The sequence below is a fragment of the Bullifex porci genome, from assembly GCF_009695635.1.
In the GTDB taxonomy this organism is placed as follows: Bacteria; Spirochaetota; Spirochaetia; order Sphaerochaetales; family Sphaerochaetaceae; genus Bullifex; species Bullifex porci.
Genome location: NZ_VUNN01000019.1, coordinates 1 through 46,696, shown reverse-complemented (window position 1 = coordinate 46,696; position 46,696 = coordinate 1). Strand labels below are relative to the sequence as shown.

36 protein-coding genes and 2 pseudogenes are annotated in these 46,696 nt (G+C 35.4%); 19 read left to right on the top strand and 19 right to left on the bottom strand.

What is annotated here, in order from left to right:
• Both FYJ80_RS09035 and FYJ80_RS09030 read right to left on the bottom strand, forming a co-directional pair.
• Positions 1-1,130 (bottom strand): hypothetical protein (locus FYJ80_RS09035; protein ID WP_154426157.1); only part of this gene is annotated, 1,130 nt, incomplete at its 3' end.
• A gap of 195 nt (positions 1,131-1,325) precedes the next feature.
• Positions 1,326-1,751: a hypothetical protein gene (locus tag FYJ80_RS09030; protein ID WP_154426155.1), complete on the bottom strand. Its 426-nt coding sequence runs from the start codon at positions 1,749-1,751 to the stop codon at positions 1,326-1,328.
• 160 nt (positions 1,752-1,911) lie between these two features.
• Here FYJ80_RS09030 and FYJ80_RS11965 point away from each other — a divergent pair.
• Together FYJ80_RS11965 and FYJ80_RS11960 are read left to right on the top strand one after the other, a co-directional pair.
• A pseudogene (locus FYJ80_RS11965) lies at positions 1,912-2,457 on the top strand (AAA family ATPase); the annotation flags it as partial.
• A gap of 6 nt (positions 2,458-2,463) precedes the next feature.
• Positions 2,464-3,249 carry an ATP-binding protein gene (locus FYJ80_RS11960; protein ID WP_328596769.1) on the top strand — a complete coding sequence of 262 codons (786 nt, stop codon included), beginning with the start codon at positions 2,464-2,466 and terminating at the stop codon, positions 3,247-3,249.
• Positions 3,250-3,306: 57 nt separating this feature from the next.
• On the opposite strand, the gene FYJ80_RS09020 is transcribed toward FYJ80_RS11960, so the two are convergent.
• From FYJ80_RS09020 to FYJ80_RS09005, 4 genes are all read right to left on the bottom strand, one after another.
• Positions 3,307-4,860, bottom strand: a complete 1,554-nt coding sequence (locus tag FYJ80_RS09020; RefSeq protein ID WP_154426151.1) for a hypothetical protein — start codon at positions 4,858-4,860, stop codon at positions 3,307-3,309.
• 95 nt (positions 4,861-4,955) lie between these two features.
• Positions 4,956-6,413 carry a hypothetical protein gene (locus tag FYJ80_RS09015; protein WP_154426149.1) on the bottom strand — a complete coding sequence of 486 codons (1,458 nt, stop codon included), beginning with the start codon at positions 6,411-6,413 and terminating at the stop codon, positions 4,956-4,958.
• A 449-nt stretch (positions 6,414-6,862) separates the two neighbouring features.
• Positions 6,863-8,158 carry a phosphopyruvate hydratase gene (eno, locus tag FYJ80_RS09010; RefSeq protein WP_154426147.1) on the bottom strand — a complete coding sequence of 432 codons (1,296 nt, stop codon included), beginning with the start codon at positions 8,156-8,158 and terminating at the stop codon, positions 6,863-6,865.
• A 118-nt stretch (positions 8,159-8,276) separates the two neighbouring features.
• The gene (locus FYJ80_RS09005; RefSeq protein WP_154426145.1) at positions 8,277-9,563 is read right to left on the bottom strand and encodes an NCS2 family permease; all 1,287 of its coding nucleotides are present in this window, start codon (positions 9,561-9,563) and stop codon (positions 8,277-8,279) included.
• A 183-nt stretch (positions 9,564-9,746) separates the two neighbouring features.
• Here FYJ80_RS09005 and ade point away from each other — a divergent pair, with 183 nt between their 5' ends.
• Positions 9,747-11,480, top strand: a complete 1,734-nt coding sequence (gene ade, locus FYJ80_RS09000) for an adenine deaminase (RefSeq protein ID WP_154426143.1) — start codon at positions 9,747-9,749, stop codon at positions 11,478-11,480.
• A 47-nt stretch (positions 11,481-11,527) separates the two neighbouring features.
• Here the strand turns inward: ade and FYJ80_RS08995 are convergent, their stop codons facing one another.
• The 6 genes from FYJ80_RS08995 to rimO form a co-directional block, all read right to left on the bottom strand.
• Positions 11,528-13,093: an AAA family ATPase gene (locus FYJ80_RS08995; protein WP_154426141.1), complete on the bottom strand. Its 1,566-nt coding sequence runs from the start codon at positions 13,091-13,093 to the stop codon at positions 11,528-11,530.
• A gap of 144 nt (positions 13,094-13,237) precedes the next feature.
• Positions 13,238-13,639: a regulatory protein RecX gene (locus FYJ80_RS08990; RefSeq protein WP_206361050.1), complete on the bottom strand. Its 402-nt coding sequence runs from the start codon at positions 13,637-13,639 to the stop codon at positions 13,238-13,240.
• A 63-nt stretch (positions 13,640-13,702) separates the two neighbouring features.
• Complete coding sequence (gene rpsI / locus FYJ80_RS08985) at positions 13,703-14,119, bottom strand: 30S ribosomal protein S9 (RefSeq protein ID WP_154426137.1); 417 nt, start codon at positions 14,117-14,119, stop codon at positions 13,703-13,705.
• 11 nt (positions 14,120-14,130) lie between these two features.
• On the bottom strand, positions 14,131-14,559 hold the full coding sequence (rplM, locus tag FYJ80_RS08980; RefSeq protein WP_154426135.1) for a 50S ribosomal protein L13: 429 nt from the start codon (positions 14,557-14,559) through the stop codon (positions 14,131-14,133).
• A gap of 317 nt (positions 14,560-14,876) precedes the next feature.
• Positions 14,877-17,078, bottom strand: a complete 2,202-nt coding sequence (locus FYJ80_RS08975; protein WP_154426133.1) for an ATP-dependent helicase — start codon at positions 17,076-17,078, stop codon at positions 14,877-14,879.
• Positions 17,078-18,418: a 30S ribosomal protein S12 methylthiotransferase RimO gene (gene rimO, locus FYJ80_RS08970; RefSeq protein WP_154426131.1), complete on the bottom strand. Its 1,341-nt coding sequence runs from the start codon at positions 18,416-18,418 to the stop codon at positions 17,078-17,080. The genes FYJ80_RS08975 and rimO overlap by 1 nt, the downstream gene beginning before the upstream one ends.
• A 127-nt stretch (positions 18,419-18,545) precedes the next feature.
• Between rimO and oppB the strand changes: the two genes are divergently transcribed.
• From oppB to FYJ80_RS12270, 5 genes and pseudogenes are all read left to right on the top strand, one after another.
• Entirely contained in the window at positions 18,546-19,475 is a 930-nt protein-coding gene (oppB, locus tag FYJ80_RS08965) for an oligopeptide ABC transporter permease OppB (RefSeq protein ID WP_154426129.1), read from the top strand.
• Between the two features lie 12 nt (positions 19,476-19,487).
• Complete coding sequence (locus FYJ80_RS12395; protein WP_154426127.1) at positions 19,488-21,077, top strand: ABC transporter permease; 1,590 nt, start codon at positions 19,488-19,490, stop codon at positions 21,075-21,077.
• Between the two features lie 11 nt (positions 21,078-21,088).
• Entirely contained in the window at positions 21,089-22,120 is a 1,032-nt protein-coding gene (locus FYJ80_RS08955; RefSeq protein ID WP_154426125.1) for an ABC transporter ATP-binding protein, read from the top strand.
• Positions 22,113-23,126, top strand: a complete 1,014-nt coding sequence (locus FYJ80_RS08950; RefSeq protein WP_154426123.1) for an ABC transporter ATP-binding protein — start codon at positions 22,113-22,115, stop codon at positions 23,124-23,126. Before FYJ80_RS08955 ends, FYJ80_RS08950 begins: the two co-directional genes overlap by 8 nt.
• Before the next feature lie 225 nt (positions 23,127-23,351).
• Positions 23,352-23,645: pseudogene (locus tag FYJ80_RS12270) on the top strand (AAA family ATPase); the annotation flags it as partial.
• A 44-nt stretch (positions 23,646-23,689) separates the two neighbouring features.
• On the opposite strand, the gene FYJ80_RS11955 reads toward FYJ80_RS12270, so the two are convergent.
• Complete coding sequence (locus FYJ80_RS11955) at positions 23,690-24,253, bottom strand: hypothetical protein (protein WP_235899625.1); 564 nt, start codon at positions 24,251-24,253, stop codon at positions 23,690-23,692.
• A gap of 44 nt (positions 24,254-24,297) precedes the next feature.
• Here FYJ80_RS11955 and FYJ80_RS08940 point away from each other — a divergent pair, with 44 nt between their 5' ends.
• From FYJ80_RS08940 to FYJ80_RS08915, 6 genes are all read left to right on the top strand, one after another.
• A complete protein-coding gene (locus tag FYJ80_RS08940) occupies positions 24,298-25,341 on the top strand; it encodes a DUF7168 domain-containing protein (protein WP_154426119.1) in 1,044 nt (347 codons plus the stop codon).
• Positions 25,342-25,501: 160 nt separating this feature from the next.
• Positions 25,502-27,223 (top strand): peptide ABC transporter substrate-binding protein, encoded by a 1,722-nt coding sequence (locus FYJ80_RS08935; protein ID WP_154426117.1) that lies wholly within the window; start codon positions 25,502-25,504, stop codon positions 27,221-27,223.
• A gap of 70 nt (positions 27,224-27,293) precedes the next feature.
• Positions 27,294-28,562: a 3-phosphoshikimate 1-carboxyvinyltransferase gene (gene aroA / locus FYJ80_RS08930; RefSeq protein ID WP_154426115.1), complete on the top strand. Its 1,269-nt coding sequence runs from the start codon at positions 27,294-27,296 to the stop codon at positions 28,560-28,562.
• The gene (locus FYJ80_RS08925; RefSeq protein ID WP_154426113.1) at positions 28,562-29,584 is read left to right on the top strand and encodes a threonine aldolase family protein; all 1,023 of its coding nucleotides are present in this window, start codon (positions 28,562-28,564) and stop codon (positions 29,582-29,584) included. Before aroA ends, FYJ80_RS08925 begins: the two co-directional genes overlap by 1 nt.
• Complete coding sequence (locus FYJ80_RS08920; protein WP_154426111.1) at positions 29,577-30,023, top strand: hypothetical protein; 447 nt, start codon at positions 29,577-29,579, stop codon at positions 30,021-30,023. Before FYJ80_RS08925 ends, FYJ80_RS08920 begins: the two co-directional genes overlap by 8 nt.
• Complete coding sequence (locus FYJ80_RS08915) at positions 30,020-31,240, top strand: MalY/PatB family protein (RefSeq protein ID WP_154426109.1); 1,221 nt, start codon at positions 30,020-30,022, stop codon at positions 31,238-31,240. Before FYJ80_RS08920 ends, FYJ80_RS08915 begins: the two co-directional genes overlap by 4 nt.
• 39 nt (positions 31,241-31,279) lie before the next feature.
• Here the strand turns inward: FYJ80_RS08915 and FYJ80_RS08910 are convergent, their stop codons facing one another.
• Together FYJ80_RS08910 and FYJ80_RS08905 are read right to left on the bottom strand one after the other, a co-directional pair.
• Positions 31,280-34,459 carry a UvrD-helicase domain-containing protein gene (locus tag FYJ80_RS08910; protein WP_154426107.1) on the bottom strand — a complete coding sequence of 1,060 codons (3,180 nt, stop codon included), beginning with the start codon at positions 34,457-34,459 and terminating at the stop codon, positions 31,280-31,282.
• Positions 34,456-36,912, bottom strand: coding sequence for a PD-(D/E)XK nuclease family protein (locus FYJ80_RS08905; protein ID WP_154426105.1), 2,457 nt, complete (start codon positions 36,910-36,912; stop codon positions 34,456-34,458). The genes FYJ80_RS08910 and FYJ80_RS08905 overlap by 4 nt, the downstream gene beginning before the upstream one ends.
• A 123-nt stretch (positions 36,913-37,035) precedes the next feature.
• On the opposite strand from FYJ80_RS08905, the gene FYJ80_RS08900 reads away from it, so the two are divergent.
• The 3 genes from FYJ80_RS08900 to FYJ80_RS08890 are packed head-to-tail and all read left to right on the top strand — an operon-like array spanning position 37,036 to position 39,389.
• Positions 37,036-37,893: a CPBP family glutamic-type intramembrane protease gene (locus FYJ80_RS08900; RefSeq protein ID WP_154426103.1), complete on the top strand. Its 858-nt coding sequence runs from the start codon at positions 37,036-37,038 to the stop codon at positions 37,891-37,893.
• Positions 37,862-38,860: a DNA/RNA non-specific endonuclease gene (locus FYJ80_RS08895; RefSeq protein WP_154426101.1), complete on the top strand. Its 999-nt coding sequence runs from the start codon at positions 37,862-37,864 to the stop codon at positions 38,858-38,860. The genes FYJ80_RS08900 and FYJ80_RS08895 overlap by 32 nt, the downstream gene beginning before the upstream one ends.
• Positions 38,861-38,870: 10 nt before the next feature.
• Positions 38,871-39,389, top strand: a complete 519-nt coding sequence (locus FYJ80_RS08890; RefSeq protein WP_154426099.1) for a cysteine hydrolase family protein — start codon at positions 38,871-38,873, stop codon at positions 39,387-39,389.
• Between the two features lie 107 nt (positions 39,390-39,496).
• On the opposite strand, the gene FYJ80_RS08885 is transcribed toward FYJ80_RS08890, so the two are convergent.
• The 4 genes from FYJ80_RS08885 to FYJ80_RS08870 all read right to left on the bottom strand — a co-directional run bounded on the left by FYJ80_RS08885 (position 39,497) and on the right by FYJ80_RS08870 (position 44,995).
• Entirely contained in the window at positions 39,497-40,381 is an 885-nt protein-coding gene (locus FYJ80_RS08885; RefSeq protein WP_154426097.1) for an Rpn family recombination-promoting nuclease/putative transposase, read from the bottom strand.
• Positions 40,382-40,590: 209 nt separating this feature from the next.
• On the bottom strand, positions 40,591-42,930 hold the full coding sequence (gene feoB, locus FYJ80_RS08880) for a ferrous iron transport protein B (RefSeq protein ID WP_154426095.1): 2,340 nt from the start codon (positions 42,928-42,930) through the stop codon (positions 40,591-40,593).
• A gap of 41 nt (positions 42,931-42,971) precedes the next feature.
• Entirely contained in the window at positions 42,972-44,306 is a 1,335-nt protein-coding gene (locus tag FYJ80_RS08875) for an MATE family efflux transporter (RefSeq protein ID WP_154426093.1), read from the bottom strand.
• Positions 44,307-44,344: 38 nt separating this feature from the next.
• Positions 44,345-44,995 carry an HAD family hydrolase gene (locus FYJ80_RS08870; protein WP_154426091.1) on the bottom strand — a complete coding sequence of 217 codons (651 nt, stop codon included), beginning with the start codon at positions 44,993-44,995 and terminating at the stop codon, positions 44,345-44,347.
• Between the two features lie 98 nt (positions 44,996-45,093).
• Here FYJ80_RS08870 and FYJ80_RS08865 point away from each other — a divergent pair, with 98 nt between their 5' ends.
• Positions 45,094-45,756 (top strand): amino acid ABC transporter permease, encoded by a 663-nt coding sequence (locus FYJ80_RS08865; protein ID WP_154426089.1) that lies wholly within the window; start codon positions 45,094-45,096, stop codon positions 45,754-45,756.
• 16 nt (positions 45,757-45,772) lie between these two features.
• Entirely contained in the window at positions 45,773-46,561 is a 789-nt protein-coding gene (locus FYJ80_RS08860) for a transporter substrate-binding domain-containing protein (protein ID WP_154426087.1), read from the top strand.
• The last annotated feature ends 135 nt before the right edge of the window (positions 46,562-46,696 follow it).

The window sequence follows — 46,696 nt, the reverse complement described above, 5'->3', positions numbered from 1 at the left end:
TCTAAGTCTTTATCAATAATAATTAAGGAAAGCACTTTAGTATGGTTTGTATGTTTTCCCTTTTTATTTGACTTTTTCTGTCCTTTTTCAGCTGACTCTTTTTGTCCCTTTTTAACTGACTCTGACACCGTCGTTACCATGGCCAGATTCCCATGGGCTTGCCCGTGGGAGTACGTCAATGAACCATAAGTTGTAAGTTCGTTAGATGTCTTACATGTTGCTGAAAGTGAATTTAAGAGGTCATCTGCACTGTATTCAAGAGCAAGAGTTGCACCTGGTACGAGTGTTGTTGATGTAACTTTTGCATTTGCTGCAAGAACTACTTTATTTACAAGTTGCTTAAATGTAGCATCTTTTTCATATTTTGCATTAAATCCTGCATTGCTGATCTTTAAGCCACCTTCAACTGTAAATAAATTTGCATCATATATTGCACCAGCCTTTGCTGACCAGCCAATAAACTTTGCTTCACTTGGTGCACCACTTGGTACCATGAATGGTGTAATAGATGCTTCAGTATTGATTGTTATGCCTTCCATTGGTGTTAAATCAGCTTTTAAACCAAATATAGCACTAGAATATTTAGTAGGATCTATACCGGTATATTTAAATCTGAAAAGATCTGTACCATATACTGTTAATACTACTGGTACATCAAATGCATTAAGATCTGTCTTAACCTGTAAGCTTAAGTAGTTAGCATCAACTGCATCCTTCTTTGTACTATCATACTTATAATAAGCATCAACTGATACAGGATCCATTGTGTAGTTAGCTGCTAAGTCCATACCAAACTTTTCTGCATCTTTATTTTCTACAATACCGTTTGCATTAGTTGTACCTTCTACTTTGTATGCTTTAATAGCATAAACAAGATCAGCTGCTACCTTAGCACTCATAGAATCATTAGCATAAGATACTGCTACAGAACCACCAATTTCAGATCCTCTATTAGTCTTAAACTTATCAAATACTGTCTTCCATTCACTTGACTTAGTACCAATAGATACAGAAGCTGTTTCATTGTTATAGAATGATGCACCAGCCTGAACCTTGATTTCATCAGTAACTGCAATTGCAGGAGTCTTTGCTACGAGAGAGAAATCTGTACCTTTGTAGTACTTAACCATATCACCTGTTGAATATTCTTTTTCATCTTTAAATGTCTTTCCAACCTTATCTGTGCTATCCGCATCTTTATACTGGAAACCAAGACCTACAGAATAGCCTTTGTATGTTACTGTGAAACCAGGAGCTGCGTTTAAACCAACTTTATATGTTGTAGCATCAGTCTTATCACCTAATTTCTTGCCATAGCTATCAAGCTACTTGTGCTTTGTTGATGAATCAATAGCTGATTTTGCAAGGTCGAGCTGCTTGCCAGAATTTAAGATATCTATAGACCAATCTGCACCATTGATTGTAGCACTTACATCACTAATAGCGATAAAGTCTAAACCTGTGTTTCCACCCCAAGCCATTGGGTCATCTGTAGAATCACCCTTTGCACCATTATAAAGTTTGAGTGTTAAATCACCTTTTACTGCTGCATAAATTGCACCTTCAGCCTGCTTCTCTTCAGAAGCTGTTGCAAGGTCTACGTTAACTTTTAGGTTTGTACTGTTTGTGAATCCTGTGTTCTTGGAATCAAGATCATAGCCATAGGCAATCTTTCCTTCACTAGAGATTCCTGCAAATACAGAACCTGCTGCTAAAACTGCTACTAATAGAATAGCAATTGTCTTTTTCATAATTCCTATTTGAATAGCAGATAATTAATTATGAATAAAAATTTACTTAGTTTTAACTTGCTTAGTTTAATCTAAGTATAATAATTCTAAAATTAAAGAATCATTTATAAATAAAACTAAAGAGCATGAAAGATTAAATTAGTGCTATGATTCTGATAATTTTGAATTTGCTGTTATTTGGGGAAGGCGAAGAATAGGTAAAACATTATTAATAAATAAATCTATTGAGAATAGGAATTGTATTACTTGTACAGGATTAAAAACTTCAATAGAAAATAATATAGTTAATATGACAGATTCATTCTTATCTGTATTAATGCCTAATATTTCTCATCCAAGCTTTAATTCTTATAAAGAGATTTCTGATTTCTTAAATCATAATGATAAATTTCTTTCTTCTAATTACATAATAGTATTAGATGAATACCCTTTATTAGCAGGTAATAAAGATGAGCTATCATCTGTATTACAATACTCAATAGATAAGTATTGGAAGAATACTAAACTAAAATTAGTTTTATGTGGCTCTTCAGTTAGCTTTATGAAAGAACAAGTTCTTTCTGGTGATAGCCCCTTATATGGTAGAACAACATTAATAATGGAAGTTAAGAAGTTTATGCTATGGGAGATGAAAGCTTATAACTGGAGCTTTACAAAAGAAGAAACTGCTATATTATATTCAGCATTAGGTGGAATACCTCGCTATCTTAATATGGTAGACGATAGTATTTCATTAAAAGATAACTTATATAACCTCTTCTTTAATACAGGTTCAATACTTGCTGGTGGAACTGACACATTAATAAATGAAGAATTTAAAGAGACAGCTAGATATAGTGATGTATTAAGTGCTATTGCATCTGGTAGAAGTAGTTTAAATGATATAGCTGAAAAGGTTAGGATGCAAACTGGAACAGTAAGCTTTTATCTCTCAAATATGATAAGAGTTGGATTAATTAAAAAAGAAACTCCTTATGGAAGTAGTAACAATAAGAAAAGTATCTATACTATTACAAATGGTCTATTTAGGTTTCATTATCAATTTGTAATACCCAATATCAATATGATTAATTTTGGGAAAGGTAAAGATATTCTTGATATGGTTGTTATTCATTCTCTTTCAAGATATATGGGCTTAGAATGGGAACAGATATGTATTTCTTACATGTTTGCATCCTTTAATGTAACTCGTGATCCATTTCTTTATAATGATCTTCAAAGATGGTGGGGTGGTAGTACTAAACAAAAAAAGCAAATAGAAATAGATATGATGTCAACACATAATGATAAAGCACTCTTTGGTGAATGCAAATGGACAAATGATAAAGTTGATATTGATATTCTAGATAATTTAATTGATAAGTGTTCTCAATTTGATTATAAGTCAAAGACTTGGTATCTATTCTCTAAATCAGGTTTTGAAGAAAGCCTTATTGAAAAAGCTAATAAAGAATCAAATATACACTTAATTTCATTAAATGATGTTTATTCACTATAAATATAAATGCTCCCAGAAAAACTGAGAGCATTTATAAATTGTTCTATCGTATTTAGATTAGAACTTGATTGTGCATGTAGCGTCAACCTTACCAAGGTTCTGAGCTGGCTGTAATGCAATCTGATCCTTAAGAAGGTTCTGATCATTTTTAGCTGCACCATAAGCAAGCTTAAGTGTTGCACCTGGGATGATTGCTGAAGATTCAACAGATGCTGAAAGTGTTAACTGTGCTGCTTTTTCTAAGCCCTTAGCAACATAAGAATTGAAACCTACACCTGCTTTAGCTGTAAAGAGGTCATTTGTATACTCTACATCAGCACCAAGATAGTATTTACCAAAATTTTCATCAGCTATTTTTTTAGCTAAGATTGGATCAATAACATATCCACCCTTAACACCAAGCTTAATAGCATCGATTGTTACTTCTGCCTTAGCACCGTAATCCATTGTATTGAGGATATCTTTACCCCATACTGTAACCTTTACAGGAAGATCAAATGCTGCGAGATCTGTTGCTACCTGAGCACTTAAAGTATGAGCTAATGTCTTAAGCTTTGATGGAGCAGCTTCAAGGCCTTTAGCTACAATACCATTTAGACCATAGTAAGCATCAATTGTTACAGGAGCAAATGCTACCTTTGCAGATGTATCAAAGAATGAATAGATAGTATTGTCATCTTTTAAATACTTAACTGCATCATAGTCTGCTGCTACTGCTACTGAAAGAGTATCTGTTGCATATCCAACTTTTGCTGATGTATTAATTGCTAAATCATAGAATTTTGGAGTATAAACTATATATTCTTCTTCTACGTTAAAATATTTTATCTTCTTTGTCTCTTTACCGAAAACACCATAGCTATCAACCTTTCTTGAAGCACCTACTGCAGCCTGAAGTGATAAACCATTAACATCAAAAGATGGTGACTCTACAAATACATTGTAGTTAAAGAACTTACCAGCAACAAATTTTTTATCTGCATCTAATTCAGCTTCAACCTTTTCAGTAGCTGTATCTACTTTAACTTTTCTGTTTTCATCTTCAGAACCATTGAAACCAACAGAGCCCTTAAAACCAGCAACTTCTACTGTAACACCTGGAGCCTTGTTGAAAGCAAAAAGATCACCAGTTACATCATCTGCAACATCTTTAGTATCTGTAGTTTCGTTACCAAATACATCTTCTACTGCTTCTTTATGTGTTGTGAAGGACTTAGCATAGCTTGTTGCACCCTGTGTACCTGTGATAGATACCTTCCAGTTTTCACCAGCTACATATGCTTCAGCTACCTTAAGGAATAAACCTAAACCATAGTTTTTGTCAGCTTTATCTTTACTGTTCCAAACTTCTGTACCTTTTGTACCAGCCTGGTTAGCAACCTTGACACCCATTGTTGCCTTGATACCTGCATAGATATCACCCTCTACATCATTGCCAGCTTCTGCTGTTGAGAGGTCTACATCTACATCAAAACCTGTTCCGTTTGAGAAACCATAATCTTTAGTCTCCCAGTTGTATCCGAGACCTACTGTAGCTTTGCCTGAGAAGCCTGCGAATACGGAACTAACTGCTAGAACTGCTACTAATAGAATAGCAATTGTCTTTTTCATAATTCCTCTTTGAATGAAGGATTATGCTTATGTATTTATATACAAAAATCCCCCAGAAATTATCTGAGGGATTTAAGTTAAATCTTTTAATTAGATTAGAACTTGATTGTACATGTAGCTTCAACCTTACCAAGGTTCTGGTCAAAAGGTTTCAATAAGCCTTCAGCTGTTATATCAACTGTCTTCTGATCCTTAAGTAGGTTCTGAGCATTTTTAGCTTTACCATAAGCAAGCTTGAGTGTTGCACCTGGGATGATTGCTGAAGATTCTACAGAAGCTGAAAGTGTTAACTGTGCTGCATTTTCTAAGCCCTTAGCAACATAAGAATTGAAACCTACGCCTGCTTTAGCTGTAAAGAGGTCATTTGTATACTCTACATCAGCACCAATATAATATTTACCAAGATTTTCATTATAGAGTTTCTTGAGTAATACTGGGTCAATAACATAACCACCATTAACACTGAGCTTGATAACATCGATTGTTACTTCTGCCTTTGCACCGTAATCCATTGTATTAAGGATATCCTTACCCCATACAGTAAGTTTTACAGGAAGATCAAATGCTGCGAGATCTGTTGCTACCTGAGCACTTAAAGTGTGAGCTAATGTCTTATTATCTTCAAGGTTTTTAGCTAAAATACCATTTAGACCATAGTAAGCATCAACTGTTACTGGAGCAAATGCTACTTTTGCAGATGCATCAAATAATGAATAGATAGTATCATTGTCTTTCAAATACTTAACTGCATCATAGTCTGCTGCTACTGCTACTGAAAGAGCATCTGTTGCATATCCAACTTTTGCTGAGGTATTAAGTGCAAAGTCATGGAATTTGTCATTTTCTGGATCTGGATCTACGTTTCTTGAAGCACCAACAGCAGCCTGAACTGTTAAGCCATCAACACTAAATTCTGGAGTTTCTAAGAATGCATTATAATTAAAGAATTCCTTACCCTTTTCATTAGATCCATTGAAACCAACAGAACCCTTGAAACCAGCAACTACTACTGTTACACCTGGAGCTTTATTTAAAGCAAAACTACCTGTTACATCATCTGCAACGTCTTTCTCATCACCTGTCTTGTTGCCAAATACATCTTTGATAGCTTCCTTATGAGTTGTGAATGACTTAGCATAGCTTGTTGCACCCTGTGTACCTGTAATAGCTACTTTCCAGTTTTCACCAGCTACATATGCTTCAGCTACATCAAGGAATAAACCTAAAGCATATCCATTATTTGGTGATTGAGTTTTAGTTATGTTGTTCCAAAAGTTTGAACCATGGTCCATCTGACCATCTTTTGTTGATTTGTTTGCAACCTTAACACTCATTGTTGCCTTGATACCTGCATAGATATCACCCTCTGCAACCTTGTCTGCTTCTGCTGTTGTGAGGTCTACATCTACATCAAAACCTGTTCCGTTTGAGAAACCATAGTTCTTAGTCTCCCAGTTGTATCCGAGACCTACTGTAGCTTTGCCTGAGAAGCCTGCGAATACGGAACTAACTGCTAGAACTGCTACTAATAGAATAGCAATTGTCTTTTTCATAATTCCTCCAAATAATTCGGGAGACAATTCACAGGAATCATCTTTCCCCTTTATTCCATAATACAAGGTTTATTTTAAAGTCACCTTGTATAACTGTCAAGATAAATTCATATTTTGTACAAACGTTACATATTTTCTATATAATTTCTACATATTTTTTACATAATTAAAATATCCATTACATTAAGTTAAATATATTTAACATTTTTAAATTTCATTTGAGTTATTTAAGTGATTTTTTCTTACGAAAAATAAATTTTCGTTCTTTAAAAAAAATTATTTTTTTTATAATTTTTCCTACCTTTTTTTAGTTTTTGAAGAAATTGTGTAAAGCTTCACAAAAGCTTTTTATTTGTGCAAAGTGCAGAAAAAAGTGCAGTAGATTTTAGTAAAGCAAAAAAATACCCTTCAGAGAAAACTCCAAAGGGCACTATAGAATTAATTATCTATTAGAGAACGCGGAATGCATCGCGGCCAGCATACTTAGCTGTGTCACCGAGCATCTCTTCGATTCTGATGAGCTGGTTGTACTTAGCAACACGGTCAGAGCGGCTCATTGAACCAGTCTTGATCTCACCTGTTTCGAGAGCTACTACGAGGTCAGCGATAGTAACATCCTCTGTTTCACCAGAGCGGTGTGATACAATAGCTGTGTAACCATTTCTCTTAGCAAGGTCGATAGCTTCGAAAGTCTCTGTGAGAGTACCAATCTGGTTAACCTTGATAAGGATTGAGTTAGCAACACCCTTCTCGAGACCCATCTTGAGTCTTTCAGAGTTAGTAACAAAGAGGTCATCACCAACGAGCTGTACTCTGTCACCGATTCTATCTGTGAGCATCTTCCAGCCTTCCCAGTCATCTTCAGCCATACCATCTTCGATTGAGATGATAGGATACTTGTTAACCCATGACTCCCAGAGGTCAACCATCTGAGCAGAAGTGAGCTTCTCGTGAGTTGTCCACTTAAGTTCATATGTCTTTGTCTCTTCGTCATAGAGCTCTGATGAAGCTGGGTCAAGAGCGATCATGAAGTCGCCATCTCTACCTGCTGTGTAACCAGCCTTCTTAATAGCTTCCATGATAACTTCGAGAGCTTCTTCGTTTGACTGTAGGTCTGGAGCGAAACCACCTTCATCACCTACACCTGTGTTGTATCCTCTAGCCTTGAGAACGCTCTTAAGGTTGTGGAATACTTCAGCAACCATTCTAACAGCTTCCTTCATTGAAGGAGCACCAATTGGCATTACCATGAATTCCTGGAAGTCAACTTTGTTATCAGAGTGAGCACCACCGTTAAGGATGTTAGCCATTGGAACCGGGAGTGTGCAAGCCTTGTAAGCACCGAGGTACTTATAAAGTGGGAGACCAAGGAAATCTGCTGCTGCATGTGCAACTGCCATAGAAACAGCTAAGATAGCGTTAGCACCAAGCTTACCCTTGTTAGGTGTTCCATCGAGTTCGATCATAGCGCGGTCGATAGCAACCTGATCAAGAGCATCCATACCTTCAATAGCTGGAGCGATGATATCATTAACATTGTCTACAGCCTTTAATACGCCCTTACCAAGGAAGCGGCTCTTGTCGCCATCTCTGAGTTCAACAGCTTCGTGTACACCTGTAGAAGCACCGGAAGGTACTGCAGCACGGCCGAATGAACCATCTTCAAGAATAACATCAACCTCTACGGTTGGATTGCCGCGAGAGTCAAGAATTTCTCTTGCAACGATCTGTTCAATAATACTCATTTTAATATTTCTCCTTATTTGGAAATCTATAAATTAATATCGTTTATTTCTACCTATAAGTCAAGACAGATAAAGGCACCCGAAGGTGCCTTATTGAAAGAAAATATCTACTTTTATCTTATTTAAGTATTAGATAGATAATGAAGATAACAGCAATTACGATTGTAGGTACTGTAATATCCTTAGCCTTCTTGCTAACTAGCTTACCAATTACCCATGCTAAGATACCAAACATAATACCATTACTAATTGAGTAAGAGAGTGTCATGAAAGCAATTGTTAGGAATGCTGAGATACCATCTACTGGGTCTTCCCAATCAATCTTACTAGCAGGTGACATCATGAAGAAGCCTACCATGATTAAAGCTGGTGCTGTAGCTGCTGATGGAATAGAACCAAAGAGAGGTGCTAAGAAGAGTGATAAGATAAAGAGAACTGCTACTGTTAGAGCTGTTAAGCCAGTTCTACCACCCTCTACTACGCCTGCTGAGCTTTCAACGAATGTTGTAACTGTTGATGTACCAAGAATTGCACCACAGGTTGTACCGATAGCATCTGCAAATAAAGCTTCCTTACAGTTAGGGATTGTACCATCAGCTCTTACCATATCAGCCTTTGTAGCACAGCCAATTAAGGTACCGACTGTATCGAACATATCAACAAAGAGGAATGTAAACATTATAACTAAGAAGTCAATTGAGAAGATGTTTGCAAACTCAAATTGGAAGAAGGTTGGAGCAATTGATGGTGGAAGATATGAACCTCCTGCATACTTTGTAACACCAAAAGGAATACCAACAATAGTTGTAAGGATAATACCAATTAAGAGTGCGCCCTTAACTTTCATACACTGAAGGATAATTGTAATAATAAGACCAATGATAGCTACCATTGCTGGACCAGGTGTTGTAATAGCACCAAGATCTACTAGAGTTGCACCATCAACGATGATACCTGCATTCTGCATACCGATAAATGCGATGAAGAAGCCGATACCAACACTTATAGCCTTCTTAAGGTTATCTGGAATACTATTAACGATAGCTTCTCTAATATTGAAGATAGTTAATACAATAAAGATAAGACCTTCAAAGAATACAGCTGTTAGGGCAAACTGCCAGGAATAACCCATTCCAAGTACAACTGTGTATGCAAGGAATGCATTAAGTCCCATACCTGGGGCAAGCGCAAATGGAAGATTTGCTACAAATGCCATTACAAGTGTTGCTATTGCAGATGAAAGTGCTGTTGCTGTAAATACGGCTCCAAAATCCATTCCAGATGCAGATAGAATACCTGGGTTAACTGCTAGGATGTAAGCCATTGCTAGGAACGTTGTTACACCGGCCATGATTTCAGTCTTGACGTCAGTTTTTCTTTCTTTTAATTTGAATAACTTTTCCATACATACTCCTTTTTGAAGAAATCAGTTATACTTCATTTTTATTGTAAGCATTGTTTTTTAGATAACGCAATAAAAAAATTTAGTTTTATGTAAAAATTTAAATTAAAAATCAAGGTTTTTTAATTTTATTTTACAAAAGATTTGATTTAAACTTATAATGTAATATTGAAAGGAGAAATAAACATGATAGATAAGCTTGCTAAAAAGATTGTAGATGTTAGCATGGGCAGATCTCAAGCAGATTTATGCTTTAAAAATGCTAACGTAGTAGATGTCTATAATAAGACTACCTTTTTAAGTGATGTATATGTAGTAGATGGATATTTTGCTGCTTTTAATGGAGAAATAAAAGCTAAGGAAACGATAGATTTAAATGGCAAATTCCTTGTTCCAGGCTTTATAGATGCACATTGCCACATTGAATCATCACATCTATCTCCTTCAGCCTTTTCTGATGCAGTAGTACCTTGTGGAACAACTAGTGTAATAGCAGACCCTCATGAGATATGTAATGTTGCAGGTTTAGATGCTCTAGCATATATGCTTAAAGCATCTGAAAGGATTCCTCTATCAGTATTTTATATGATTCCATCCTGTGTTCCAGCAACACCTTTTGAAAATGCAGGTGCAAACCTTAAAGCAGAGGATATAGAAAAGGTAATTGACACCCCAAGGATCTTGGGTCTTGGAGAGATGATGAACTACCCTGGAATTGTATATGGAGATGATGAAGTATTTAAAAAGCTAGAGGTTGCATACTCTAGAGGTAAAAATATTGATGGTCACTCACCTGCTATTAAGGATAATATTCTTGATGCATATACATCATGTAGAATTACGACTGACCATGAGTGTGATACAGCAGAGGAGTTAGTTCAAAGAGTAAAAAGAGGTATGTATGTAATGCTTAGACAGGGTACAGCATGTAAGAATGTTAAAAACCTTGTTAAGGGTGTTACTGAGCAAAACTCATCAAGAATACTATTTTGCACAGATGATAGACAGCCACAAACTATTAAAGAAGATGGTCACATCAACCATGGTGTTAATATCGCGATAGAAGAGGGCTTAGCTCCACTTACAGCTATCTCAATGGCAACCTTAAATGCAAGTGTTTGCTATGGTTTAAAGGATAGAGGCGCAATTGCACCGGGCTTAAGAGCTGACTGCTTTATTACATCATCTATTGATCATATTAAAGCTGAGGATGTATTTATCTTAGGTCAAAAAGTTGCAAGTAATGGAGTAATTAAGGAGAAAGCATTCCATACAATTCCTGAAAAGGTTTCAGGGATGATGAATGTTAAGGATTTCTCTAAAGATAAGCTAAAGCTTAAGCTTGAGAAGGATGAGGTTAATATCATCGATATTATCCCTGGTGGTGTTGTTACAGGAAGATCTGTTGAAAAAGTTAATCGTGATAGTGATGGCTGCTTTATCCATGATAGCTCTAAGGATATATTAAAGCTTGCAGTTGTAGAGCGTCACCATGGAACTGGTAATGTTGGCTTAGCTTTAATTAGGGGATATGGTATGAAGGATGGCGCCGTAGCAACCTCTATTGCTCACGACTCACATAACATTATCGTAATAGGCTCTAATGACGAGGATATGGTAGTAGCTGTAAATGAACTAATTAGACTCGGTGGTGGCATTACAATGGTTAAAGATAAGAAGGTATTAATGAGCCATCGCTTAGAGATAGCTGGTTTAATGACCGATGATAGTCAAGATGAGGTTTGTAAGACTCTTGATGAAATGCACGCTATTTGTGATAGAGAGCTACACGTAAATAAGGATATAGATCCATTTATGACTCTATGCTTCATGGCATTACCTGTAATACCTGAGCTAAAGCTAACAGATACAGGCTTATTTGATGTAACAGCCTTTAAACACATTCCTCTTGAAGCTTAACAACACTAAGGTTCATATCAAATTAAACGATATGAACCTCTTTTTTATTAAGCCCTTTCAATTATACAGGTATGATTTTTAGTTTTACTATCATAGCTAATACCAACTAGTAATGTATTTCCTACATATCCACTTAGTCTACTTGGATAATCTTTTTCCTTTATCTGCTCTATTGCTCCACCTACTACTTTATCTTTCTTTAGCTCTATTACTAATGCTGGAATATTTGGTACAAATGGTACCATTACTATATCTGCATATCCTTTTCCTGTTGTTACCTCTGGAAGGATTGTATAATAGTCATATGCATAGAAATATGAAAGCATAATAGCACTTTGCATACTTTGTTCATTGTTATATGACAAATTACTTGTCAATAGCTCATGACTCTTTTCTAACGACTTAGCTACTGCTTCGCCTTCTAAATTATATGTTGCTTCCAATAGCTTCTTTGATAAATTAGTTATTTCACCTACTTTCTTATATTTCTTGCTTAAACCTATAATCCATCCCCATTCTGATTTTATTTCAGTATTAGGAATTCTACAGGTTTTATTCTCTCCATTATATGCTAAATATCCTAAGTGAATTAAATATGTAAACACTTCATCTTTTTGTTTAAAATCAGTTATTTTATTTCTAAATTTATCAACAATAACAGGTATACTTTCTCCTGCCATCATTTTTATTACATCATCTTTTATTCCATCTATATTTAATTCAATATAGTTACTTACTGCTTCATATGATCCTGTTTGGGTCCAATAATCACTACATCGTTTCTTTTCTATTGCTCTAATTATTGATATTGGAGAATATAGCTCTATACCATTAAGATTATATCCATCATACCATCTCTTTATCTCTTCAAAGTCCATATTGTTTTTATCAGCTAATGCCTTTACTTCATCAACTGTAAAACCCATAAAAGGAGCCATATCCTCAGCATCTAGCATTGTATACTCTTTGAAGTTATTTAGCCCTGACTGTGATTTATCCTTTATTATTGGCATTATTCCTGTTAGATATGCTAATGCTATTGCAATGTTGACATCTTCACTTTTAAATAAGGATACTAGCAATTCTAAATACCCTTTTAGTTCTGGTGTATAGTTTTCATCTCTAATAATTACATCATATTCATCCATGATAAATATGAATTTCTCTCCTGTCTTAGCATAGATTCTTTTAATTGCTGTAGCTAAACTTATATCGTCTGGTAAATTTATATTTGGAAATGTTTCCTTTAATTCATAAATTACTTCGCTACTTAAATATTCTACAACGGAAATGCTACCCTTTGAAGATACAATACCATTCATATCAATTTTTATAACATTGTATTTATTTATATTCTCTTCAAATGATGGGTCTTTAGATATCTTTAAATTAGAAAATACTTCATGGGAGTCACAACCTTTAGAGTAATATGCTGCTATCATATTTGCTGCCATTGTTTTTCCAAAGCGTCTTGGGCGGGAGGCACAAATTAAGCAATCACGTGTATTAAGCTTTTTATTTAAAGTTGCAATTAACATAGATTTATCTACAAAGTTAATAAGCTGTTTATCTTCGTTAAAGTTATTAAAACCTGGATTTAAATATATTCCCATCTATAAGCTCCCATTTATGCTATTTTTATATCATATATCATTATACAAATGACACATTAGAATAAATGCTCATCTTGGATTAAGAGGAAATAGTGCTAATAATTTTATACGTGTTGGATATAAAACAGTAATTGATATGTACTCTTAATAAAGCTTTATACCCTTTTGATAGAGCTTAAGCTTTGCTTTTTCTTCTCCCTTCTTTGTAATCAGCTTTTGAGAGTATGAGTTAAATATCTCATTTATTTCATCACTGTTTTCTTCAAAGTATGAATCAACCGAGTTTTTAGCAAGCTCTGCTGAAATACCCTTTTGTCTAAGTCTCATTATTAAGATGCTTTTACCTTCAGGATTTTTCTTTAAGCGAGAGCGAATAAACAGATTGCAAAATCTTGAGTCTGAAAGGAAGTTTTCAGCTAAGAGCTTTTTTATTGCTTCATCAATTTCTTTCTTTGGAAAGCCTTTAGCAATTAATTTATTTCTTAGCTCTGCTTCACTATGCTCTCTAATAGCAAGAAGAGAAAGTGCTTTATCGTAACAAGTCATACGATAATAATAAAAAAAGAACCCATGAAAGTCCATGAGTTCCTTGATCGGCAATAAACCAGATTATCTCTTTGAGAACTGGAAGCGTCTTCTTGCACCGCGCTGACCGTACTTCTTTCTTTCGACCATTCTTGGGTCTCTTGTCATGAAGCCAGCAGCATGGAGAGCTGATCTGTAAGCATCATTGTCTTCTTCACAGAGTGCTCTTGCGATACCGTGACGGCAAGCACCAGCCTGACCTGCGATACCACCACCAACTACTGTGATGATAACATCGAACTTATCAGCTGTCTCTGTTAATACGAGAGGCTGCTTAACAGTAAAGACTGAAATAGCGTCAACGAAATATTCTTCAACACTCTTACCGTTTACTGTGATCTTACCGTTTCCTTCTCTTAAGTAAACGCGTGCTACAGCAGACTTACGGCGACCAACACCGTGACCGAGATTTACGATTTCTTTCTTTTCTTTCTTAGCCATCTTTCAACTCCTTAAAGTTCAACAACGATTGGCTGCTGAGCCATGTGTGGATGATCTGCGCCAGCATATACCTTACAATTAGTAAAGAGCGCTCTACCAAGCTTTCCGTGTGGGAGCATACCCTTGATAGCATGTTCCATTGGGTAAGTTGGCTTTCTCTCGATGAGCTCACCGTAACTTTCGGTTGTTAATCCACCTGGGAACATTGAGTGACGATAATATTTCTTATCGAGAACCTTGTTACCAGTAACAGCTGCTTTTGCAGCGTTGATGATGATCACATTGTCGCCCATGTCCTGGTGAGGAACATACTCAGGCTTGTTCTTTCCTCTCAAGATTCTTGCAGCTGCAACAGCAACACGTCCGAGATTCTTACCTTCTGCGTCAATGAGATACCATTTCTTCTCAACTGACTGCGGTTTAACGAAAATAGTCTTCATACTGAATCCTTGTCAATTTGTATTTTTGTATTTCCTACTATAAGGTGAGGCTCACCTTCTCTGATCCATCTTTTACAGCTATATAGAGTCCTAGGAAAGGCGGTAAGGCGCACTATATTTTAAGCTGATATTAATGGTAGAGATCCTCATCTCTAGATTTATATCCCCTTTAGCTAGATAAATCATCAAGCCTTTGAGGAAAGCTCTTTGATTAACCCTCTAAAAAAGAATAAATCTTGAAGGACATACTTAAAACTGCCTATAACAGACAGACGCGATAAATATAAAACAGATAACGAATTTTTGTCCAGTACTTTCTACTCTACTTTTGTAAGATTTGCATACATTGTATTAAATAGAGCGACATTTCCCTTTTCAAATCTTACTCGAATTACTGTTTTACCATTCTTTATCTCTTTAGAAATAATTTCACCTCTTCCATAATTAGGAGAAATAACTCTGTCCCCTACCTCATAATTTACATTCTTAACTACCTTTACTTCACTACTTTTAGTTTTAGTAGGTGTTTTTACAATGTTCTGAGCCCAGGAAGGAGTGTTAGTAATATTACTTCTTCTTGGTTCGAATGCAAAATGATTAGTATATGAGGCATTTGCTGTTTCAATTTCACCCTTATAGAAGCTTTTTGGAATTTCCTTTAAAAAGCGTGATGGCTTTTGGCTATTCCAGGAGCCCCATAACATTCTTTTTGAAGCAAATGTTAAAAATAGCTTTTTCTTTGCTCGAGTAACAGCAACATAGAAAAGTCTTCGCTCCTCTTCAACATCGTCTATTTCAGAGCCCTCTCTAACAGATGGCATAATACCATCCTCAAGGCCTGTGACAAATACAGTATCAAACTCAAGACCCTTAGTATTATGCATAGTCATTAGCTTTACGCTATCTTCATTTTCCTCATCATCACTTCCAAGTGTTGTTCTATCGAGAGTAATACTCTCTAAAAATGAAATTAACCCCTCTCTTCCTGGAGCAATTTTCTCTAAAGCATTTACTAACGATGAAAGGTTTTCAAGCCTACCTCGTCTAATTGTTTCATCCTTCTCATCCTCATAAAGCTTCTTAAGTCCACTGGAATCAAGCATGAAAACAGCAAAGTCCTTTAAGACACAATTATTATTTAATAGCTCACATCCCTTCTTATACATATCTAAGAAGGCAGTAGCTCCTGATTTTGCTTTTCCAGAGAGCTTATTATCCTTGATAGCAAACTCTAAGCTATCAATAAGGTGATCTGAGTATGAGAGTATTTGCTCTAGAGCTGCCTTACCAATACCTCTAGCTGGCTTATTAATTATTCTTAAAAATGAAATTCTATCGTGTGGATTAAGGATAATAGAAAAGAGAGCTAGTGCATCCTTAATTTCCTCACGCTCATAGAAGCGTAGTGCTCCTACTACCTCATATGGAATTCTAAAGCATGATAGTACAGTTTCAAATTCTCTAGACTGAGCATTTGTTCTATAAAGTATTGCTACAGATTTATAATTAGGAAGGCGGCTTATAAGCATCCTTACCTTTAAAGCCTCCTCATCGGCATCGATTGAGCTAATTAGCTCAGGAAGCTCACCAGATTCATTATTAGTAAAAATAGTTTTATCGTGTCTTTCCTTATTATTCTTAATTACAGAGGAAGCAACTCTTAGAATATTTTTTGTACTTCTATAGTTTTCTTCGAGCTTAATAATTCTTGTATTAGGGTAATAATATTCAAAGGATAGAATATTTTTAATCTCAGCACCTCTGAACTTATAAATTGACTGGTCATCATCACCAACTACAACAAGCTGTGTATCCTTACCAACAAGACATTTTAGTAGCTTAAATTGAGATGCGTTTGTATCTTGATACTCATCGACTAAAATAAGCTTAAAGCGCTGCTGAAAGTACTCTCTTACATCATCGTTTTGCTCTAATAGCTCTGTTGTTCTAATAATTAAATCAGCAAAATCGACACAACCAGATTTCCTAAGAGCATTTTCATATGCAGCAAAATAGGTTCTAAAGCCTTGCATATGATAAGCTAATCCATTTAGCTCTGCGCTACTTGAATTATATCCCTTATCCTTAGCTTTACTAATTTGCTTCATATATTCACGAAGGTCACCCTTTTTCTCATCAGGAAAAGCATTGCAAAGTAGGTTTAAGGAATCCTCATCATCATAAATAGTAAAGGAATCATTTAGACCAATTTTACTTCCATAGCGACGAAGTACATATGCACCAAAGGAGTGGAAGGTTCTCATCTCAAGTCCTGCAATATTTTCATCAGGAATCATTGAGTTTATTCTCTCTCTCATCTCCTTAGCTGCTTTATTTGTAAAGGTTACAGCGAGGATGCGATATGGAGAGTAGTTCATCTCCTTAATTGCATATGCAATTTTTGAAGTAATTACGCGTGTCTTACCTGATCCAGCACCAGCTAAAACTAGTAGTGGATTATTAAAATCTAGTACTGCTTCCTTCTGCATTTCATTAAGAGAGCTTAAAAGAGAAGTCATTAATAAACCTTCCTTATTAATATTGCTTCTAAGTCAACTCCCCTAACCTTTCTTATTCCGACTTCAACGACATCACCTGGCTTAATACCCTCACCCATAATAACAGTTAAGCCATCAACATCTGGAGCCTGTGAATATATACGTGCAATTGATAGATCCTCACCCTGGATATTTTCTTCAACTAAGGCAAGATATTTCTTTCCAACAAATTTCTCTAAATTTTCCTCTGTAATCTTGCTTTGAAGCTCTTCAAGCTCACTCTTCCAAGGTGTAGCTCTCTTAATTGCCTTTTTATGATCTTTTTCATTTCTCATTTCATAGGCTGGAGTATCCTCCTCTCTAGAGTACAAGAATGAGCCCATCCAATCAAAACGAGCACTCTTAACGAATCTTAAGAGCTCATCAAAATCCTCTCTCTCCTCACCAGGGAAGCCAAGCATTAAGGTAGTTCTAATTACAGCTTCTGGGATATTACTTCTTATTTTCTCGATTAAAGCTAAGTATTTTTCAGTATTTCCACTTCTCTTCATACCTCTTAATACTCTTTGACTTGCATGCTGGAATGGGATATCGAAGTAAGGAAGAATCTTTTTATTATTCTTTACGATATCGATTAACTCAATTGGGAAGGTATCTGGATGGATATATAGAAGTCTTAATACAAAATTACCATCTAAGGAGGCTAAGGTATCTAGTAGCTCACAGAAGTGACTCTTTCCATCAAAGTCTGTACCATATGCACCTAAATCCTGAGCTATTAAATTTATTTCATAAAAGCCCTGTGCTATTAATCTCTTTGCTTCCTCAACAATACTGTTAAAAGGTCTGCTTCTGAGAGGTCCCCTAATTATTGGAATTGCACAGTAATTACATCTATGGTTACAACCCTCTGATATCTTTAGATAGCAGGATCTTGGCATAGATAGATACTCACTTCTTTCATCCTTTTCCTTATCTGGATCAGGATACTCTGGAGCTAGCTTTATTTGCTCATCATTTTCCTCTAATTCATCTAATAAATCTGCAAATTTTGATAAATCATGGTTCCCAAAGATAGCATCTGCTTCCTCAAGCTCAAGCTCCTTGTTATAGCGCTCAGCTAAGCAACCTCCGAGAATAATCTTTGCCTTAGGAAATGTATTTTTTAGTGAAAAGAAGGTATTAATTGATTCCTCCTTTGCACTTTCAATAAAGCCACATGTATTAACAAATAATAAATCAGCATCCTGAGCTGTTTTTGTAACCTCATACCCCTTTTGTTTAGCAATTGTTAAGAGTATCTCACTATCGACCTGGTTTTTAGCACAACCTAGACTTTCTATATATATTTTTTTACTCATTTTTAGACAAAAATTCCTTATTGTAATTTGAATAACGTTCGAATTTTTATACATATTATTGCATATTTTTTCAATGGCTGGTAGTATCCAATAGAATATTCATTTATTTACAAAATAAAGAGGGCCTATGACCAAATACATTTTTAAAAGATTAATTGGTATGATTCCGACCATGCTGATTATTATCACACTTAGTTTCTTTATTGTACGTATCGCACCAGGTGGACCTTTCGATGGTGAAAGAGCACTCCCTGAGGTTGTTAAGCGTAATATTGAAGCAAAGTATCATATGGATGAACCTCTCTGGCAACAGTACGGAAGATATCTCTTTGATGTTATCAGAGGTGATCTTGGACCTAGCTATAAGTACAAAGACCATGATGTTAACTATTTGATTTTTAATTCCATTCCTAACTCAATTATCCTTGGCTGTATTGCTATGGCAATAGCGCTTATATTTGGAGTTTCGTTTGGAATAATAGCGGCGGTAAAGCAAAACTCCGTTTTAGACTACATCCCGATGGGAATAGCGGCACTAGGATTATCTGTCCCGCTCTTTGTAGTTGGACCGCTACTACAATACATATTTGCAATGAAGCTAGGATGGTTCCCAACCTCTGGATGGTTCTCAGAGGGACTTGGTTGGAAAACTATTATTCTTCCATCTATTGCTCTTTCATTTGCTTATTATGCTGATATTGCACGTTTAACAAGATCCTCTATGCTTGAAACTCTTCGTTCTGACTACATTAGAACAGCTAAAGCTAAGGGTATGAGAAACAGTGTTATTATCTTTAAGCACGCTATGAAGGGAGCTATGCTTCCAATCGTAAGCTACCTTGGACCAGCATTTGCAGGTATTATCACTGGTAGTATCGTTGTTGAACAGGTATTCCGTGTTCCTGGATTAGGTAAGTTCTTCGTCCAGTCATCCTTCAACCGTGACTATACACTTATCGTTGGTGTAGTAATCGTCTACTCTGCAATTCTCATCGTAATGAACTTCGTTGTTGATGTTGTTTATGCACAGCTTGACCCTAGAATCACATATAAATAAGAGAGGCTGAAGATGCTAAGAAAAAAAGAACAGACAGTAAATGAATTCAACCAAGTTGTAGTTGGAAACAGCCTCACTAAGGAGGCTTGGAAAAGACTAAAGAAAAATAAGATGGCAGTTTTTGGAATGGTTGTCGTAATTATTTATGCAATTATTTCATTCTCAGCTTCATTTCTTCCAATTTATCCTTACGATGAATCAATCATTGACCACCAGCACCTTAGACCTTCTTTGACAAAGACCTCTGGTGAGCTAATGCTTGAGCAGCAATATAAAAACCTATATTTCAAAGCTTGGAGAGCTGGTAGACTTGTACTTTCTGAAGAAGAAAACCAGATGATTGAGGATTTAATCCTTAAAAATGAAACTAATAAGGTTTGGGACTACCTTTATAAAGAGGGTGAAAGCCAGAGAGAAGCTGGTACCTTTGAGTTTAATAGTACAGAGCAAAAGACTATCGATAAGTATGTAGATAAGATTAATACAGATATCCAAATTACTATTAATAATCTTTATTACCTACTTGATGGTAAGAAAACTAGTCTTTCAAAGCTTGACTATGACACTTTATTAGATATCTATGCAAAGGAAATTAAAGCAGATTCAGCTTTAATTGAAACCTCACTCGATAAGGAAATTAGATCACAGGTAACAAATACTGTAAAAGCAAGTCTTACAGATGCAACAGATGAAGATATCACAGCTGCTGTAGACCTTGAAATTGAGAATATGAGCAGAAAGGATTGGGAATCTAAAGCGTCAGATTCTATCATTGGTAAGCTCGAGACAAGTGCTAAGAAAACTATCGAGAAGAAGATGAAGGCTCAAATTGCAGAGGGCTCTGTCTCATTCCCATTTAAGGGTGATATCGAGATTAATGATCACATCACTGCTAAGGCTGAAGTTAGCTTAAAGCACATGAGAAGATATTTTCTTGGTACAGATTATCTTGGACGTGATTTACTCTCAAGAATTATCTATGGTGGTCAGATTTCTATTGCTATCGGTTTAATCGGTACTATTACATCTGTACTTATCGGTATCTTAGTTGGTGCAGTTGCTGGTTACCGCGGTGGAAAGATTGACTACTACCTAATGAGATTCGTTGATATCATGTATGGTCTTCCATATATGCTATTAGTAATCATTTGTATGGCTATATTTGGTAGAAAGATTTTCAACCTATTCTTCGCACTCGCTATGGTTTCATGGCTTACAATTGCAAGAATGGTTCGTGGTCAGATAATGAGCTTAAAGAACCAAGAGTATGTTGAGGCTGCAAGAAGTATGGGTGCTTCTACAAGCCACATCATTCTAAGACACATGGTTCCAAACTCACTTTCTGTAATTATTGTTTATTCAACAATAAGAATTCCAGCATTCATCATGCAGGAAAGCTTCCTATCATTCTTAGGTCTTGGTGTACAAGCTCCTTATGCTTCTTGGGGCTCATTAATTGGTGATGGTGTTGCTTCAATGACTCTTTATCCATGGAAGCTGCTATGTCCATCAATTGCAATGATTGTATTCTTATTTGCTATGAACTTCTTTGGTGATGGCTTAAGAGATGCATTTGACCCACAGAGTAAGAACCAACTTTAAAGGATAAGCGTATGAGCGAACAGAATAAACCAGTACTAGAAGTTAAAGGCTTGCAGACATATTTCAAAACAGATGCAGGTATTGTAAAAGCAGTTGATGGCGTATCATTTACTGTTCATGAGGGTGAAACCATCGGTCTTGTAGGTGAATCAGGATGTGGTAAGAGTGTTACTAACCTCTCTATCATGCGTCTTGTACCTTCACCTCCAGGAAAGATTGTTGGTGGTGAGGTTCTTTATGAAGGCCGCGACATAATGAAGATGAGCGAGAAGGAGCTTAGAAGCATCAGAGGAAATAACATTTCAATGATCTTCCAGGATCCTATGACAAGCTTAAATCCATTCTTGAAGATTTCAACTCAGATGATTGAAACTATTTGTCTTCACCAAAATCTCTCAAAGAAGGAAGCTCGTGAAAAGGCAATAAAGATGCTTGCTGAGGTTGGTATTCCTTCACCAGAGAAGAGAATTGATTGTTATCCACACCAATTCTCAGGTGGTATGAGACAGAGAGTAATGATTGCTATGGCACTTAGCTGTAATGCAAAGGTGTTAATTGCAGATGAACCTACAACAGCTCTTGACGTAACAATTCAGGCTCAGATCCTTGAGTTAATTCAAAAGATTAATAAGAAGTTTAAGACTGCTGTAATTCTAATTACTCATGACTTAGGTGTAGTTGCAGGTATGTGTGATAACGTATGTGTAATGTATGCTGGTCGTATTGTAGAGCAGGCTCCTACAGAGGAGCTCTATGCAGCCCCTTCTCATCCATATACTCAGGGTCTTATTGCATCGGTACCTAGAATGGATGAAAGTGATAAAGCTAAGAGATTATTCTCTATTGAGGGTCAACCACCTAACGTTATTGATCTTCCTCCTTGCTGTCCTTTCCACCCAAGGTGCCATAAGAAGATTGGTATTTGTGAACACATGTATCCACCTGTAAAGCAGCTAAGTGAGACACATACATGTGCATGCTGGCTCCATGCTAGTGAGGAAGAGATAAAAAAAGCTGAAGAGGAGGTCAAGAAGAATGGCTGAGGATAAGAAAGTACTCTTAGAGGTAAAAGACCTAAAACAGCACTTCCCTATTGATAATGGCGGAATCTTCAAAAAGCAGATTGGTGCAATACGTGCTGTTGATGGTGTTTCATTTACAGTTAAGGAAGGTGAAACTCTTGGTATTGTAGGTGAATCAGGATGTGGTAAATCTACTTGTATTAGATCTATTGCACAGCTTTATAAGCCAACTGCTGGTGAAGTAATTTTCGAGGGAGTTGACCTCTGTAAGGCAGATAATAAGACTCTTCTAAAGCTAAGAAAAGATATCCAGATGATCTTCCAGGATCCTATGGCATCTTTGGACCCTAGAATGACTGTAAGATCAATCATTGCTGAGCCACTTAATATTTATAATAGAAGAGGTCTATTAGACCATAAGTGGACAGTTGAAGAGATTGAGAATAGAGTTGAGATCTTAATGGAAAAGGTTGGTCTTAATAAGACCTTCAAAAATAGATATCCTCATGAGTTCTCAGGTGGTCAGAGACAGAGAATTGGTATTGCAAGAGCTCTTGCATTAAACCCAAAAATCATCTTAGCCGATGAGCCTGTTTCAGCTCTTGACGTTTCTATTCAGGCTCAGATTCTAAACCTTATCTCAGACTTACAGAAGGAAATGGGTATTACATTCATCTTCATTGCTCACGATCTTGCTGTTATCCAGCACATTAGTGACCGTGTAGTTGTAATGTATCTTGGTAAGGTGATGGAGATCAGTAAAGCTGATGAACTTTATAATAATCCAAAGCACCCATATACTACTGCTCTTCTATCAGCAGCGCCAATTCCAGATCCTGTTAAAGAAAGATCTAGAAAGAGAATTATTCTTTCTGGTGATGTTCCTTCTCCAGATAAGGAAAGAAAGGGTTGCTACTTCTATGATAGATGCCCACACAAAATGGAAAAGTGTTCATGTAACATTCCTCCAATGTTTGATTGTGGTCCAGACCATCAAGTTGCTTGTTGGTTATACGAAGAAAAATAAATACTTAAGGAGCTTTCGAGCTCCTTATTTTGTATATTCATTGAAGCTAGAAATGATGAATTCTTAAAAACTACCGAATGAATTATTAAAATATTACCGATTGAAATATTAAAAAACTACCGAATAAAATATACAAATATTGCCGAATAATAAGAGCTTATAAAAATGAAGTGGTGCGAATGATGACAAAAATAGTTGATTCAAAAAAAATATAAGGCAAGAATAATGGATGCACAGGTTAAAAGATATCTTAATTCATTTGGAGCTGTGAGCATCGAAGGTCCAAAGGGATGTGGAAAGACTTGGATACCATCATATCATTCTAATAGTAAATTTCTTATTACTGATTCATCAAATCATTTCCAGAATAGAAGACTGACAGAGCTTGACCCATCTATGATTCTTCAAGGTGAAACACCACGACTAATCGATGAATGGCAAGAAGTGGAAGAAATATGGGATGCAGTACGCTATGAGGTTGATCGGAGAAATAAAAAAGAACAGTTTATTCTAACAGGGTCTTCTACACCTAGATATAAACTGTTGATGTTATTTTTTTTGCATCAAAATATTCTTTTAATATCGACCTTCACTTCTCTTGGTCTATCAACAAAGTACTCTAAGCCTGCATATGCAGCCATTAAGGGAGCAAGATGCTCTATCTTTCCTGCAGATGATTTTTCAGGGATAATCTCGATATCGTGCTTTTCTTCCTCTTCACCCTTCATCTTAATTGATAAAACGCAATAAGCTTTATGAGTTAAAGTTGACTTTTGCTCCATAGAAGCATGAATACCTTTAACAAAATGAGTTAATTCAATTCTCTTAATATCATCATATTTATAATAATCTTTCTTTACGAAAGGGCCAAAGCCCCAAATAGAGATAAAAGCCTTATCTCTATTTGAGATAATCCATTCATCTCGATATAAAGCTACTAAAAGAAGTAAAAAACATATTATAAGAGGAAGAATATCCCTACTCTGCCACCCCTCTTCACTTAAGGCGATAAAAAAACCGATTAAAATAAATAGAGCAAAAATCCCACAAATAGCCTTTAGGAGTTTTGAAGGCCCATAAACTGCAATATCTTTTTTTTCTTTCTCTTTTAAGTTATAAGTAAACATATTTTTAATATATCAAATAATAAATTAAAGGAATATAAATTTTCATGCAACGTGTTATCTCTATATATTCAGGAAAAGTAAATCAACTTAGAACTCAATTAAAACAAAGTATCAGAGAGCGCTTAGATAATAGTCCTTATAAATATATGTCTTATATTCCAGAACTCCTTTTTGCAGGCTTAAAGGAGAAGGTTTTAGGTGAATATGATGTAGAAAATGATGTTATTTTAATTAATTCACGTCTTATTAACCATGATTATAATATCCTATTAAATATTGCGTTACATGAATTAGCTCACTATATTACATATAGATATTCAAAGTCACCTCACGATGAAGCATTTAAAAGTGTTTGTTTAGATTTAGGTGTAGATGATGATTTTGAAAAGGCAAGAGTTAATATTACTAAAAAGGAAAAGCTAATTGATAAAATAAATAAGCTTCAAGCTCTATCTGAATCTCCATTCTCAGAGGAGGGTTTATCTGCACTACTAAAGATTAGTGAGCTTTCTGCAAAATATGATATTAACGTAGAGGAGAGCGAAGAAAGTATTTGTAGAGTAGTTTTATATGAAGCTAAGAGAATACCTAATAAGATTATTTTCTTAGGTGGTATAATTAGTGTTCTTACAGGAGCTACCGTTATAAAGGATTTTACTCGTGGTGAGTCAGGTAGGCTTACAGCCTTTGGCTCATATGAGGAGCTAGAGGTTGCTGAATATCTTTTTGATACTCTTAGCTATAAGATCGAAAAGGAAATTAGAAGAAAGAGAAAAGAGGATCCTATAAACAATAAGGGAGTTGCTTATGTAAATGGATTTTATCTAGGCGTATTAAATGCTATCTCTGCTAAGCAACAAAAGGATAGTGAAACAAATACTACAAGTAAGGCTCTAGTAGTAAAAAAGAATAAAAATATGGAGCTTGCAAAAAAGCTATACTATAACCAATTTCAATACATTGCGAGAAAAAAGGCTACAGGAGCTCGTTATAAGAATTTCTCTTATAACCAAGGAAATGAATATGGTAAAAACCTTGAGATTGAAAAAGGAATAAAGGATAGCAAGGAGAACCTACTACTAACTTAATTTTTATCATAACTATCAAAACATAAGAACTGCATATTTATGCAAAATAATGAAAAGTACATGTAGAAAAGCTATATTTTTTATATTTTTAAACCTTGTCATAATCATTATTATAAATTATTCTTAACCTAGTATATTCCATATTCAAGGAGAATTGGCAATGAAAAAATTCATGACAATAGCTTTGTGCGTATTGCTTGTTTCTCTTACTCTCGTATCATGCGGTGGTAAGAAAGAAGAAGCTAAGCCAGCAGCTACTACAACTACTACAACAACTACTACAGCTCCTGCTACTACAGCTAAGGCTGAAGCACCAAAGGCTGAAGCTCCTAAAGCTGAGGCTCCTAAGGCTGAAACTCCTGCTCCTGTAGAAGCAGCTCCAGCAGAAGATAAAGTTGTATTTAGAATTTCTAACGGTGCAGAACCAGAATCTCTCGACCCAGCTAAGATTCAGGGTGTTCCTGAGCACAGACTCTATGAAGCACTCTTCGAAGGTCTCATCATTTTCGATCCAAAGACAGCTGATGGTATCCCAGGTCTTGCAGAATCTTGGACTGTTTCAGAAGATGGCATGACATACACATTCAAGCTCAGAAAGGCTAACTGGTCAGATGGTACACCTATCACAGCTAACGATGTTGTTTACTCATGGCTCAGAGAACTCGCTCCAGAGACAGCTTCTCCATATGCTTGGTTCCCAGCAATGTTCCTTGCAGGTGCTGCAGAATACAATGCAGGTGAAGCAGATGCTTCTGTTGTAGGTATTAAGGCTATTGATGATTATACATTTGAAATGAAACTCATCGGACCACTTCCATATGTAATTGGTGCTCTCGGCCACTACTCATTCGCAGTTGTTCCTCAGCACACAATCGAGAAGTATGGTGATGCATGGGTTCTCCCTGAAAACTTTGTTGGTAACGGTCCATACGTTCTTAAGGAATGGACTCCTCAGTCAAGAATCGTTGTTGAAAAGAACGAAGCTTACTGGGATAAGGACAATGTTAAGCTTGATGAAGTTATCTTCTACGCTTCAGATGATGACAACACAAACTACAACATGTACCTCGCTGGTGAAATTGACTGGTTAACAGGTATTGCTCAGGATAGACTTGAATCAGCTCAGATGAGAACTGACTATCAGGTAGCTCCACAGCTTTCAACATACTACTACACAATCCAGACAACTAAGGCTCCATTCGATGATCCTAGAGTAAGAAAGGCTCTCTCATATGCAGTCGATCGTCAGACTCTCGTAGATCAGGTTACTAAGGGTGGTCAGCTTGCTGGTTGGGGTATCGTTCCTGAAATGGCAGGTTACGAAGGTCTTGGCGAAGCACAGTTTGATCCAGAATATGCACAGCAGCTCCTTGCTGAAGCTGGTTACCCAAACGGTGTTGGCTTCCCAACATTCTCACTCCTCTACAATACAAACGATGCTCACAAGCAGATTGCAGAGTACGTTCAGAGACAGTGGCTTGAAAACCTCAACATCAACTGTGAACTCGAGAACCAGGAATGGGCTACATACCTTGCTAACAGAAATGCTGGTAACTTCGATGTTGCTAGAGCTGGTTGGGTAGGTGACTATCAGGATCCTAACACATTCCTCGATATGTTCATCACAGGTGCAGGTATGAACGGTGGTAAGTACTCTAACGAAACTTACGATGTACTCATCAACGAAGCTGCTAGAATGGAAGCAGGTCCAGACAGATTTGAAGTTCTTCTCACAGCTGAAGATATCCTCATCAACGAAGACCAGGCTATCCTCCCATTCTACTACTATGTATCTCAGAACATGATTGATACTAATAAGTGGGGCGGCTGGTATCCTAACACAATGGATTACCATCCAACAAAAGACATCTACCTCAAGTAGTTTGTTTAAAACCCAAAAGGCCACCTTTTCTAAGGTGGCTTTTTTATTACTTTGTGGTATTATCATTTTTATGATAAAACTACGTAAAGCTAAGATCTCAGGCTCAATCTCTATTCCATCTAGTAAGAGCCAAACTATAAGAGCCCTATTAATCGCAACCTTCGCAAAGGGAAAGTCTATTATTCATAACCCATTATTCAGCTCTGACACTCAAGCATGCATAGATGCTTGTACCCTACTAGGTGCAAAAATAACTATTTCAGAGGATAAAGAAACTCTCTATTTAGATTCAACAAATATCGATATAAAAGATAAAGTACTAACTATCGATACAGCTAATAGCGGAACAACAACATATCTTCTATATGGTCTTTTAGGAACCTTAGGAGCTAAAGAGATTACACTAACAGGTGATGAACAATTAAATAAGCGCCCTATCCTTCCTCTAGTAAATGCTTATAGAGATTTAGGAATGAGTGCAGCTTTAGCTGGTGAGTGCCCACCTGTAAAGATTAGTGGAGAGCTTATTGGTGGTTCAACATCAATAGTTTGTAAGACAAGCCAATATTTATCATCACTTCTGCTTTCACTTCCTCTTGCTAAAGAGGATAGCGTTGTTGATTGCCCACTTCTCTATGAAAAGCCATATGTAAAAATGACTTTAGAGTGGCTTGATAAACAAAATATCAAATACTCTATCTCTGATGATTTACAGCATGTAGAAATTAAGGGTGGACAGAGCTATAAGGAAAGTGAAGTTACAGTACTTGGTGACTTCTCATCTGCATCGTTCTTCTTTGTAATGGCAGCTATTACAGGCTCCTCTATTACAGTTAAGGGCTTAGACAGAAATGATGTTCAAGGTGATAAGAGAATACTTGAGGTTCTAGAGCACATGGGATGTAGTGTTGCTTGGGATGGTTACAGCGTAACTGTTACAGGCCCTGAGCATCTTAAGGGTGGCATTTTTGACTTAAATAGTATGCCAGATACTCTCCCTATTTTATGTGTTGCAGCATTAAAAGCCGAAGAGGATGTTGAGTTTGTTAATGTTCAAAATGCGCGTATTAAGGAAACAGATAGAATTGCTTGCATGAGAGAAAACCTTGTGTCTCTTGGTGCAAAGGTTGAGGAGAGTCCTGATGGCCTATTAATTAAGGGAGGTACAAAGGTAAAGGGTACCCTTGTTAAAGGCTTTAAGGATCATAGAATTATCATGGCACTAGCTGTCTCATCACTACTATGTGATGAAGAATTAACTATCGATGATGAGAGTGCATGCAGTGTCACATTCCCAACATTCTTTAAATTATTTGGAAAGCTAAAAGGAGAAAACTAATGAAAAGATATGATTTAAGATCTGATACAATAACACTTCAAACTCCACAGATGAGAGAAGCTATGTATAGAGCTGAGGTTGGAGATGATGTTTATGGAGAAGATAAAACTGTAAATAGATTAGAAGCAATGGCAAGAGAGCTCACAGGTAAGGAGGAGTCACTATTTGTCTCCTCTGGCTGTATGGGCAACCTATTATCATTAATGATTTACGGTGGTAGAGGTAATGAGGTTCTATGTGCTAATGAAAGCCACATTATCCAGCATGAAATAGGAGCTGTTAGTGCTATTGCTAATACTATTCCAATAATAGTTCCATCTGTTAATGGAATTATCGATGAAACAAAGCTTGAAAGCTTTATTAGACCATACTCCTACGACATGGGTAAGAGTGCCATGATCGAGGTTGAAAATACAACCTCAGGCTTAATCTATCCAATAGAGAAAATGAAAGCAATTAAGGAAATTGCAGAAAGACACAATATGAAGGTTCATCTCGATGGAGCAAGAATCTTTAATGCTGTTGTTGAAAGCGGTATAGAGCTTAGTGAATACGCAAAGTATTGTGATGATATTACATTCTGTCTCTCTAAGGGCTTAGGATGTCCAGTTGGTTCAATGCTTAGTGGAGATAAGGAGTTTATACACCTCGCAAAAAGATATAGAAAGATGTTAGGTGGTGGAATGCGTCAAATTGGTTACTTAGCAGCAGCTGGTATCTATGCACTTGAGAACCACGTTGAAAGACTCAAGGAGGACCATGAAAACTGTAAGCTAATTAGAGATGCAGTTGCATCAACATCATGGGCTAGAGTATTAACCTATGGAACTAATATACTATTCTTCACCTCTGATAGCTACGATATTTCAAAGATAGTAAAGAAATTTAATGACGATGGTGTAATGGTACTCTGTGAATGTAATGCTTGTCGTGTAGTAACTAATATTGGTATTTCACAGAAAGACGCTCAAGAGATAGCTAACTATATTAAGTCTTTTGATCCGGAGAGTATCAATGGATAAAATCATAATTAAGGATAAAAGTAAGGCTGCAGAGGCCTTTGTAAAGCGTCTTAACTCATATTCAAATTTTGGAGTTTTCTCTATTCAGGATAAGGGCGTTGAAGCTAAAAGTGTTATATTTGTAATTTCTGCATTAAATGGAGGAATATCAAAAGAAGCAAGAGAGGCTTTAGAGAGCTACAGCTGTTCAAAGCTTGTTGGATACATTGCGATTATAGTCCTATATGAAAAGACTAAATTAGTATCTCATATCGAAGCAGAGAGAGCACTAGCAAATGCAGGAATAGCCAGCTCCTACACAAGAGCAGTAAAGCTACCAGCTACAGATGAGGAAATAAAGCTCATCCTTGATGATATCGAAAAGGAAGAGATAAAGCTTCCTTACCGTTTTCCTTTATCTAAAACTATTGGAAGAATAACAAAGGAATTAAATAAATGAGTATATTTGATAAAGCTGTTGATAGAAGAAGCAGTAATGCAGATAAATGGAATAAAGCAGCAATTAATGATATCTGTGGAAATCCTAATGCAGAAGCATTTTGGGTTGCAGATATGGATTTAGCAACCTCCCCTCTTATTAAGGAAGCACTACAAAGAGAGACCGATTTATCTGTTCCTGGATATGCATCTCATAAGAATATGCTTCCATACTTTATATCATTTGTAAATCATAAGCATGGGTGGCAGCTTGATAGAGCAAATGTAACATATGCTCAGGGAATGCTTCATGCAATTTCTCTCGCCTTAAATATGTTTACAAATCCAGGTGATGAGGTACTACTTCCTTATCCTGTTTACCAACCATTTGTTCATCTAATTCAAAATAGTGAGAGAGTTGTTAAGCGCTTCGATTTAACAAATGAGTGTGGAACCTTTACCTTTGATAGAGAAAAGTATTCTCTCATCAGCAAAGATTGTAAAGCTATAATGTTCTGTTCACCTCATAATCCTTCCGGTCTTGTATTTAAGAAGGAGGATTTAGAGTTTATCCTTAAGCTTGCAAAGGAAAGAGGACAGCTAGTTCTATCAGATGAAATACACTCAGATTTAGTTCACCCAAGTGCAAAGCACTACCCAATGGGCTATGTAAATAAAGATATTAATGCAACCTGTATTACCTTTATGGCTCCATCAAAGACCTTCAATGTAGCAGGAGAGCACTGTGCCTTTGCAATATTTAGTGATAAAGAGATGCTAGAACGCTATAAGGCAGTTCAGAAAAGACTTTTCTTAGGCTCTGAGGGTTATTTTGCAGGAACACTTGCAGAGGCAGTATACTCACCAGAGAACTATCAATTTTTAGATGACTTAGATAAATACTTAGAGGACAATGCAGAGCTTATGAGAAATTTCTTTAAAGCTGAATGTCCTGAAGTAAAGATGGGTAATGCTAGTGCATCGTTCATTGTCTTTTTAGATTTCTCAGAGGTTTGGCCTAAGATACTAGAGGATAGTAAAAAGCACCCAGAGATATATGACAATGACCACTATATTCTCTCTCATTTCTTAGGCCATTATGCAAATCTATGTCTAAATGATGGCTCTTGGTTTGGTTCAGGCTATGAAGCCTTTGCTCGCTTTAACTATGGAACTAGTAGAGAAGAGGTTATATCAGCATTGAATGCAATTAAAAAAGCAATTAATGCTCTTAATTAAGCTTAAAGGCTATCGAGAAAATCCCGATAGCCTTTATTTTTACAGTGAAACAATATTTCCATCTAAATCCCAGAAGGGCTCTAGGGAGCCATCTCTTAGATAAAAGAGTGTGCCGTAGCATGGCTTATTGTAAATATCAGTAGCAGTTTTTATATATTGAACTACCTGAGCCTTATGGTCATCAAGGTTCTTACTTCTATCTGTTTTGTAATCAACAATGAGATTAAAATCATTACTAAATACTATTAAATCAATAACTCCCTCTAGGACGGAATCAGAGTCTTGAACGTAGGTATAAAATCTTACCTCCTCATCAACACTTTTTCCATTTATCCAATTTTTATAGAGAGGACTACTATAAAATATATCGATAAAGCTCTTAATATCATCCATGATAATTTTGTTTTCACTTATGTTATCAGCAATATCACATTCAATATTTGCTATCCCCTCACCCTTCATTGTAAGCTCTATTGCAAGGTGTGCAAGAGTTCCAAATTTATCAAACGCAGAGTACTTTTTTATTATCTCATCTGATTTAAAGGTTGGAAGTAAAACTCTATTTTCACTATATTTTATTTCATCATTCTCAGTTACCTTTACTCTCCTAGAGGAGTAATCAAAATCCTTTTCAGCTATAGTCATGAGATTTGCTTTAAGACGCGCTGCCTCCTCCCAGGAATTAACTATGATCTCTTTTTTCTCTTCTAATTCTAGCTTTGATGTATAATTAAAATTCTCTAAAGGTGGAATTGTAAGATTTATAACATCGCTACACCCATCTAAGGAATTTAAATAAATATAAAGTAGCTTTCCAATTCCACTATCGAGAGTACCATCCTTTTTTAGCTTATAGGAGCCTGTCATAATTAAGTAGTTTTCACAGCGAGTCATAGCTACATATAAAATTCTCTTTATCTCAGCCTCATCTCTATCCTTCTCACTCTTATTTAGATAGTCCTTAGTAATCTTTGTTGAATCAAAGATAAGGTTACCATCTACAGAGTAAAGTACACTTTTATCATTTAGCTTGCCCTTTGAGCCTAAGAAGGAACAAAAAACTATAGGAAACTCAAGGCCCTTAGATTTATGCATAGTCATTATCTGGACACCGTTAAGCTTCTCCTTTAGAACCTTTGCTTCTCTTCCTCTATCACTTGTTCCGATAAGAGAACGTAGCATTCTTACGAAATCAGAGAGAGTATATCCCTCTTCATCATAGGAGACTGCATAATCAAAGAGGTAATCAAAGTGCTCACTATATGGTTTATACTTTGGCTTTAGCTCAATATATGCTTTATACCCACTCTCAATATAAAGCTTTACTAAGAGCTGAGAGAGTGTGTAGGAATATAGCTTAGCTTTTATCTTATTGTAGAGTGCTAAAAACTCATCATAGCTCCTTTTATCTTCCTCATTAGTAATATCTTGACCTGATAATATTTCCTTAAAGCCGCTATCTGAAACTCTAACAAATGGAGATTTTAATAGATTTGCAAAAGCAATCTTATCCTCTGGGTATACTAAATATTGAAGATATGAGTAGAAATCAGAGGAAAGTCCCTCTAACATTAATGATCTACTTTCGAGGATTTGGTATGGAATATTTCTAAGCTTTAACGCCTTCTCTATTTGCCATTGGTTTCCTGAGCCACGCATTAATATTGCGATATCACTTGCTTTAACTCTCTTTCCATTTACAAGGTATTTATCGCTAGTGAGTATTTCTATAATCTTATCTGCAATAAATTCAGCCTCACACTCATCGCTTTTAAGTCCATCTGGGATAAGGTCACTACGATTTAATAGTGCTACCTCTATTCTAGAGTCCCCATTATTACGTGCATATTTTGTATTTTCAAAAAGCGCTTCATAGTTTTCTGTTGCATTAGCAAAGACTCTGTTAAAAACAAAATTAAAGTGGTCTATTAGCTTCTTTTCACTTCTATAGTTGGTACTAAGAGATAGATTAATTCCCCCACTATTTTTTATCTCATCCTTTAAGTCTCTAAAAACAGATACATCTGCACCTCTAAAGCGATATATCGATTGCTTATCATCACCTACGAAGAAAAGCTTATTAGACTCTAAATCATTTATAGTAGGACAAGGCTTTATAAGCCTATCCTTTTTTTCAGAAAGAAGGTATAGAAGTCTCTTTTGCTTATCATTATTATCCTGGAACTCATCTATCATAATTTTATCAAATGCATTTTTATAGTGAGTTCTAAGTGCATCATTATGCTCTAAGATATCTAAAGCAATTTCAAATACATCATTAAAGGTTAAGAGAGAGCGTCTTCGTTTTTCCTTTATTAAGCTCTCTGCAAAGCACTCTATTATTTGGTAGTAAATAAAATCCTTTGGTAAGTTATCCTTAACAGAAGCAAATGAAACAAACCTTTGGTAGTAATTATCTTTTAAATCCTTTATTTCCTCACTAACTCCATCTATATAGCTTTTCTTATGTCTTCCATCGTAGAAATAAAGCTTATCAGGGATAGCACCACTATCCCACTCGGCCATAAAGGCTTCATAAAGCTTACCCTTTTCACCAATAATTCTTTTATCAAAGGTTCTTAGGATGTAATCGATACTATCTCTTTGCTTTTCAACACTATCATTTACATAGGCTGAGAAGGTATTAAATAATTCGTTTGCATTGTGATTTGAAAGAAAGCTTAAATTTTGATTTATCTTTAAAAAGAACGATGAGATAACATCATTAGGAGAAAATATCCTTGATAAAGCAGTAACAAACCTATAATTACCTTTATCCTCTAAAAAGCTAAGTGCTAGAGTTCTAACTAAATCATTTTCTTCATCATCTGAAAGCAGTGAGAAATCACGGCTTAAGCCATATTTTACGCAATCATGTCTTACTATTTCAGATAGAAAGCTATCGATAGTAGAGATATGAGCACTTGTTAAATTCTCTATTAGCTCAGGCTTTATCTTATCTCTATTATCTAAAAGACGGTTAGTAATACGCTCTCTCATCTCAAGAGCTGCCTTTCTTGTAAATGTAAGAGTTAAGATTCTATCACACTTAATTTCATCATCCATAACTAAGCGAAGAAATCTATATGAAAGAACTGTAGTCTTTCCACTACCAGCTCCTGCAGATACTACACAGTTTTTATCTGCAAACACTACAGCTCTTTGCTCATCATTTAGTTTTTTCTCTTCATTATCTAATAAAGAAGTAAACTTACTCATTGTATAGTAAACCTCCTCCTACAAATACCTCTGTAGCTACAGGAGCCACAATCCTCATTAACAGTAGTATTAAATTCTCCAGCCTTAGCTTTAGTGATGAAATTATCAATATCACGCTCTAGCTCTTCACTCTTCTCAGGGTCTCCAAAGCTCGATTCAGAAAATGAGTAATATGAAACATATTTTATCTTATCATCATTAACACTATTCCAAATAAGCTGGTAAAATGGTAGCTGATAGGTACCTTGGTATTTCTTTGTACCGCCACTCTTTAAATCGATTACTATACCTTCACTCTTCTTTTCAAGGTGTATATCAATTCTTCCTTCAAAAGCTACATCACCATCAGATTTACTAAATTTCTCTTCAATACCCTTTACTACTATACCATCTCCAAATTTCTCAAAGAGCTTATCACAAAAGCTTACTACACCATTAAAATACATTACGTTGATAAAGCTTCTTGAGTATATATCAAATGGAGATGATGATAGATTTTCATAAAAGATATCTGTTAGCTCCCTTTGAAAGCTTAAACTTCTATTTGCATATAGAGTTTCATTTCTATGGTTACATAAAAACCTTTCAACTATACTATGTAAAAAGATTCCGATCTCTAAAGAATCCATATTATCAGGCTCAAACTTTGATACATTATTATATTCAAGTCCAATAATCTTCTTTAAATAGGTAATATAAGGACACATTGTATAATCCTTTAAAGTTGAATATGAAACCTTTATTTTATCAAGATAAGTCTTTCCTCCACCTCTTATATCACTATCTCCTAAATAAAAGGCTCTATCATTTCCCTTAATTAAGCTTTCCTTAATCGCATATGATAGCTCATCATCCTCAACTACATCACACTTTTTCACAAGCTTTTCCTGACAAAAATACATAGGAGCATTAGCACTTCCTGTATATGTATCACTACTTGATGAAAGATATACATTCTCACTTGTAGAGCTATAGTACTTTAGAAGAGGGACAGTAACATCATAGCTTCTTCTCTTATAAACCTCATGGTCCTCTAGGAAACTTAAGTCACAATCTGTTACCTTAGCTCTATCATCATCGAGTGCAATAACAAAGTGGTATGGAACACATAATAGATAATCCTGGTTATAGGAGTAGACTCTAATACCACTTCTCTTTTCACTTGAAATGTAGCTAATACTATCCATAGTTGAAATAAAGGAAGTAAAAGGATCCTTAATATCTAAAGCTAAATCATTAAGAGTTGCTTCAAAGCTATTAAGCTCCTTAAGAGCAAAGGCATAGCTATTTCTTACTTCCTCATCACAATTTTCAAATTCGCCATCCTCTAAAACCTGAGAAAGTAATATATGTATGTTTTGAACCATATTATTTGATTCAAATATTCTCTTTACACCCTTTTTAATTACTCTATATAGCTTAAGCTCACTAAAAAGCTTTTCCTTTTCAAGAGTACTCTCTATTCTATCAAAGCCATATAAGGAGCCCTTTAAAAGCCCTAAATTAGTTAGTGCCATTACAAGGCTCTTTCCAACCTCTCTAGCTTTAAATGGATATGAAGGACAAAGTAAAAATCTCTCAAGAGAATAGAATGATAATTCTGTATTATATAGCTCCTTAAAATCATTAAACAAACGTCCAGCTACTGTTTGTGATAGCTTTACTGTTGAAATAAAGTTTAAATTAATACCCTTTTCACGGCTCTCCTTCTCTAAATATGGCTTAAGCCTCTCAAGGTTAGGAGTTGAGATAATAATATCCTCAGCTCTAGTACCTAACTCCTTTAATCTTTTTAATCTATTAAAGAGTGTAACTAACTCAGCCTTTTCATTTTTATATAGCTCATGCTCTACTCTAACATTATTTTCAAGCATAAGAGGAACTATAAATGAAGGCTTATTTAATTCCTCATAAAACCTCATCATATTTATTTCTGAGTCATAGCAGACAAGGTAGTACTTTCTTGATTTATCACCAGTAAAGAATGACAAATCATATTTAAAATAATTCGGCTCAAATAAGCTCTTTTCATCTAAAAAGCTACTATAGGCTTCATAAAGAATTTTAAGATCACTCTCTATTTTCTCATCATTAAAGCTTACAGCCTCAAGGTTTTTTAAGCTTGGTAAAATAGAAGCGACAAAGGGAATAAATCTTGCTTTACTCTCAGGGTATTGAGGGTTATAAAAATACTTTAGCTCACTACCTCTATTATTTAAAAAGTGCGATGCAAAGAAGATTCTAATATATTTATTTGAAGGTCTTTTATCCTTAAATTTTGGTATAAATTGATTTGCAAACTCATCAAAGGAATATGCACTATTTGCTAGCACACTACTTTTTCTAGAAAGTACATATTCAGTTAAGAAATATCTTTTTACGCTCTCTGTAGGGAAAACTAAGGTAACGTCCTTTTGATCTAAATAATTTAAGATTGTTTCTTTTATAACCATGAAATAATTATACAATGAACTCTAAGCTACATTTCAACCTTTTAAGAGTAATTAACAAGCTTTAAAACTCTTTTTATTCATAATTCTATTCTTAGGTAAGGGAGTTTGCTAAAATAGTAATTAATGAAAAGAAATAATACACTAAAAATGGTTATCTTAATAATATCACTACTATTTTCCTGGCTCTTTATAGGAGGAGTATTTATGCTTTCCTTTTATAGCCTTTTTTCAGCCTCGAATTATAGTGAGCTTTTATCTACAATTATTTCATTCATTGGTGTAAATATTCCATACATAACACTATTTATATTTTCCCTCGTAGTAACTCATATAGCTTTAAATACTAAAATATGTGACATGGTAAGAGATAAGAAATATAGCTTGAGGTACTATATTATTACTTCGTTAATAGCTCTTACTATATTTTCACTTTCAACTATAGCTTTTAGTCGCAATATAACTATAGGTAGTAAGAGCCTTTCAACAAAGGTAGTAATGTTATTTATCGCATTAGCAATAACACCTCTTCAATGCTTTAGTGAAGAATATCTATTTAGAGTTGTAATAGCACGATTATTTAATAGTGATAAGAATTTAGTAAAGCTAATACTCTCAATAGCATCAGGAATTATCTTTTTATTTTTACATAAGCTCTCAAACCCAGAGTTTTTAATTTCTCCATCAATAATGCTAAATCTTTACTACTTTCTATTTGGGTTTCTATCTATGTTATTAGGACTATTTTTGGAGGATTTTACATTTCCAATAATAATACACAGTATAAATAATCTTTTCATAGTAATAGTTTGTAACTATGCTGGTTCCCCTTTAGAAAGTGCATCTTTCTTTATCTCATCGACAATTCCATCCCCCCTAATATCAAGCATTGCGATGATTATGATATTTGCACTAACCTTCTTTTGTGCTAAAAAGAATCGAGGAGAACTACATGGTAAAGAAAAAGAAATTAACGAAGGCTAAGAAGCATAGAATACTAAAAATAGCTGTGCTATTAGTTATTCTAATTGTATTGTTTATTGTTCTATGCTACCTAACACCTTCTGAAGGTGATAGTCTTAAAGCAAGTGGTACATATAGTAATTTAGAGCTTCCTCGAAGCATTCCTGGAGAGCAAATCATTGAACATACAGGATATATATTAAGCTACAATGAGGAAGCAGAGCAGCCATCATATGTTGCATATGAGCTTACTAAGGAAGAGGTTTATGGTGCCCTAGATCGTGCAGATAACTTTAGAGAGGATAAAGCTGTTAATACTGGTTCTGCAGTTTTAAGTGACTATAAGGGCTCTGGTTATGATAGAGGACACATGGCTCCAGCTGCAGACTTTAAATGGTCTGAGGAAGCTATGAGCGACACCTTCTACCTTTCTAACATGTCACCTCAGGTTCCTGAATTTAATAGAGGTATTTGGGGCGATTTAGAGGCAATAGTAAGACAAATGGCAGTAGATAATGAGAAGATTTACATTACTACAGGTCCTGTTCTTACAGATGGTCCATATAAAACTATAGGAAAAAATAAGGTTGCTGTACCTAATCAATACTATAAGGTAATACTCGATTATACAGATCCAGATATCAAGGCTATTGGCTTTGTCCTACCAAATTCAGATAAAACAGAGAAGATAGAGAGCTACGTAATGAGCGTTGATGACGTTGAAAAGATTACAGGTCTTGATTTCTTCTATCAGCTTGACGATGATGAAGAGGAGTTAATCGAATCAAATGTTGATATCACAAAGTGGAACCTAAAGCCATATAGTGGTACAAAGAGTGAAAATAAAACTTTAATTGAAAGTAATACACAGAACAATCAAAATGAGGATATAGTTAACCTATTCTTCTCTGTGTTTACAGAGTTCAAGAAGGAAGTTTTTAAAGCCTTAGGAATTTCAAAGCTAGCTAGAGAGCTAGGATTAATGTAGGAGGAAAGCTATGAAGGCACTATTTGTTGTAGATATGCAAAATGATTTTATTAGTGGAGTACTTGGCTCAAAGGCCTCTGAAGCTACGGTTGCTGTAATTAAGGAAAAGATAATAGCCGCAAATAATAAGGGCTATAAGGTTATCGCAACTCGTGATATCCACCCAGAAAATTACCTTGAGGACGTTGAAGGAAAGCTCGTTCCAAGACATTGTATTAGAGGTGAAAATGGTAGTGAGATAACAAGTGAATTTTCTTCTCTTAGCTTTGATTTAATTATTGATAAAAATAATTTTATGGCAGACCCTAATGAGCAATTAGAAATTAAGAAGGCTCTTGAAGGTGTTGATGAAATCGAAATATGTGGTCTTTGTGCTGATATTTGTGTAGTTTCAAATGCATTGATGCTTAGAATGCTTTGCCCTAATGCAAGAATTTTTATCGATAAAAATGCAACTGCAGGAACAAGTGAGGAAAATAAAAGCGCTGCTCTTAATGTTATGAAAAGCTGCTTAATTGAAGTCATTTAATAAAAACTAAGGCCCTATTCTAGCCCCTTCTGTTCCTATTAGGCTGAAGGGGTTTTTGCATAATAGAGCCAATAAAATAGCCCCTATTATAAATAGTTTAAAGTCTGTTACTTAGCAAAGTAAGCCTTCATATCCTTTTCAAACTTTTTAACAGTAATATTAAGCTTGCTAGCAGCAGTTTCTTTTGTAATTATTCCATCACGAGTTAACTCATATAGTGTTTTAACCTCACCCTCAAGGATTCCTTCACGCTTGCCCTCAAGCTTACCATCATTCTTTATATCTTCAATTGCCTTACACATGTTATAACCTCCATCATTTGGAATATCTACCTTCATTATCGTTTCTAATAACTTAGCTGTTCTATAATCAAGGTCCTTAAAGGCCTCTTCACTATTAATATAACTTAAAAGCGCATTTTTATCTCCTTGATTCTTTATAATATTTAATACTAGCTTTAATGGCTTACTTATTTTATTTATCTTTTCTCCCTTTAGCTCATGGGGATCTAAGACATAATACCCTGCATTTACTAAAGGATAGCCAAAGACCTTTATTGCCTCCTTTGATAATAGCTTTCTTAAATCAGTAGCATTACTCCATTTCCTATCTAGCATATTAAATACTATGATATACACTGGCTTTAGCTTCTCACCCTCCTTAATAGTAGCTATTTGATTATCATAGATTAATAGTGATGCAATACCTGCTCTTATTACCATATGCTTGTCACTATATGCTTGTGACTCAAGACCAATGATTGCATATACATTTTCATCACTCTCCTTTACTGTTGAATCATAAAGATTATCTACTAAGACCTCTAAGGATTTATTCTTAGTAAACACTGTAGAATTAACAGGGTCTATTTCTCTTAGGTCTTCAGCTTTTATTCTTTCTTCTCCATTAAATAGAGATAGATTAACAAACTCTGAAAAGATCTTAGAATCAGAGAAAAAATTCTTTGCTGCGCGATCTTTTTCCTTTGCCATCGCTGCCTCCTTTTTTAGGTTCTATTAATAATCATGAAAAAGGATTAAAAAATCGTAATAAAAATGAGGTAAAAACACTAAAATCTAAGCCTTAATATTTCTTATTTTTTTTAAATAAAACAAATTAAAAATTTTTTAATTTTTTTATAAGGATAAAAAAAATCCTTCCTAGAAAGTCTAAGAAGGATAGAAAATATTATGTCGAGTATTTACAGAAGATTTATAATCATATGTACTATAAAGGCGACTATCCAAGCAACGACACATTGTAATATTACAACACCAATTGCCTTAGCTCCTCCAAGCTCTCTTTTAACAGCACTAATTGCAGCAACACAAGGAGTATATAGTAAAGAGAATACTAAGAATACAAATGCTGTAGCTGTTGTGAATAGATGAGAGATATCACCATTAGGAAGTAATACCATAAGAGTACTAACTACACTTTCCTTAGCTGTAAAGCCAGTAATTAATGCAGTTGATATCCTCCAATCATTAAAGCCAAGAGGCTTAAACAGAGGAGCTATTATACCACCTAATAGAGCTAACAAGCTATCCTCAGGATTTGCTGTAACATTTAATCTAATATCAAAGGTTTGTAGAGCCCAAATAATAATGGTTGCTAAGAATATTATTGTGAAGGCTTTAGTTAAGAAATCCTTAGCTTTCTCCCACATCAAGCGAATAACACTTTTTGCACTTGGTAAACGATAGTTAGGTAGCTCCATTACAAATGGTACAGGCTCACCCTTAAATACAAGCTTATTTGAAATTATTGCTACAATTATTCCAACAATTATACCAATGAAATACAGTCCTATCATAACTAGTGCAGCATATTGAGGGAAAAATGCAGCTGAGAAAAATGCATATATTGGTAGCTTTGCACTACAGCTCATAAATGGAACTAATAATATTGTCATCTTTCTATCACGATCACTTGGAAGTGTTCTTGAAGCCATGATAGCAGGTACAGAGCAGCCAAAGCCAATTAGCATTGGTACGAAGCTTCTTCCTGAAAGTCCTAGCTTTCTTAAAATCTTATCCATTACAAAGGCAATACGTGCCATATATCCTGAATCCTCTAATATCGATAAGAAGAAGAATAGGACGACAATATAAGGCATAAAGCTCAATACCGAGCCAACGCCAGTAAAGATACCATCTATTATTAGAGAATGAACTACAGGGTTTATCTCAAGAGCTGTTAGAGCACTATCAACAATTAATGTAAATTTCTCAATAATAAATTCAAGAATAAACTTTAATGCATTACCTATTGGACCAAAGGTAAGGTAAAATGAAAGTCCCATGATAAGCACAAAGAATGGGATAGCTGTGAATTTACCAGTTAAGATTTTATCGGCCTTCTGACTTCTTAAATGCTCCTTACTTTCATGAGGTTTAACTACAGTTGCAGCTGTTAATGTCTCGATAAAGCTAAATCGCATATCTGCAATTGCAGCCATACGATCAGTCTTACCCTCTTCCTCCATTTGAAGAATAATATGCTCTATCATCTCACGTTCATTTTGATCAAGGGCAAGAATATCCTCTACAGCCTTATCATCTTGGCAAATTGCTGTTGCTGCAAATCTAATTGGATAGTTAATTAATCTAGCATGGTCCTCTATTAAGTGGCTTATAGCATGTATAGCTCTATGAACAGCACCATTATCAGCACCTCCTGGGAGACAGAAATCTGTTCTTAGTGGCTTAACCTTACCAGATGCTACAGCTAAAGCATGTTCAACAAGCTCGTCGATACCCTCATCCTTAGCTGCGCTAATAGGAACTACAGGTACACCTAATGCTTCCTCGAGCGCATTAATTCCAATAGTTCCACCATTCTCTCTAACCTCATCCATCATATTAAGAGCAATAACCATAGGTATTCCTAGCTCAATTAATTCAGTTGTGAGATATAGATTTCTTTCAATATTTGTTGCATCGATGATATTAATAATTCCATCGGGATTATTTTTTATCAAAAAGTCTCGTGTAACAATTTCTTCCTGAGTATATGGAGAAAGTGAATATATTCCAGGAAGGTCTGTTACAGTCATATTCTCATGACCTCTAACAATACCATCCTTTCTATCAACAGTTACACCAGGGAAGTTTCCAACGTGCTGGTTTGCACCTGTTAATTGGTTAAATAGAGTAGTCTTTCCACAGTTTTGGTTTCCAACTAAAGCAAGGCTTAGAGGCATACTGCCCGCTTTTACCTTTTTCAGGATTCCTGAAACCTCTCCAACACCAGGATGCTTTACAGCATTTATTCTTTCTTTTCTGATTTCCTCTGCGAGAGGATGCATGTCATGAACATTTGCGAGGTGGATGTATTTGGCATCATCCTTTCTAATAGTGAGCTCATAGCCTCTCACTCTTATTTCCATAGGATCACCCATAGGAGCAACCTTAATCATGGTTACCTCAACTCCCGGTGTTAATCCCATATCCAAAATGTGTTTTCTAAGCGAAACCTCAGGGGTTTCAACACTCTCGATATAGGCATCCTTGCCTATCGCTAATTGATCTAATGTCATGGCACACATATTAGCAAAGTAAGGCTAGACTAACAAGTACTTTAGATAACAGCTTTTGATTTATCGCAGGTAATATAAAAGATAAAGCTCATTATAGCTCCAAAAACCCATCCAATTGGCCAGCTATACCAAATTCCAACGTATCCAAAGATTGCAGAGAGGATAAAGGATAGAGCTACTCTTAAAATTAAATCTGAGAATGTTGATACCATAAAAGGCCCCATCTTACCCATTCCTCTTAAGCATCCATCTGTTATTATCTTAAGCATGACAACAGGATAGAAAATCGAAACTATAAGCTGGAAGGAGCGTCCTGCCTCTAATATTTCAACATCTGAGGATGAAATAAACATAAGTAGAATATACTTTCCAAAGAAGAAGAATAGTATGAAGACAGGAACTATAAAGAATACTGCTATTAAAAGTCCATTTAAGTATCCCTTCTTTACTCTCTCAACCTTACCGGCTCCTATATTTTGAGCTGTGAAGGAGGATACTCCATTTCCTAGTGTCATTAATGCTGTAATGACCATATTATTAAGCTTAATTGCAGCTGCATATGCTGCCATTACAACTGCACCAAAGCTATTAATAACTGCTTGAATTAAAATATTACCAACTGAAACAAATAGCTGCTGAAGTGTCGATGGAATTGCAATTCTTAAAATCTTTAAAAATAGCTTAAATGAGAAGATCTCAAATTCCTTTACACCCTTTTCAAGTGCAGAGACTCTCTTTACTACAACAACTAAGCTAACAATAGAGCTAATACCTTGGCAGAGGAAGGTTGCCCAAGCAACACCTGCAACTCCCATATCAAATACAATTACAAATATTAAATCGACAAATATATTACTAACAGATGAAATAGCTAAAAAGATAAATGGTGTTTTGCTATCACCTAGAGCAGAGAAGATACCATTTGAGGTATTATAAAAGAATAAAAACGGGACACCCCAAATATATATATCCAAATATATTTTACTTGGAGTAATTAATTGCTCAGGAGTCTTAATTAATATAAGTAAATCCTTAGATAGACAGGAAGCTACAATAACTAAGAAAATACAAAAGACTAATGTCATTATAAAGGTTGTTGAGATCGCACTCTTTACATCATTTCTTCTTCCAGAGCCAAATAGCTGAGAAACTACAACTGAGCATCCCATACTAATACCGGTAGCAAAGGCAATAAAAACTAGAGTAATTTCGTAGGAGTTACCTACAGCGGCAAGTGCATCACTTGATATGAACTTTCCTGCTATTAGACTATCGGCTATATTATATAGCTGTTGAAAAATCATCGAGAAAAGTAGTGGTATCATGTAGCTTATAAGTACACTTCTTTCATTTCCAACTGTCAAATCTTTGTTCATCGAGATGAAAAATACACCTTTTATTTAGTTTTATTCAACTAACTAATAGGTAAATCTTTGTAAGTATTGATAAAGTAGGTACACTCATTTTTTATTTCCTGAAGCCTATTTTCAGAGTGCGTATCACTAATAGCTACACTTTGCATTCCAAATTCCTTAGCGCTGTGTATAGCATAGTAGGAGTCTTCAAAGAGAACTATATCATTGATAGCTTTCCCATACATTTTCGCAATTCTTTCAAAGCCCTCACGACTATCCTTTCCAGCTCCTAGCTCTGTAGCTGTAAATAGGTGGTCAAAATATCTATCAAGTGAAAGATTTTCATTGATAATATCAACGTACTCTCTTTCATTAGCAGTATACAAAATAGTAGGAATACCCTTCTCTTTGAGCTTTAGAAGAAAAGCATCTGCACCTGCCTTAAAGCCTTTAATAGTTTTATAGCCGACCTTAACATCGTCCTCAAGCAATCTAAATAGCTCGTCAGGAGTATATTCAATATTATATTTTTCTACCATTTTTATAACTGAATCACGAAGCACATAGTATTTAAAGTAATCCTCATCCTCTTTAAAGACCTCCTTTCCAATACTATTTAAATATCGTTTGGGACTATTTCTCCAAAAACCAATTGTATCAACAATAGTTCCATCCATATCAAAGACTGCAAGCTTATTATCTAAGAACATTAAGGTCTCCAATTAATATTTTATCGTAGAGTATAATATGTTGAATACTCATTCAATACTTTACAATTTTTTAGATGTTCTGTATTTTCATAGTTGATATGAATCAGCGCATTTGGGCACTACTTGCCTCTTCCTTTAAGACTATATTGTTGCCAGGTTTAACTGTCACTATCCCTCTTACAATAATATCATTTTCATTGGCGCTAATAATTGCAACAATTACAGCTATCGTACAGGTAAAGAAGATAAATATCCTAAAGCAGCTTGCGAGGTTCTATATTTGGATAATAAGAGGAACACCTCTTTTGGTACAGCTATTCGTTGTATTCTATGGTCTTCCATCATTAGGAATTATATTAGATCCATTTCCAGCTGCAGTTATTGTATTTTCAATAAATGAGGGAGCATATGCTGCAGAAATTATTAGAGCAGCTATTGAGGCTGTTGATAAGGGACAAACTGAAGCAGGAGTTTGCTTGGGACTATCCTATGTTCAAACAATGAGATATATAGTACTTCCACAGGCATTTAAAATAGCATTCCCTTCTCTATCTAACTCATTAATTGCGATGGTTAAGGATACATCTCTTGCAGCCAATATAACTGTTTGTGAGATGTTCATGAAGACTCAGCAAATCGTTGCAAGAACATATGAGGCTCTTGCTTTATATCTTTTAGTAGGCTTTATCTATCTAATTTTCTGTACAGTTCTTACTAAGCTACAAAGTTGGGGTGAAAAGAAATTATCAAAGGCATATTAATATAAAGGAAAGATATATGAAAAAACTAGTTTTAATTGTTTTATCTGTTTTATTAGTTTTTACTTCCTGTAATAAGAAAACTGAAACCACACAGGACCACCTTGCAAGAATCAAGGAAAGTGGAGTTTTAACAGTAGCAATGGAAGGAACCTGGGCTCCATGGACATACCATGATGAAAACGATGTACTAACAGGCTATGATGTTGATGTTGCATCAGCAATTGCTCAAAAGCTTGGTGTAAAGGCATCCTTTATCGAGGGTGAATGGGATGGTTTATTTGCAGGTCTCGATGCTGGAAGATATGATATCGTAGCTAATGGTGTTGATATCACAGAGGAAAGAAGTCAAAAATACTCATTTACAACTCCATATGCATATAATAAAACTGCTGTAATAGTATCATCAGATAGAGATGATATTACCTCCTTTAATGATTTAAAGGATAAGAAAACAGCAAATACTATTAGCTCTACATATGCTCAGGTTGCAGAAAGCTATGGTGCATCAGTAACTGGTGTTGATGATTTAAATCAAACCTTCCAGCTCTTATTAACAGGTAGAATAGATGCAACACTAAACTCTGAGATGACCTATTACGACTACATGAAGGCTCATCCAGAGACAAAAATCAAGATTGCTTGTCTCTCTGATGATGCAACACACGTTGCAATCCCAGTTAAGAAAGGTAGTGATGATGAATCTTTATTAGCTGCCATTAATAAAGCCATTGAGGAGCTAAAGGCAGATGGAACCTTAAAAAAGCTATCTGAAAAATACTTCGGTGTTGATATCGCAACAAAATAAAATTAAATGGGGCTGTTAAAAAACTCAAAAGTTCTTTAGCAGCCCTATTTTTATGCAAAAATAAAGCCCGGAGCTAGAAAACCCGGGCAAACATGGTAAAATGTAATCGCCAAATTCATTTACCATGAACAAGTT

Coding starts and splice junctions, on each gene's coding strand:
- FYJ80_RS09030 (WP_154426155.1), bottom strand. CDS start 1,751: ATGAAAAAGACAATTGCTATTCTATTAGTAGCAGTTTTAGCAGCAGGT.
- FYJ80_RS11960 (WP_328596769.1), top strand. CDS start 2,464: ATGGTAGACGATAGTATTTCATTAAAAGATAACTTATATAACCTCTTC.
- FYJ80_RS09020 (WP_154426151.1), bottom strand. CDS start 4,860: ATGAAAAAGACAATTGCTATTCTATTAGTAGCAGTTCTAGCAGTTAGT.
- FYJ80_RS09015 (WP_154426149.1), bottom strand. CDS start 6,413: ATGAAAAAGACAATTGCTATTCTATTAGTAGCAGTTCTAGCAGTTAGT.
- eno (WP_154426147.1), bottom strand. CDS start 8,158: ATGAGTATTATTGAACAGATCGTTGCAAGAGAAATTCTTGACTCTCGC.
- FYJ80_RS09005 (WP_154426145.1), bottom strand. CDS start 9,563: ATGGAAAAGTTATTCAAATTAAAAGAAAGAAAAACTGACGTCAAGACT.
- ade (WP_154426143.1), top strand. CDS start 9,747: ATGATAGATAAGCTTGCTAAAAAGATTGTAGATGTTAGCATGGGCAGA.
- FYJ80_RS08995 (WP_154426141.1), bottom strand. CDS start 13,093: ATGGGAATATATTTAAATCCAGGTTTTAATAACTTTAACGAAGATAAA.
- FYJ80_RS08990 (WP_206361050.1), bottom strand. CDS start 13,639: ATGACTTGTTACGATAAAGCACTTTCTCTTCTTGCTATTAGAGAGCAT.
- rpsI (WP_154426137.1), bottom strand. CDS start 14,119: ATGGCTAAGAAAGAAAAGAAAGAAATCGTAAATCTCGGTCACGGTGTT.
- rplM (WP_154426135.1), bottom strand. CDS start 14,559: ATGAAGACTATTTTCGTTAAACCGCAGTCAGTTGAGAAGAAATGGTAT.
- FYJ80_RS08975 (WP_154426133.1), bottom strand. CDS start 17,078: ATGACTTCTCTTTTAAGCTCTCTTAATGAAATGCAGAAGGAAGCAGTA.
- rimO (WP_154426131.1), bottom strand. CDS start 18,418: ATGAGTAAAAAAATATATATAGAAAGTCTAGGTTGTGCTAAAAACCAG.
- oppB (WP_154426129.1), top strand. CDS start 18,546: ATGACCAAATACATTTTTAAAAGATTAATTGGTATGATTCCGACCATG.
- FYJ80_RS12395 (WP_154426127.1), top strand. CDS start 19,488: ATGCTAAGAAAAAAAGAACAGACAGTAAATGAATTCAACCAAGTTGTA.
- FYJ80_RS08955 (WP_154426125.1), top strand. CDS start 21,089: ATGAGCGAACAGAATAAACCAGTACTAGAAGTTAAAGGCTTGCAGACA.
- FYJ80_RS08950 (WP_154426123.1), top strand. CDS start 22,113: ATGGCTGAGGATAAGAAAGTACTCTTAGAGGTAAAAGACCTAAAACAG.
- FYJ80_RS11955 (WP_235899625.1), bottom strand. CDS start 24,253: ATGTTTACTTATAACTTAAAAGAGAAAGAAAAAAAAGATATTGCAGTT.
- FYJ80_RS08940 (WP_154426119.1), top strand. CDS start 24,298: ATGCAACGTGTTATCTCTATATATTCAGGAAAAGTAAATCAACTTAGA.
- FYJ80_RS08935 (WP_154426117.1), top strand. CDS start 25,502: ATGAAAAAATTCATGACAATAGCTTTGTGCGTATTGCTTGTTTCTCTT.
- aroA (WP_154426115.1), top strand. CDS start 27,294: ATGATAAAACTACGTAAAGCTAAGATCTCAGGCTCAATCTCTATTCCA.
- FYJ80_RS08925 (WP_154426113.1), top strand. CDS start 28,562: ATGAAAAGATATGATTTAAGATCTGATACAATAACACTTCAAACTCCA.
- FYJ80_RS08920 (WP_154426111.1), top strand. CDS start 29,577: ATGGATAAAATCATAATTAAGGATAAAAGTAAGGCTGCAGAGGCCTTT.
- FYJ80_RS08915 (WP_154426109.1), top strand. CDS start 30,020: ATGAGTATATTTGATAAAGCTGTTGATAGAAGAAGCAGTAATGCAGAT.
- FYJ80_RS08910 (WP_154426107.1), bottom strand. CDS start 34,459: ATGAGTAAGTTTACTTCTTTATTAGATAATGAAGAGAAAAAACTAAAT.
- FYJ80_RS08905 (WP_154426105.1), bottom strand. CDS start 36,912: ATGGTTATAAAAGAAACAATCTTAAATTATTTAGATCAAAAGGACGTT.
- FYJ80_RS08900 (WP_154426103.1), top strand. CDS start 37,036: ATGAAAAGAAATAATACACTAAAAATGGTTATCTTAATAATATCACTA.
- FYJ80_RS08895 (WP_154426101.1), top strand. CDS start 37,862: ATGGTAAAGAAAAAGAAATTAACGAAGGCTAAGAAGCATAGAATACTA.
- FYJ80_RS08890 (WP_154426099.1), top strand. CDS start 38,871: ATGAAGGCACTATTTGTTGTAGATATGCAAAATGATTTTATTAGTGGA.
- FYJ80_RS08885 (WP_154426097.1), bottom strand. CDS start 40,381: ATGGCAAAGGAAAAAGATCGCGCAGCAAAGAATTTTTTCTCTGATTCT.
- feoB (WP_154426095.1), bottom strand. CDS start 42,930: ATGACATTAGATCAATTAGCGATAGGCAAGGATGCCTATATCGAGAGT.
- FYJ80_RS08875 (WP_154426093.1), bottom strand. CDS start 44,306: ATGAACAAAGATTTGACAGTTGGAAATGAAAGAAGTGTACTTATAAGC.
- FYJ80_RS08870 (WP_154426091.1), bottom strand. CDS start 44,995: ATGTTCTTAGATAATAAGCTTGCAGTCTTTGATATGGATGGAACTATT.
- FYJ80_RS08865 (WP_154426089.1), top strand. CDS start 45,094: ATGAATCAGCGCATTTGGGCACTACTTGCCTCTTCCTTTAAGACTATA.
- FYJ80_RS08860 (WP_154426087.1), top strand. CDS start 45,773: ATGAAAAAACTAGTTTTAATTGTTTTATCTGTTTTATTAGTTTTTACT.